The sequence below is a fragment of the Bradyrhizobium sp. USDA 241 genome (assembly GCF_049739505.1).
Classification (GTDB): Bacteria; Pseudomonadota; Alphaproteobacteria; order Rhizobiales; family Xanthobacteraceae; genus Bradyrhizobium; species Bradyrhizobium liaoningense.
Map to the genome: position 1 here is coordinate 1 of NZ_JBMGPZ010000004.1, position 57,671 is coordinate 57,671.

Below are 57,671 nucleotides of genomic sequence, written 5' to 3' on the forward strand. Positions count from 1 at the left end.
TCGGTCAAAATCCCCCGGGTATGGTCACTTGAAACTCCCCCACCTGATGATCGCCGTCAGCGCCGCTGAACAGCAGTAGCCGGTCAGGCAGGACGTTTATGTTCGACCCCTTTAGCCAGCAAGGGGCCGGGGAGTTGAACGTCTTGAAGCGACATCTGCAAAGCACCGTACTTACATTACTTGATCGCAACACCAGCCAGCGCGAGATTCACCGGCTGACGGGTGTCGATCGCAAGACGATCCGGCGTTATCAGGCGCTGCGGGCCGGTGCGGAGGCAAATTCCCCCGGGGAAGTGACCACCGGCTCGGTGAGCGCGGACGGCCAAATTCCTCCACCCCGACCACCGGCTTTTGGGACATCGGAAGCGACGGTCACCAGCAGCCTGGCCCGTTCGGCTTGCGAAGCGCATCGGACGTGGATCGAAGAACAGGTCCGGCTGAAGCGGAACGCGCAGGCGATTTACCAGGACCTGGTTGATCAATTTGGCTTTCCGTCCAGCTACCAGAGTGTCAAGCGGTTTGTGCGCCGGTTGCGGCACGCTGATCCTGAGCAGTTTGATCGTCTTGAGTTCCTCCCCGGCGAGGAAGCTCAGGTCGACTATGGCGAGGGCGCGCCGACGGTTGATCCGAAGAGCGGGCGGTACCGTCGTCCCCGCCTGTTCGTGATGACGCTACGCTACTCGCGGCGCAGCTTCCGGCGGGTAGTCTGGAAGTCCAGCCAACAAGTCTGGGCGCAGCTCCACGAAGAGGCGTTCCGGTATTTTGGCGGGGTCCCCAGCTATGTCGTGCTCGACAACCTGAAGGAAGGCGTCCTCAAGCCGGATTTGTACGAGCCCCAGCTCAACCCGATTTACAGCGCGATGCTGGCTCATTACGCCGTGGTCGCCGATCCCGCGCGCGCGGCCGATCCAAATCGGAAAGGATGCGTCGAGAATGCGATTCAACATACCCAGGGCACTGCGCTGGCCGGACGGCGCTTCGAGACGCTGGAGGCGCAAAACGAGTTCTTGAGGCACTGGGAGGAGAACTGGGCTTCCAAACGCATCCACGGCAGCACGCGCCGTCAGGTCGAGGCGATGTTCCAGGAAGAGAAGCCGCACCTGCGGCCGCTGCCTGTCGCTCCCTTCCGCATCTTCACCGAAGTCGTCCGGACTGTCTGCGACGACACCACCGTACGCGTCGACAACAGCTATTACGCCGCGCGGCCCGCGCCGATCGGCAGCCAGGTCGTCGTGCGCATCTACACCACCACGATCGAGATCCGTGATCGCCACACCCGTGCGCTGCTGCGTGTTCATTCCCGGATGGCGCACCCCGGTTCTGTCGTCCTGCCGACCAGCGAACGGCCGTTCAACCCGTCGCGGCAAACCGCCGTGCTGCTGGCGAGCGCCGAGCGCATCGGACCGCAGACCAGGGCCTTGTGCCAGCAGGTGTTCGACACCGAAGGGCGCCCCGGACAGCGCGCGATGTGGGGCATTGTCGGGCTGGGCCGGAAGTATCCGGCGCGGCTGGTCGAGCAGGCCTGCGCGCACGCCATCGACAACCGCATCTACCGCTACAAGCACGTGCGTGCGACCGTCGAGCGGTTGTTCGAACAGGCGATCGAGCAGGTTGGAGTGACGCCACAGCCGGCATCGCCGCTCACCCAGGATCATCCGCTGATCCGTACCCCCGCGGAATACGGCGACCTCTTCAGCCGCGCTGTGCGGCGCGACGCCGACGACAATGGTCGGCAGGCCGAGGCTCACGACGATCACGCCACGGCAATCCGCGCTCGTGTCGCCTGCGCAACCCCGGCCAACTCCGGCGCCACGAGCGCTCCCGCTGCACCTTCTCACCTTAAACTGGAGACCTAGCCACATGATGACCATGCCGGAAATTGAGCGTTGCCTACGACAGCTGCGCCTGTCGGGTGTCCGCGACACGCTGCAGACGCGCGTGCTCCAGGCGCAGGGCGCCAACCAGCCCTTCCTCGAGACCTTCTCCCTTATCCTGCAGGATGAACTGGACCGTCGTCAGTCCCGTCTTATCGAGCGGCGATACCAGCAATCCGGGCTCGACGAAAAGCTGACGCTCGCCGAGTTCGACTGGTCCTTCAATCCCAAACTGCCACGTCAGACCTGCTTCCAGCTCCACACCCTGGCGTTCATTGCCGCTGGCGAGAACGCTCTGCTTGTTGGCAAACCTGGCACCGGGAAGTCGCACATCGCCAAGGCGATTGCCTATCAGGCGATCCTGCAAAGCCACAAGGTCCAGTATCTTGAGACCGACGACTTCTTCCACCGCTACGCCCTGAACTCTCCGGCACAACGCGAGGTCCGGCTGCGAACCATCATCGACTGCGATCTCCTCGTGCTGGACGATCTATTCCTCGCACGCGCCATCCCCGACGACGCCGGCACTTTGCTGCAGACCCTGATCCATCAGCGTTACAAACTGCGCCGCAGCGTCATCGTCACCTCCAATCGCGTCGTGCAGGATTGGGGGGCATACCTTGGGGACAACACTATGAGCACGACGATCCTCGATCGCCTTATGCATCATTGCCATCTGCTTGAGTTCGACGGACGCAGCTATCGGCTCAAAGAAGCCGCTGAAGCTCTTGCCCGGGAAACAAACTCAAACTAACAGTCCCTTGTCCTGCCTCGCGGGTGGAGGAATTTGACTGACCACACCCGGAGGAATTTGAAGTGACCCGCGGGGGCGTAGGTGGATCCAGTGCTCAGCAGGGAAGTCGAAGAAGGCGAGCAGCGCATGGCGATCCTTGATCAGGCACTCCACCGCACGTCCGTATTTGACGTGGTATTTCTCGACGAAGACGTCGATCGCGGTTTCAGCTTCGGCCCGGTGTGGGGCCAGATAGATGTTCCGCAGGTCGTTCTTCATGGGGCCCTGCACGGATTTGGCGACCTTGTCGAGTACGTTGCTCACTTTATGGCACCAGCATCGTTGGTGCCGCGTGCCGGGAAAGGCCTCGTCCAGTGCCTTCCAGAAGCCGAGGGCGCCGTCGCCGATGGCGAGTTGCGGGGCAATCCGTAACCCGCGTTGCCGCAGGTCGATCAGGAGTTCGCGCCAGCTCTGCGCGCTCTCGCGCACGCCGACCTGGAAGCCGATCAGCTCCTTCTTGCCTTCCGGCGTGGTGCCAATCAGCACCAGCATGCATTCGCTGTGATCTTCCATGCGGGCCTGCAGGTACACGCCATCGGCCCAGATGTAGACATAGCGACGCGCCGACAGATCGCGTCTCTGCCAGCGTTCGTACTCGACCTGCCAATCGGCCTTCAGGCCGGCGATCACCGAAGGCGACAGGTTCGGCGCATCCTTGCCGAGCAGCGCCGAGAGCGCCTCCTGGAAGTCGCCGGTCGAGATGCCGCGCAAATAGAGGACCGGGATCAAGGCATCCAGGCTCTTCGTCCGCCGCGCCCATAGCGGCAGGATTGCCGAACTGAAGCGGAGGCGGTCGCCTGGCCCGCTCGCTCCGCGGTCGCGGACCTTGGGACGAGCGACCTCCACCGGACCGATGCCGGTCGCAATCTCGCGCACCGGACCGTGCCCATGTCGGACCAGGCGCGCTCGACCGTCGGGCAGCGTCAGATTGGCCGTGCTGGCCAGAAACGCGCCAACCTCGATCTCGATCGATAGCGGTACGACGACCCCACCTCGTTTAGGTGGACGGGATGAGCGAGACTCGCGCGTGGATTTGACAACGCGAGGGACGCTCGTTCCATTCATCAAGACAGACATCAAGACGGGCATGATGCCGCCTCCTATCAGCGGATCGAGGTGATCACAGGGGAGAGGCGACGGCGCAGTTGGAGCGATGCGGAGAAGGCGCGGATCGTGGCCGAGAGTGCCGATCCGGAGACGAGCATTTCCGAGGTGGCTCGACGCAACGGGGTGAACCGGGGACTGCTCAGTGTGTGGCGGCGCCAGGCGCGGCTCGCGTCGAGCGAAGCGCCGCAGTTCGTGCAAGTCAGGCTCCAGGCCGCCGTCGAGGCGCAGCCGAACGCGATCGATAAGGCGCATGTTCTGACGGATCCGGCCGAGCGGATCGAGGTGATGATCGCGGGCGCGACGGTGCGCGTGCCCGTCGGCGTCGACGCCGCGACGCTGGAGCGCGTGCTGGCGGCGGTGAGATCGACGCGATGATCTCTTTCGGTCCAATGGTCCGTGTGTTCGTCGCGACGCAGCCGATTGACTTTCGTAAAGGCGTTCATGGCCTTGTCGCGCTGGTAGCGGAGGGATTAGGCGGCAAGCCCTACAGCGGTGACGTTTATGTCTTCCGATCGAAGCGATCGGATCGTTTGAAGCTACTGGTTTTTGACGGCTCGGGAATGGTTCTAGCGACGAAGTGGCTGGAGAATGGGGGCTTTGCCTGGCCACCTGTTCGCGAGGGTACGATGCCGGTGACGGGGGCGCAACTGGCGATGCTGATTGAAGGTCTTGCGGAGTGGTCGCGTGTGGTCCCGAAGGTGACGAAGCGGCCGACGAAGGTTGCCTGAAGCGTCTTGTTTTGCTGGCGATTGCGAGTGCGTTCGTGTAGCTCTGCGATATGGCGCTTCGCCCCGAAGATCTCCCCTCTGACCCTGCGGCTCTTGCCGAGATGGTGCTGGCTTTCGAAGGCGAGAACGATGATCTGCGCGCAGAGATCGCCACGTTGAAGAGCCTGATCTTCGGCGCACGATCGGAGCGCGCGGCGATCGTCTGCGCCGAACAGATCGCGTTTGATCTGGAACGGACCGCCGGCTCACAGCTCCCGGCCAATGACGACAAACCGGACGCGCCGCGGCCGGAGCGGCGCAAAGCGAAGCGCAACATCGGCGCGCTGCCGGCGCATCTGCCTCGGGTCGAGCGGGTGATCGAGCCGGCGTCCACGCTGTGCCCGTGCTGCACGGGGCAGATGCATCGGATCGGCGAGGAGAGCAGCGAAGCGCTCGATCGGGTTCCCGCGTGGCTGCGCGTGCTCCGCACGATCCGTCCAAAATACGCCTGCCGCTCCTGTGAGGGCCCGATTGTCCAGGCCCCGGCACCGGCGCGGCTCGTCGAGGGCGGCATGGCAACGACGGCGCTGATCGCGCATATCGCCGCGGCCAAATATGCCTGGCAATCGACGCTCTATCGCCAGACGCAGATCCTGGCGGGTCAGGGTGTCGTCGTCGACCGTCAGACGCTGGCGCGCTGGATGGGGAGCGCGGCGTGGCTGGTCAGGGGCCTCTACGATCTGCAACTGAAGACTATGCACGGCTTCGAGCGGCTGTTCTGCGACGAGACGCCGATGCCAGTGCTCGATCCGGGACGCGGCCGCACGAGGATCTGCCAGTTCTGGGCGCACGCGACGGACGATCGGGCGTGGAAGGGGCCGGCGCCGCCGGCGGTCGCCTACGTGTTCGCAGGTGGTCGCGGCAAAAAGGAGATCGTGGCGCAGTTAGCCGGCTTCGAAGGCGTGCTGCAAGTCGACGGCTATGCCGCCTACGCCTCGCTGGCGGGCGATGCGATGATGTCGGGCCAGATCCAGCTGGCGTATTGTCTCGTTCACGCGCGCCGCAACTTCGTGAGGGTGCACAAGACGACGAACTCACCCTTCGCCGCGGAGGTCATCGAGCGCATTGCGGCCGTCTACGCGATCGAGGAGAGGATCCGCGGTCTCGATGCTGGGGAACGCCGCGCGACGCGACAGGCCGAGACGAAGCCGCTGATGGAGGCGTTGAGGGCCCGTCTGATCGCGGTGAAGGACGGGATCTCCCGCCGCTCGACGCTCATCAAGGCGATCGACTACATGCTCGAACGCTGGCAGGGCCTGACGACGTTCCTGGATGACGGGCGGCTCGAGCCGGACACCAACACGGTCGAACGATCGATCAGGCCAATTGCGATCGGAAAAAAGAACTCGTTGTTCAGTGGTGACGAAGGCGGGGGCGAGACCTGGGCGATACTCGCTTCGCTTCTTAACACAGCGAAATTGAATGGCCTCGACCCCGAGGCGTATCTCGTCGACGTTCTCGATCGCATGGTGAGCGGCGCCACGAAGACCAACCAGCTTCACGAACTTCTGGCCTGGAACTGGAAGGCCGCACGCGAAGCCGAAAAGCGGGCCGTGGCATGACGAAGCCGAAGCAAGGGCGGGGAACGCGAAAAGCACGCAAGACGACGATGGCGGACTATGCCATGTCGTTCGAACGGCTCGGGCAATGGATCAGCAAGCGCGCCAGGTCGCCGACGCTTCGGCATCCGCGGGCGACGTCGCTCTCCATGCTCGATGGCGCGGTGGCCGCGGTCGTCGCCGGGCCGGTCTCGATGGCGTCCGAGGAATGGGTGTGCCCGCTCCTCGGCGTAGATCCCGACGCCTTCAATCACGACACCGAGGAGTTCTCGGCAATCGCCGCCACGCTGATGCGCCACAACGCTATCAGCGAGACGCTGTCGACGAGACCGGAGAGCTTCGAGCCGCTGTTCGTGCGATCACCGGACGGCGAAGTCGACCCGCAGCCCTGGTGCATGGGCTTCTACGCCGTCATGAAGCTTCGGCTTCTCGTCTGGTCGCGGCTTCTCCCCCCGAATGGAACCGAACACCTTATGCTGCGGCCGATCTTGGTCCATTGCATCGACGACGCCGGTCGACCCTTGCTACCCCCGGCCCGGCGCACGCTGGGAACGCAGCCCATCATCCAAAACGCCTGGCGCAACATTCCAGCAACCGTCGAGGCCCTCCGGCAGTTCTGGATGCCTATACGCTTCAAGCGCGGTGCGTAGGCCGTCCGCACCAAGTCCGTGGCTCCGTGGGCCTCTCGTACCGTTTACTCTCGATCGCCCTGGCAAGCAGGTCCCGCGCGCCGGCACGAACGATATCGGTCAGTGGATCATCAACCGCGGACGGCTGACGGAAAGCAAGAACATTGGTAGTCTCGGTCATGGCGTATCGCTCTCCTCGAGAGGTTCTGGCAGGCTCGTCACCCGCCTCGATACGCCGCCTTCCTCACACCGTCATCACCCAGATTCCGCCATAGCTCATCCTTCTTCATGCTGGCCTGTACCGACACTGCGACTTTGTTCAAGATATTCGCGGTTTTGTGCACCCAGCACCGCTGATGTCGCGTGGCGGGAAAGACCTCGTCGAGCGCCTTCCAGAAGCCGAGCGCGCCGTCACCGACGGCGATTTCCGGGGCGATCTTCAGCCCTCGGGTTTTCGCCTCGACGAGCAGTTCGTGCCAGCTCTGCGTGCTCTCGCGCACGCCGACCTGGAAGCCGATGAGTTCCTTCTTGCCTTCCGGCGTCGCGCCGATCAGCACCAGCATGCATTCGCTGTGGTCTTCCATGCGAGCCTGCAGGAAGACGCCGTCCGCCCACACGTATACGTACCGGCGCGCCGACAGATCGCGCTTCTGCCAACGCTCGTACTCGAGCTGCCACTCCGTCGTCAGTCTGGAAACCACCGCCGGAGAAAGATTCGGCGCATCCTTGCCCAAGAGCGCCGCCAGCGCCTCCTGGAAGTCGCCCGTCGAGATGCCTCGCAGGTACAGAACCGGCAAAAGTGCATCCAAGCTCTTCGTGCGCCGTGCCCACAACGGCAGGATCGCCGAGGTGAAGCGGATCCGCTCGCCATCGCTGGTCACCGCGCGATCGCGAATCTTTACCCGGGCGACTTCGACGGCGCCGATCCCCGTCTGGATCGTCCGCACTGGACCATGGCCGTGTCGCACGAGGCGGTCGCGGCCATCGGGAAGCTTCAAGCCCTTCATCGCGGCGAGAAACGCCTCGGCTTCCATCTCGACAGCCTGCGCAAGCAGCTGCCGAGCTCCAGATCGCAAAATATTCGTCAGTGGATCGTCGATCTCATCGGGCTGACGCAGTGGGACAATGTTGCTATGCTCGTTCATGGCGTATCGCTCTCCTTGAGGTTCTGGCAGGCTCGACACCCGCCTCGATACGCCGCCTATCTCATTCCGTCATCACCCAGTTTCCCGCATAGCTCCGCTCTCAAGCATGGCGGGTCATCAGCGGCTCAGCCGCCTGCCCGGGCATTCCCTATGCTTCCTAGCCCGGATAGCAGGAGAACCAATCAACCGGCTCCGATGAAGGCGGTGAGATTGCTCGCCTGCGCTATCAACGAACTGGATGCATCCCATCAACACTTTCTATTTTACTAATTGAAGCCAAACACCGCATAAGTCGATCGCCGGCTTACGGAAGGCAGTGTTCACGAATGTCGCGTGATAATGGATCACTTGGTCGCAGAGCAAATCACGTGCTTCTTGGCTGCTTCGAGCAATGTTTGACGGCAAGACACGTGGGGGCACGAATGCAGTGCGGTGACCAGTCGCAGTTGGCGCGCAATCTACACGACGTTGCCTGCCCCTTTGGGCATGATACTTGATTGCTCTAAGAAGACAGCTATCACGCACACTCGGCGATGGTAAATGCCTCCGCAGCGTAGAACTCGGGCAGGTGAGTTGGCCTTCGCAGGGGTGCGGGCTGGACCTTTCGCTCTGACCAGGCGGGTCGCCTCAACAGTCCGGCGCTGTTGCCGCGGCTCCAAGCAGAGCAGTACAATCAGCTGTGTGGCCCCGAACAGAGTCACCGCTGTTGCCGAACGCACTGGGCGGCTCGAGAATCCATTCAAATCCCGCGCCATCGGCAACGCTTTTCGTTTTTCCCTAGACGCTCATTGCACTTTTGCAATCCTTTCGCGGCACATATGTGCCCCCTCTTCCAGGGGACCGGAAGCGCCTCCTGTGCAGCAGTCATTTGTCCAGCGAAGCGTCCGCCGTTTGGCGAACGGGAAACGATACCTCTACTCCGCCTGTCTTGCATTTCACCACTTTGGAGAAATACCGTGGAACTTGACCCTTCCAATTCACGCATACAAAACCTCGAGGATCGCGTCGACCTGCAACTCGACATCGTGGCTGGGCTCATGCGCGAAGAAGGCAACGAGCTGGAAGCGATCCGATTACTTAATGCCCTCATAGGCCAAATGATCACCGCGGAACTGGAGCTCGGCCAGCTTGGCGATACAAGAACCGGCCACGGACGAATGCGATTGTCGCAAGACCGTGGCGTTTACCACCCCGAGGACCTTCAGATTCTGGGACGCCTTTTTGATCAGACTGTGGCGGCATTACCGGCCGCGCTGCGGACTTCCGCCAATCGATTGACGATCGCCAAGCTCATTCTTTCACGTGCGGCAGCGGACTGAGATTTCATTTGCGCTTTTTGGAGATTGATGGCGTTGAGCGGACGTTTATGGCTGGGCTGACAGTTACACTTAGGCCGCACACACCAGGGATCGACATTTGCTGTTTATGGGCTCACCGTCCGTAAGCGCGCCGCTTCCGCTGGCCTTTCATATGGCAACAGTTCGCCACCACTTTCGAAATCAGGCTTGCTCTATCTCACGCCGCCGGCGACGCATTCGATCTAGCTGGGCCTTGCTGTCCCTCGACGCCTTTCACGAGCTGCAAGTATGCAAAGCTCGGAAGCGCGCCGCCGATCCCACGCTGCGCCGGCTTTCCTACGCAACTCCGTATTGAACCCACACCGACGGCGCCCGGCCCTTCTTTGCCAAACGACTAAGAATCCGCCGTGGGGAAAGTGCAATTGCCCTTGCATCTCGTTCCCTCTCTTAGGCGCCTGACCGGTAACAAACACCACGGCCGGAGCAGAAAGCCACGCGCAGGTGAATATCACACGGCAATAGGCGTCGAGACTTGTCGCAAAGCAGACAAGTCTCATCCGGAACAGGCTACATCACCCCAAATCCGACGTCACAAGCGCCATTGCGGTTTGAACGCTTCTTGAGAGTGGGAAAAGAGTAGGCGGCCTTTTTCATCATGCTGGGCTTTAACCGCAACCCGTGGGGGCCGATCTTCCGAATGAAGGAAGAAAAGCCACAATTTGGTGACCTGCGGATTTCACGGATCGTGAGCATCGATTTCGCGCGATCGTGAGCACTGAATTCAGACGATCGTGAGCAGCCCGCTACGGCCGATGGGAGATAGAGTCAGTGTTCTGGTTGGCCGTCAAGGGTGATGGTTTTGGCGCTGCGTTTTCGCATGCTTTCTCCGGTGAGCTGGAGGCGGTGGGCGTTGTGGACGAGGCGATCGAGAATGGCGTCGGCGACCGTGGGGTCCCCAATGGCTCCATGCCAGGTGTCCACGGGGAGCTGACTTGTGACGATGGTGGATGCGCGGCCATGGCGGTCCTCGAGGATTTCGAGCAGATCGCGGCGTTCCGCGGCGGTGAGCACCGATAGTCCCCAATCATCCAAAATCAGAAGCTGAGCGCGGCCGAGGCTTTTGAGGAGCCGGGCGTAACGTCCGTCTCCGCGCGCGAGCGCGAGCGCCTCGAACAGCCTTGGAACGCGATGATAGAGGACTGATCGGTTGTCGCGGCAGGCCTTGTGGCCGAGCGCGCAGGCTAACCAACTTTTGCCCAGGCCGGTTGCCCCGGTGACGAGCAAATTCTCGTGGCGATCGATCCAGCGACCTTCGACGAGTTTGGCGAAAACGGCGCGGTCGATGCCCCGCGGGGTGCGCAGATCGACGTCCTCGACGCAAGCAGTCTGGCGCAGTGCGGCGATCTTGAGGCGCGTGGTGAGCCGCCTGGTGTCGCGTTCGGCGGCTTCGCGGTCGACCAACAGGCCGATGCGATCTTCGAACGGCAGGGCTTCGAGATCGGGCGATCGGCGCTGCTCCTCGAAGGCCTTGGCCATTCCGGTCAGGCCAAGCTCGATCAGCCGTTCGTGGGTTGGGTGGTTAAGCATGCCGGGTCTCTCCTTGCTTCAGTGGAAGTAGTCGCGTCCGCGGATGTTGCCGTGGCGCAGGGGCTGGTGCTCGAAAGATTCGTCGAAGAACGTGCGATCGAGGCCGTTCTGGAGGATCGATCTAATCGAGGCGACGGAGCGCGCCTTGATGAGGATGCCCCTCTGGCAGGCTGCGTCGAGGCGTTCGGCGCCGTAGCTTTTGACGAGCGCCAGAATGCCAAGGCAGGTTCGAAAGCCTTGTTCTGGATGGGGGCGGGCGTCGATCACGGCCTGGAAAAACGCTGCTGTCGAAGGACCGATCCGCTCGCCGGCGGCGATCACCGCGGCGGGGGTCCATTTGCCGTAGCGGCGATGGGCGCTGGGCATGTGGTCGGCGATGGTGGTGTGTCCGCGTCGGTTGGGCGCGCGGGCATGGCTGGCGATCCGCTGGCCCTTGTGGAAGATCTCGACCGTCCGATCGTCGATACGGGCATCGACCAGCTCGCCAATCAGACGATACGGCGCGGAGTACCAATGGCCGTCGACCTCGACATGATAATCGGGAGCGAGGCGGCAGCGCTTCCAGCGTGCGAAGGCATAAGGCTGATCTGGCAGCGGGGTTAGCTTGGGTTTGTCGAGTTCGGCAAACAGTTCGGCGCGGCTTGAGCCGAAGCCACGCATTTGACGAGCATTGAGTTCGTCGACGAGTGTCTTGATGGCGGCGTTGAGCTCGGCCCGGGAAAAGAAGCGCTGATTGCGCAGCCGGGCCAGAATCCAGCGCTGGGCGATTTGCACCGCGACCTCGACCTTCGCCTTGTCTTTTGGGCGCCGCGGCCGTGCGGCGAGAATGGCCGTGCCGTAATGGCTCGCCATCTCGGCATAAGTGCGATTGAGGCCGGGATCGTAGCGGTCGGGGTTGCTGACGGCGGCTTTGAGGTTGTCGCAGACCACGAACGTCGGCGTTCCGCTCAAAAACGTGAACAAGTTGACGTGGGCCCGGATCCAGTCGGCCAAGCTCTCGCTGGGGCAGGCCTCGGCGTAGGTGTAGTTCGAAGCGCCCATCGCCGCGACGAACAGCTTCATCGGCTGCACTTCCCCGGTCAGGGGATCGACGATGTCGATGGTGTCGCCGGCGAAATCCACGAACACCTTCTCGCCGGAGGGTGTCAGTAACTCGGTGTAAGATGGTTTCTGTGAGTTTACCTTTGACAGGAGACTCACATGGCTACGGATTTTTCACCTGAGATTTTGGACCAGCTTCTTGCCGGGGGCAGCCTCAAGCCAGAAGACTTAGCCGGCGAAGACGGGCTTTTCAGACGACTGAAGAAGGCGCTTCTGGAGCGCGCACTGGGTGCGGAGCTGACCCACCACCTTGGCTATGAGAAGGGCGACCCGGCGGGCCGCGGGTCGGGCAACAGCCGCAACGGCACAAGCAGCAAAGCGCTGTTGACGGACGACGGCGAGATCGAGATCGAGGTGCCGCGCGACCGCGCCGGCACGTTCGAACCGGTGATCGTCGCGAAGGGCCAGACCCGCTTCGACGGCTTCGACGAGAAGATCATCAGTCTCTACGGGCGGGGCATGACGGTACGGGAGATCCAGGGCCATCTGGCCGAGCTCTACGGCACCGAGGTGTCCCCCGATCTGATCAGCAAGGTCACCGACGCGATTCTCGACGAGGTCCGCGAATGGCAGAGCCGGCCGCTGGAAGCGATCTATCCGGTGGTCTTCTTCGACGCGCTCAGGGTCAAGATTCGCGATGAGGGGATGGTCAAGAACAAGGCAGTCTACGTCGTGCTGGGCATCACTGCATCGGGCGAGAAAGACGTGCTCGGGCTTTGGATCGAGCAAACCGAAGGCGCCAAATTCTGGCTCAAGGTCATGAACGATCTGAGGAACCGCGGCGTCGCCGACATCCTGATCGCCGTCGTCGACGGTCTGAAGGGCTTTCCCGAGGCGATCAACAGCGTCTTTCCCAAGGCGATGGTCCAGACCTGCATCGTGCATTTGATCCGCAACAGCCTATCCTTCGTGTCCTGGAAGGATCGCAAGGCGATCCTTCCCTCGATCAAGGCGATCTATCATGCCGAGAATGCCGACGCCGCTCTGCTCAGGCTCGAGGACTTCGAAGCCGAGTGGGGCAAGCGCTATCCCGCGATCGGGGCGGCCTGGCGCCGGGCGTGGGAGCACGTCATTCCGTTCTTCGCCTTCGCGCCGGAGATACGCAAAATGATCTATACCACCAACGCGGTCGAGGCGCTGAACCGTTCGCTGCGCAAGATCATCAAAACACGCGGCAGCTTCCCCAACGACGAGGCGGCGATGAAGCTGCTTTACCTCGCCATCAGAAATGCCGGCATCCATTGGCGACGACCGGTTGCATGGACGGCCGCAATGGGCCAGTTTGCCATCCAGTTCGGCGAGCGCTTTGCAGGCTCAGCGGACTGACCCCATGGGGTCAGTCCGCTGACCCCGCAAACCCCTCACAGAGACGCTCTTACACAAAACTTCTGACACTCCCTCTCGCCGCCCAGATGAATCTGCCGCATCGAAGGTCGGACCCGCCCCTTCCAGGCCTCGTAGGTAGTGCAGAACCACGTGTACCCGAAACCGTCGGGATTAACGGCGCGATACTCCTCCCAGAGCAGGCGACGGGTTACGTTGCGCCGGCGGAGCTCTTTATCGATGTAGCTCCAGTCGGGCACCGGCCGCTGCGGGCTCTGAGACGCTGGTCGTGGGGCCGGGAAAAGCAAAAGCTCCAGGTCTTCATCGGTCATTCCCTCCGGAAGCGGCCAGCTCAACCCAGCAGAGCGGGCGCGGCTCAGGTAGCTGTGCACAACGCCGTTGCTGACGCCCACGCTCCGCGCGATGGCCCGCTCTGGCAGGCCTTGAAAATGTTTTAACCGAAGGACTTCCTTGATCCGGCGCATCGACAATCTCTGGGTAGGCATTGGACTTCCTCGTTAACCACGAGGTCATCCCTAAGCCGGTTGAGTTGTCGGCCGAAGCGCTGCAAGGCTCCGAAAGCCTTGCTCACGATCCCGCGATCGTTGCTCACGATCGTCTGAAATCTCTGCTCACGATCCCCTGAAATCCGCGCTCACGATCCCGCGAAACGCGCAGTGACCGACCAAGAGGCCCACGACGGCAATGAAGGGCACGACAACTCGTACTCGCTTCACTCTTTTCAGAATTTCTTCGAATTGCGCGGGCATTACGGCGTTCGGTCATCGCAACTTCAACAAGCATCTATATCCTCTCCTGAAGTCCCGGGAGTAGCGTGGAAGAGGTTGAAGAGCAGATGTCTTTCGTGCTGAGACACGCAACACAATCCGGTTGCTTTTGAGAAGGTACTTCCTTGTATCAGGATGTCGAGGAGCGTTAGAGATGGATCAGATCTTTTCCGAGCAGGTGCAGGTGCCAGATGCCGTTGTGAGCGTCGCATTTGACAAGGCTTGGAGCTTTGTCGAGAAGGATCCGCTGCTGGCACATAATCTGAAGGCCGTCCTTCATAGCCGATTGCGCACTTACCTCGAGTGCTCGATAAGAAACGGCGAACGGAATGCTTTGAATCTGGCCAACGAGGCGATACGCAACTTGCGGGCTGAACTGGCACCGTCGACCGGGCAATGACTCGCTTGTGCCTATTGCGGCGAGAGCATCCGGCGCCGTTAAGGCATTTAGGGCGCCTCATACGGTGGAAAATTCGGGCCAGTGCGTGGTCGAGCAGACTTTTCTCTAATCATGTGCGGCCCCGCTGAAACGAGAGCGCTCGAGAAAGCTGTTGCCTCTGCAGCTCCTCTGGCGGCCGAGACCAGGAAGCTGAACACCAGGCCCAGACGGCGGCGAGACGGGGCGGCCGCGCTGGTATTCGCTCGCGCCAGGAAACCGACCACGGTGACCTTGAGCTCGGCACGATCTTGCGCAACTTCAAGCAAGAGCACTGTCTAGCACGCAGTGGGCTTCCCGACCCATCAATCAAGGTCGAAGTTGACGGACCATCGAGCTAGCCCGTCTTATTCGTAAGAGTGCGCCTGAGGGCTGGCGAGCGTGGTGTAAAGCGCTGATGCGGCGTAGGATTCGGTTGCGAAGCCACCCCATCACCTTCAACCGCGAACGCCACGCCCGCCATGACCGACGATACGATTCCGCCCTTCTCGTTTCCAGCCGTTCACGCCAAGAAAGTCACAGCTGCCTTCGATGGCGGTCGCCTGACCTCGAACGGGGGCGTGATGCTTCTGGCGATGGCCGAGCGGCGTCTCGGCTTGGCCGACAATCTGGCCCGGGTGTTCCCGGATCGGCGCGATCCGACGCGGGTCGTGCACAGCCTTGTCGATATGTTCCGCGCGCGCATGTTCGCGATCTGCTGCGGCTACGAGGACGCCGACGACCTCGATCATCTGCGGTCCGATCCCGCATTCAAGCTGGCCTGCGGACGGCTGCCGGACACGGGCCGCGATCTGTGTTCCCAACCGACGCTGTCGCGGCTGGAGAATGCTCCGCGCCTGCGCGACGTGATCCGACTGACCTACATTTTGGTCGACGCATGGATGGATAGCTACCCGCGCGAGCCGGCATCCGTCACGCTCGACATCGATGATACCTGCGATGTCGTCCACGGCCATCAGCAGCTCTCGCTGTTCAACGCTCATTATGACGAACGCTGCTTCCTGCCGATCCACGTCTACGACACGGAGAAGAGCCGTCCCGTGGCGGTCGTGCTGAGGCCCGGCAAGACGCCGGGCGGCGTCGAGGTGCGTGCCCTTCTGCGCCGCCTGGTACGGCATATCCGCACGCGGTGGCACAACACGCGAATTACGTTCCGTGGCGACGGGCACTATGCCCGGCCGGAGGCCATGGCGTGGTGCGAGACCAACGGCATCGACTACATCTTCGGTCTGTCCGGCACCAAGCCTCTCGCCAGAAAAGTCGACGAGGTCGCCGACGACATCCGCACCCGACGCGCCATCGAGAACCTGCCGGTTCTGCGTGGCTATACCGAGACGCGCCACAAGGCAAAGTCCTGGGATCGCGAACGGCGCACCGTCGCCCGTATTGAGGCGACGATGCTCGGCCTCGACATCCGTTTCGTCGTCACCAGCCTCGATGTCGGCTCGGCCGAGTGGATCTACGACAGCCTGTATTGCGCGCGCGGCCAAGCCGAGAATCTGATCAAGCTGCATAAGACGCAGCTCGCCTCCGACCGCACCAGCTGCCGTTCGGCGCTCGCCAACCAGGTCCGTCTCGTGCTCCATACGGCCGCTTATTGGCTGATGCTGACCGTGCGCGACGCCATTCCCAAAGTCCGGGAATTGGCCGCTGCCGAGTTCGCGACGCTGCGTCTTCGGCTCTTGAAAATCGCCGCCCGTGTCGTCGAGACCACGAGCCGCATTCGCCTTGCGTTTGCCGCGGCATGTCCCGAAGCCGACCTGATCTGCGGCTTGCCCGGCGCGCTGCTGCCGCTCGGTCCTTGACCGGCGGGGCGTCCGCCCCCGTTCGCCCAACCCATCCCTCAAGCGCGTTGCAAAGTACCGGTCGTCAGGCGGCGAAAAGCCGAAGGCAATCCTGTGCGCCTCGTCAGACAAGATGTGCGGCCGCATCAATCGGGCCCAAAAGCCGCACTCTCACGAATAGGACGGGCTAGACTTGTGGTCGTTCCAGAGCCAAAGCGATCGAGCCTGCAATCGATCGGCATCGCGTTGCTCGCGATTGCAAGCGATAGCACGTCCGTGTTGCCGGAAGAATGACCTTAAGCGCCTGAGGCGTGCCATCGATCCAGTACTGTAAGTGCGGCTGGGCGTTGCCGCAGCTTAGCGACGGAAGGAGCCGAACACCTTTTGGCTTTGCTCCGCGTCGCAGGTGATCATGAACGATCATTTTCAAAGAGGATGATCCGCGCGAGGCGACCACTGCCGAGCCACAGCGTCTCGGTAGAAGCAAAGCAGCGGAAACCGCGAGCTCCGCAATCTGACGCCGCGGGCGATTGGGCACGTTTCTTTCCAAGACATGTTGTGCGCCAGTTACAGCAATTCGCGTTCATGTTGTTAAACGGCACGGTGCCTGGGGCACCTAAAGGAAACAACACGCGAATGAAAAAGATTCTTATTCTGACTGCATGCATCGGCGCACTCTGTGCGGCCGCCCCCTCATTCGGCACGGATCTGGCCGGGCAGCCCGTCAAGGTCAAGGCGGCACCGCTGCCGGTCGCGGCCCCGATTATCGATTGGTCCGGCTACTATATGGGCGCAAACGGTGGCTGGGGAACGAGCCACAATTGCTGGGATTTCAATGGCATCACTTCCGCGGGCTGCCATAATTCGACTGGCGGTACCGTTGGCGGCCAGATCGGCTATCGTTGGCAAATCTTCAACATGGTGTACGGCCTCGAAGGCCAGGGCAACTGGGCCGACTTCCGCGGCTCCAATGTCAGCACCGCCTTCCCGACAGACACCGTTGGCACCACGACAGATGCATTCGGCCTACTCACGGGCCATATCGGATACGCGTTCAATGCTGTGCTCCTTTATGGCAAGGGCGGTGCTGCGGTGACCAGCAACACCTATTACGTCAACTCGGTGGCAACCGGCACCGAGCTTGGCAAAAACAATGATGTGCGTTGGGGTGGCGTGCTGGGCGCCGGTGCCGAAGTCAGCCTCACGCCGAACTGGTCAGCGGGCGTCGAGTATAACCACTTGTTCATGCAGCGCAGCAACATAAGCTTCCCAGCGGCCCTTGGCGCGGATCGCGCGCACCAGGACGTCGATCTCATCACGGCACGGCTCAACTACAAGTTTGGCTGGCCGTTCGCCAGATAAAGATCTCCACGCGTTTGGATGAATCGGGACCCCGGCCCGCGGTCGGGGTTCTTTCCTCAGCTGTTCCTCTCCCTAAACCCCTGTCCGACGTCCCGAGCAAGCGGTGCGGGCTCATCTGAGCAAAGAATCACCCGCTGGTGGAGAGAGCCATGCTCCGACCAGTGAGCATTAGATCGGCCGATTCCACATCTTACCGACCTTACGAAGCCCCAGACTCACCGAGCTATGGCGGAATCTGGGTGATGACGGTGTGAGGAAGGCGGCGTATCGAGGCGGGTGACGAGCCTGCCAGAACCTCTCGAGGAGAGCGATACGCCATGACCGAGACTACCAATGTTCTTGCTTTCCGTCAGCCGTCCGCGGTTGATGATCCACTGACCGATATCGTTCGTGCCGGCGCGCGGGACCTGCTTGCCAGGGCGATCGAGATCGAGGTTGGCGCGTTTCTGGCCAGCACGGCCAATCTGACGCTGCCCGACGGTCGAGCGCGCCTGGTCCGACATGGGCACGGTCCGGTGCGCGAGATTGCGACCGGCATCGGTCCGGTGGAGGTCGCTCGTCCCAAGGTCCGCGACCGCGGAGCGAGCGGGCCAGGCGACCGCCTCCGCTTCAGTTCGGCAATCCTGCCGCTATGGGCGCGGCGGACGAAGAGCCTGGATGCCTTGATCCCGGTCCTCTATTTGCGCGGCATCTCGACCGGCGACTTCCAGGAGGCGCTCTCGGCGCTGCTCGGCAAGGATGCGCCGAACCTGTCGCCTTCGGTGATCGCCGGCCTGAAGGCCGATTGGCAGGTCGAGTACGAACGCTGGCAGAGACGCGATCTGTCGGCGCGTCGCTATGTCTACATCTGGGCCGATGGCGTGTACCTGCAGGCCCGCATGGAAGATCACAGCGAATGCATGCTGGTGCTGATTGGCACCACGCCGGAAGGCAAGAAGGAGCTGATCGGCTTCCAGGTCGGCGTGCGCGAGAGCGCGCAGAGCTGGCGCGAACTCCTGATCGACCTGCGGCAACGCGGGTTACGGATTGCCCCGCAACTCGCCATCGGCGACGGCGCCCTCGGCTTCTGGAAGGCACTGGACGAGGCCTTTCCCGGCACGCGGCACCAACGATGCTGGTGCCATAAAGTGAGCAACGTACTCGACAAGGTCGCCAAATCCGTGCAGGGCCCCATGAAGAACGACCTGCGGAACATCTATCTGGCCCCACACCGGGCCGAAGCTGAAACCGCGATCGACGTCTTCGTCGAGAAATACCACGTCAAATACGGACGTGCGGTGGAGTGCCTGATCAAGGATCGCCATGCGCTGCTCGCCTTCTTCGACTTCCCTGCTGAGCACTGGATCCACCTACGCAGCTCGAACCCGATCGAGAGCGTCTTCGCCACGGTGCGCCACCGAACGGTGCGGACCAAGGGATCGCTGTCGCAACAAACTGCGAAGCTGATGGTGTTCAAGCTCATCGACGCCGCATCGAAGACCTGGCGGCGATTGAAGAGCACGAACCAGTTGCCGAAAGTCATCGCCGGTGTAAAGTTCATCGACGGAATCGAAGTCATTCCGAACACTGAAAGCCACGCCGCCTGATCAGGCCGCGTCACCCAAAATCAGCCATAGCTCAACCTCACCCAGCGCGAGATGCAGACTTGCCCAAAGGAGGGTTATATCTGCGAGTTCACCGAAAGCACCGTGCTCAACTTGCCAGAAGCTGGAAGCCAAAGATGTGACAGTTGGCGGTCGTTCCTCAATTGAATTCAAAGAACATCGAGGCGAATAGCTATCGCGACTGCTTGAATCCGGCTGGTCGCACCCAGCTTTCCCATCGTATTCTTGACATGAAAATTGACTGCATTCTCGCTGATTTCCAGGATCATCCCAATTTCCCATAACGATTTTCCTTCTCTGACGCCATTGGCCGCATTCGTTGCTCTGCCGGCGACTGCGCCAGGATGATCGCATCGTCAAACAACCGAATAGCGTCATCATCCTTGCTCCGAGGCGATCGACAAAGTGCTCGCTGATGGCGAGCTGGCGAACTCGGAGATCATCGCCTGTCGTCCGTGCGGATCGACTCCATGCGAACACAAGGATGCTCCATCTTACTCATGCCGGCAGTGATAGAAGGGCCGAGGGCCCCGGGACTGTGCTGGCGACAAGAACCGAGCGCACGCACGGCTGATGCTTGGGTCGGTTTAGCTTGCATGGCGAGAAAACGCAGTCGCGTCCGAACGGTGCTTCGCTTTGTCTCTCGGGCGAGCACGAGGAGATCTTGGGCTCTGAACTACACGTAAGGTAGAGCACGCACCTTTCAGTGCGAGACTCGATCTGCGTCTTGTCAGTACCAATTCCCTGCTTTGAGATGAAGACAACAGAAGTGTCATCTTTTTTCCCAATCTTGCGAATCATCCATCGCTAACCTGTCGCTGATTCTCGGCGTGTGACAGCGTCGGGTGACGCGATCGATGAGCTGCACGGAAGATCCGATGCAGACGCCATACTCCCCGCATCGTTGTCCGGCATTTCATCGGGCCCGTCCGGCAGGCCCGGTACAAACGATAGCGGTACGACGACCCCACCTCGTTTAGGTGGACGGGATGAGCGAGACTCGCGCGTGGATTTGACAACGCGAGGGACGCTCGTTCCATGCATCAAGACAGACATCAAGACGGGCATGATGCCGCCTCCTATCAGCGGATCGAGGTGATCACAGGGGAGAGGCGACGGCGCAGTTGGAGCGATGCGGAGAAGGCGCGGATCGTGGCCGAGAGTGCCGATCCGGAGACGAGCATTTCCGAGGTGGCTCGACGCAACGGGGTGAACCGGGGACTGCTCAGTGTGTGGCGGCGCCAGGCGCGGCTCGCGTCGAGCGAAGCGCCGCAGTTCGTGCAAGTCAGGCTCCAGGCCGCCGTCGAGGCGCAGCCGAACGCGATCGATAAGGCGCATGTTCTGACGGATCCGGCCGAGCGGATCGAGGTGATGATCGCGGGCGCGACGGTGCGCGTGCCCGTCGGCGTCGACGCCGCGACGCTGGAGCGCGTGCTGGCGGCGGTGAGATCGACGCGATGATCTCTTTCGGTCCAATGGTCCGTGTGTTCGTCGCGACGCAGCCGATTGACTTTCGTAAAGGCGTTCATGGCCTTGTCGCGCTGGTAGCGGAGGGATTAGGCGGCAAGCCCTACAGCGGTGACGTTTATGTCTTCCGATCGAAGCGATCGGATCGTTTGAAGCTACTGGTTTTTGACGGCTCGGGAATGGTTCTAGCGACGAAGTGGCTGGAGAATGGGGGCTTTGCCTGGCCACCTGTTCGCGAGGGTACGATGCCGGTGACGGGGGCGCAACTGGCGATGCTGATTGAAGGTCTTGCGGAGTGGTCGCGTGTGGTCCCGAAGGTGACGAAGCGGCCGACGAAGGTTGCCTGAAGCGTCTTGTTTTGCTGGCGATTGCGAGTGCGTTCGTGTAGCTCTGCGATATGGCGCTTCGCCCCGAAGATCTCCCCTCTGACCCTGCGGCTCTTGCCGAGATGGTGCTGGCTTTCGAAGGCGAGAACGATGATCTGCGCGCAGAGATCGCCACGTTGAAGAGCCTGATCTTCGGCGCACGATCGGAGCGCGCGGCGATCGTCTGCGCCGAACAGATCGCGTTTGATCTGGAACGGACCGCCGGCTCACAGCTCCCGGCCAATGACGACAAACCGGACGCGCCGCGGCCGGAGCGGCGCAAAGCGAAGCGCAACATCGGCGCGCTGCCGGCGCATCTGCCTCGGGTCGAGCGGGTGATCGAGCCGGCGTCCACGCTGTGCCCGTGCTGCACGGGTCAGATGCATCGGATCGGCGAGGAGAGCAGCGAAGCGCTCGATCGGGTTCCCGCGTGGCTGCGCGTGCTCCGCACGATCCGTCCAAAATACGCCTGCCGCTCCTGTGAGGGCCCGATTGTCCAGGCCCCGGCACCGGCGCGGCTCGTCGAGGGCGGCATGGCAACGACGGCGCTGATCGCGCATATCGCCGCGGCCAAATATGCCTGGCAATCGACGCTCTATCGCCAGACGCAGATCCTGGCGGGTCAGGGTGTCGTCGTCGACCGTCAGACGCTGGCGCGCTGGATGGGGAGCGCGGCGTGGCTGGTCAGGGGCCTCTACGATCTGCAACTGAAGACTATGCACGGCTTCGAGCGGCTGTTCTGCGACGAGACGCCGATGCCAGTGCTCGATCCGGGACGCGGCCGCACGAGGATCTGCCAGTTCTGGGCGCACGCGACGGACGATCGGGCGTGGAAGGGGCCGGCGCCGCCGGCGGTCGCCTACGTGTTCGCAGGTGGTCGCGGCAAAAAGGAGATCGTGGCGCAGTTAGCCGGCTTCGAAGGCGTGCTGCAAGTCGACGGCTATGCCGCCTACGCCTCGCTGGCGGGCGATGCGATGATGTCGGGCCAGATCCAGCTGGCGTATTGTCTCGTTCACGCGCGCCGCAACTTCGTGAGGGTGCACAAGACGACGAACTCACCCTTCGCCGCGGAGGTCATCGAGCGCATTGCGGCCGTCTACGCGATCGAGGAGAGGATCCGCGGTCTCGATGCTGGGGAACGCCGCGCGACGCGACAGGCCGAGACGAAGCCGCTGATGGAGGCGTTGAGGGCCCGTCTGATCGCGGTGAAGGACGGGATCTCCCGCCGCTCGACGCTCATCAAGGCGATCGACTACATGCTCGAACGCTGGCAGGGCCTGACGACGTTCCTGGATGACGGGCGGCTCGAGCCGGACACCAACACGGTCGAACGATCGATCAGGCCAATTGCGATCGGAAAAAAGAACTCGTTGTTCAGTGGTGACGAAGGCGGGGGCGAGACCTGGGCGATACTCGCTTCGCTTCTTAACACAGCGAAATTGAATGGCCTCGACCCCGAGGCGTATCTCGTCGACGTTCTCGATCGCATGGTGAGCGGCGCCACGAAGACCAACCAGCTTCACGAACTTCTGGCCTGGAACTGGAAGGCCGCACGCGAAGCCGAAAAGCGGGCCGTGGCATGACGAAGCCGAAGCAAGGGCGGGGAACGCGAAAAGCACGCAAGACGACGATGGCGGACTATGCCATGTCGTTCGAACGGCTCGGGCAATGGATCAGCAAGCGCGCGAGGCGTAGGCGGCATAGCGGGAGTGTCAGAAGTTTTGTGTAAGAGCGTCTCTGTGAGGGGTTTGCGGGGTCAGCGGACTGACCCCATGGGGTCAGTCCGCTGAGCCTGCAAAGCGCTCGCCGAACTGGATGGCAAACTGGCCCATTGCGGCCGTCCATGCAACCGGTCGTCGCCAATGGATGCCGGCATTTCTGATGGCGAGGTAAAGCAGCTTCATCGCCGCCTCGTCGTTGGGGAAGCTGCCGCGTGTTTTGATGATCTTGCGCAGCGAACGGTTCAGCGCCTCGACCGCGTTGGTGGTATAGATCATTTTGCGTATCTCCGGCGCGAAGGCGAAGAACGGAATGACGTGCTCCCACGCCCGGCGCCAGGCCGCCCCGATCGCGGGATAGCGCTTGCCCCACTCGGCTTCGAAGTCCTCGAGCCTGAGCAGAGCGGCGTCGGCATTCTCGGCATGATAGATCGCCTTGATCGAGGGAAGGATCGCCTTGCGATCCTTCCAGGACACGAAGGATAGGCTGTTGCGGATCAAATGCACGATGCAGGTCTGGACCATCGCCTTGGGAAAGACGCTGTTGATCGCCTCGGGAAAGCCCTTCAGACCGTCGACGACGGCGATCAGGATGTCGGCGACGCCGCGGTTCCTCAGATCGTTCATGACCTTGAGCCAGAATTTGGCGCCTTCGGTTTGCTCGATCCAAAGCCCGAGCACGTCTTTCTCGCCCGATGCAGTGATGCCCAGCACGACGTAGACTGCCTTGTTCTTGACCATCCCCTCATCGCGAATCTTGACCCTGAGCGCGTCGAAGAAGACCACCGGATAGATCGCTTCCAGCGGCCGGCTCTGCCATTCGCGGACCTCGTCGAGAATCGCGTCGGTGACCTTGCTGATCAGATCGGGGGACACCTCGGTGCCGTAGAGCTCGGCCAGATGGCCCTGGATCTCCCGTACCGTCATGCCCCGCCCGTAGAGACTGATGATCTTCTCGTCGAAGCCGTCGAAGCGGGTCTGGCCCTTCGCGACGATCACCGGTTCGAACGTGCCGGCGCGGTCGCGCGGCACCTCGATCTCGATCTCGCCGTCGTCCGTCAACAGCGCTTTGCTGCTTGTGCCGTTGCGGCTGTTGCCCGACCCGCGGCCCGCCGGGTCGCCCTTCTCATAGCCAAGGTGGTGGGTCAGCTCCGCACCCAGTGCGCGCTCCAGAAGCGCCTTCTTCAGTCGTCTGAAAAGCCCGTCTTCGCCGGCTAAGTCTTCTGGCTTGAGGCTGCCCCCGGCAAGAAGCTGGTCCAAAATCTCAGGTGAAAAATCCGTAGCCATGTGAGTCTCCTGTCAAAGGTAAACTCACAGAAACCATCTTACACCGAGTTACTGACACCCTCGGCATAGCCGTCGACTTGCAGCACGCCTTCGAAGCCGGCTAACTGCGCCACGATCTCCTTTTTGCCGCGACCACCTGCGAACACGTAGGCGACCGCCGGCGGCGCCGGCCCCTTCCACGCCCGATCGTCCGTCGCGTGCGCCCAGAACTGGCAGATCCTCGTGCGGCCGCGTCCCGGATCGAGCACTGGCATCGGCGTCTCGTCGCAGAACAGCCGCTCGAAGCCGTGCATAGTCTTCAGTTGCAGATCGTAGAGGCCCCTGACCAGCCACGCCGCGCTCCCCATCCAGCGCGCCAGCGTCTGACGGTCGACGACGACACCCTGACCCGCCAGGATCTGCGTCTGGCGATAGAGCGTCGATTGCCAGGCATATTTGGCCGCGGCGATATGCGCGATCAGCGCCGTCGTTGCCATGCCGCCCTCGACGAGCCGCGCCGGTGCCGGGGCCTGGACAATCGGGCCCTCACAGGAGCGGCAGGCGTATTTTGGACGGATCGTGCGGAGCACGCGCAGCCACGCGGGAACCCGATCGAGCGCTTCGCTGCTCTCCTCGCCGATCCGATGCATCTGCCCCGTGCAGCACGGGCACAGCGTGGACGCCGGCTCGATCACCCGCTCGACCCGAGGCAGATGCGCCGGCAGCGCGCCGATGTTGCGCTTCGCTTTGCGCCGCTCCGGCCGCGGCGCGTCCGGTTTGTCGTCATTGGCCGGGAGCTGTGAGCCGGCGGTCCGTTCCAGATCAAACGCGATCTGTTCGGCGCAGACGATCGCCGCGCGCTCCGATCGTGCGCCGAAGATCAGGCTCTTCAACGTGGCGATCTCTGCGCGCAGATCATCGTTCTCGCCTTCGAAAGCCAGCACCATCTCGGCAAGAGCCGCAGGGTCAGAGGGGAGATCTTCGGGGCGAAGCGCCATATCGCAGAGCTACACGAACGCACTCGCAATCGCCAGCAAAACAAGACGCTTCAGGCAACCTTCGTCGGCCGCTTCGTCACCTTCGGGACCACACGCGACCACTCCGCAAGACCTTCAATCAGCATCGCCAGTTGCGCCCCCGTCACCGGCATCGTACCCTCGCGAACAGGTGGCCAGGCAAAGCCCCCATTCTCCAGCCACTTCGTCGCTAGAACCATTCCCGAGCCGTCAAAAACCAGTAGCTTCAAACGATCCGATCGCTTCGATCGGAAGACATAAACGTCACCGCTGTAGGGCTTGCCGCCTAATCCCTCCGCTACCAGCGCGACAAGGCCATGAACGCCTCCTTTACGAAAGTCAATCGGCTGCGTCGCGACGAACACACGGACCATTGGACCGAAAGAGATCATCGCGTCGATCTCACCGCCGCCAGCACGCGCTCCAGCGTCGCGGCGTCGACGCCGACGGGCACGCGCACCGTCGCGCCCGCGATCATCACCTCGATCCGCTCGGCCGGATCCGTCAGAACATGCGCCTTATCGATCGCGTTCGGCTGCGCCTCGACGGCGGCCTGGAGCCTGACTTGCACGAACTGCGGCGCTTCGCTCGACGCGAGCCGCGCCTGGCGCCGCCACACACTGAGCAGTCCCCGGTTCACCCCGTTGCGTCGAGCCACCTCGGAAATGCTCGTCTCCGGATCGGCACTCTCGGCCACGATCCGCGCCTTCTCCGCATCGCTCCAACTGCGCCGTCGCCTCTCCCCTGTGATCACCTCGATCCGCTGATAGGAGGCGGCATCATGCCCGTCTTGATGTCTGTCTTGATGCATGGAACGAGCGTCCCTCGCGTTGTCAAATCCACGCGCGAGTCTCGCTCATCCCGTCCACCTAAACGAGGTGGGGTCGTCGTACCGCTATCGTACAAACGAACCGAACGGACAGAAATGGGCCACGTCAAAAACGCAACAAGCGATAGGCGCAGTCGCGAAACCTGTTTGATGCGGAAGACACTTTGCATGCGCATTCCAGAAGGAGAGGCCCCCGAATCGGACTAGCAAGTGCCATACCAACTGTTGATTTCGCCAAAATCAATCGTCGCAAAAGGACTTCGAATGCGGACGGTTGGTTGCGAGGTAGGTGCCTCGAAGCATTCATGACATGGGGAGGGAAGGCGACAGTACCATTGCGAGCTGCGGCACGAGGTAAGCTACAGCAACAAATGCAGCTCACCTCGGCAGCTCACCTCGGCCGCCCCCTCGAGTGCCGTCCTCTCAGGGCCTCAAACGCCCCCTATTGGGGCCCAGTCAACTACCAACCTCGGCAATTGATGGGAGGGTCCACACATGGCACTCGCTAAGGAACTTGAACTGACTACACCTCCGGCCGCACGATTCCGGCGAACCGCTTAGATCCGCCCCGAGCGGAAATACAATTAGGCCGCACCAGATGCACGAATCATGATGGGCTTGCTAAAATGGGCGAAGATCGTCGCCAAGATATGTGAAGCATGACTTCCCTGCCCTTCGCGATCATTTCCCTGCTATATGCGAGCGTTGGCCAGGCTGGCGGGACTGCATTCCTCTCGCTAATGGCTTTTTTTGGTATGTCATCGACAGAGATGCGCCCCACGGCGCTTGGTCTCAACATTGTCGTCGCGGCTTATTCTACTTGGCTGTTCAACCGCAACAAGGTCGTTGACTGGACAATCCTGCGCCCTCTTCTCTTTTCGTCAATGCCAGCGTCGCTTGCCGGTGGCTTGATTGTGCTCGAGGAGCACATGTACAAAACACTAACCGGACTCGTTCTTCTTCTGGCGAGCGCAGTGATGATCATGCAGCGGGGACGAGCTGTCGATCGCGTCGGCGAAATTCCGCTCCGGGAAAGCGTGAGCATTGGCGCGGTCCTTGGCCTCGTTTCTGGCCTGACTGGGGTGGGCGGCGGTGTGTTCCTCGCCCCGACGCTCATCGCACTGAATTGGGCATCACCGAGGCAGACCGTCGCGCTATCACCCCCTTTTATCCTGGCCAATTCCACAGTCGGCTTCGTCGGAGCTCTTTTCACCGGGCAATTTCCCTCTCCGGATTTGGCTCTATACGCTATCTTCACGCTGGCGGGGGCGGTCGCTGGAGCAGTAATCGGCCTGAAATGGTTGAGCCAGACAGCCATCAGATTCATACTGGCGGCCGTTCTGCTCGTTGCCGGCATTCAATTGGTTCGTGCTTAAAGTGGAAACGCGCATCTTTCATGCGGGCGATCCCAGCGCGGTCAGATCGAAGTACAAGGTTTCTGCGAGCCGCGGCTCAAGCCTGGTCCGAGCGCCTTGCCCAACACTGAAAGCCGCCAACACGATCGCGAAAAGCCGTAGGGTCGAGCGAGGGTGAGGCGGATCCGAGCGCGCTCCGCATCGTCCTGAGGCGGACGGTCAGTACTAGTACCCACTTTTCTTGGAACGTGAGTCGTGATTCAAGGTCGGGATGATACCCGAAGCAAGAGAAGTCCACCTTTCGAGGAAAGATCGCAAGGTGCTTGAGGCGTGCTGTCGCTCACCGGTGACGTTGCAGCGCGATTTGAAGCGGGCGCGGATAGTTCTGTTGGCGGCGGATGGGCGCAGCACCCGGTCGATCGCCAAGGAAGTTGGGGTCCAGCCGCGGATTGTCAGCCTTTGGCGGCATCGCTATGCCGACCATGGCCTTGAAGGGCTGCAAGACAAGCCGCGGCCTGGCAAGCAGCCGATCTATACGAAGACGACCGACAAGCGGATTCTGAAGCTGCTGGATAAGCCGCCACCGCAAGGGTTTGCGCGCTGGACCGGCCCCCTGCTGGCCGAGGCGCTGGGCGATGTCGATGTCCAATATGTCTGGCGGTTCCTGCGCAGCCACAAGATTGACCTGGTGGCTCGCAAGTCCTGGTGCGAGAGCAACGACCCGAACTTTACGGCCAAAGCCGCCGATGTTGTCGGCCTCTATGTCGCGCCGCCGGCGAAGGCCATTGTGCTGTGCGTGGACGAGAAGCCCTCGATCCAGGCTTTGGAGCGAGCGCAGGGTTATCTGAAGTTGCCCAATGGCCGCGCCTTAACCGGCCAAAGCCACGATTACAAGCGGCATGGCACCACAACATTGTTTGCGGCGCTCGAAGTCGCCACCGGAAAGATCATCGCGACCCATTCAAAACGCCGGCGCCGCGTCGAGTTTCTCGATTTCATGAACAGCGTCACCGCGACTTTTCCGAACCGCAAGCTTCACGTCATCCTCGACAACCTCAACACCCATAAAAAGAACGAGGACTGGCTCAAGGCCCACCCCAACGTGCAATTTCATTTCACGCCGACAAGTGCGTCATGGCTCAATCAGGTCGAAGTATGGTTTTCCATCTTGCAGGGGCAGTCGCTCAGCGGCACCTCCTTCACGAGCCTCAAGCAGCTTCAGGAACACATCGATGCCTACGTCAACGCATACAACGACAGAGCCGAGCCCTTCGTCTGGACCAAGAAAAAGGTCCGTCAACGCCGTTTCAAAGGCCGCCGTATCACTCAGCTCTGATTCCGGGTACTAGATCGCATCCGATTCGCGCTTCCAATCGACCTGCAGGATCAACGTCGGGCAGGCCGGGCGAGCAAACGAGGCGTACGCCGATCTCGGCTATGGCCTGGCGCGACGCTTCAATCAAGCGTGCCGGACGAAGAGCACCTGATCGATGGCGATCCGGCAAGCTCTCACTACCCTGAGGACCGCGCCAGGGTGCGCATTCGACTTGGTTAGGAGCGATAGGGCGATGAACTCTCAATATAGTATTTCTGCAAGGCCGCGCAATCTCCTTTCTCGCGCGCGTGTGGGCTGCGTCCTCATGGAGAATATTACGAAGATGATGTCCACGCTCGATTGGTTTTCGAAACAGACACATTATCGATCCAGTGTGAATGGACTGGAACGCCAGGATGCGAATCCCATTTTCTGTAATCATGAGGCACAACCTTACACCCCGGCTCCTGCATACATGGCCTCCAGCTCGCAGCGTAGGAATGTTTTGTGACGGGATGATCGACGCCTCACCAGGCGACTTATGTGGAACCGAATCTGGAGGTCCATCGCATTGATGCGACGCCAATGAAGACTCGCTGCATAGATATGCGATCTGGCCGATCAACAGCTGCAACGGCGTTATCAGAAACAAAACGCCTCAACCGATGAAGCAGAATAGAAAGTACAGCAAATCGTTCCGAGCTCGCGTTTGCCATCAGCACGACGTCCAACTCGTTGTGAGTTAGTGACATGTATTTGGATCTGAACGAGACGCCGGCGAACCAAGGCGTCCCGACGCACTTTGCCGGGGGCGTGAAGTGCGCCGAGGCCACCCCAACATCATCAGTACATCCGTGATGATGCTTGCGGCAATGAGACAAGCAGCGTGGCGGAATTGAGGCTCATTGATTTTATGCTGGAAACCAAAAAAGTTTTTCGTGAGCTGCTACAAAAGACTTGAATCGCACGCAGCGTCACGTGCTGCAATCGCACATCGCGCTTTGCTCTAGCAAGTCACTTATCTCCGTGACGCTCCGGCCTTGAACGGGACGCATCCGTCGATTGCGGAGCAACCACGTCGGCCTTTCCTCGGAAGTCCAGCAACAAGCTCAGCTGCCCTGCTGAGGTTTTAAGATCCCTGTTTCCGTCGCAAAAAGGCAGCACGCCAGGGGGAATGCGGAAACGACGCTGCCCGATGAGCGATTGATACTGCGCACGGCTAGTCGCGGTACACCGCGCTAATTCGAGCGTCCTCGTAGAAATTCATATGCCACCATAAACGTCCGAATAATTGCGGACGAGCGGCGCTCACTTCCAGGCATGACCCCCAACGCTGCGTTTGGCCGTGACGTCGAGAGCAGGCCAGATCTCAGGAACCGTTAGACGCGTTTGACATAACGCAAAGACATAACAGTGGGCATCGGTCAGCTTTATGCCGCTCGACCATGAGAAAGTTAGGCTTTGCAGACGTCTCTCCTGAACAAGTATTGCGACGCTCGCCTGCCTTGGTACACCATATACCCGACCGTGCCGGATTTCTCCGCGACCGTCGGTGCCAAGACTTGTGAGACATGGTTGAGGCGGCTGCCGCCCGACGATCCCGTGTCGCTATACATCCACGTTCCGTTCTGTCGTGCTATCTGTTGGTATTGCGGCTTCCCTACAAGCCTCACTCGCAGCGAGCGACCGATCCGCAAGTACTTGGCGACGCTGCATGCCGAGATACGTTTGGTCGCAGAGCAAGCGCCTCGCGCGCTGCCGGTAAGCGACGTGCATTTCGGCGGCGGGACGCCGACTACTATTGCACCGGCCGATTTTCTCGCCTTGATGGCACTCCTGCGACGCTGCTTCGCGTTCAGCAAATCAGCTACCATCGCCATAGAAATCGACCCACGTGCGTTCACGGCCGAGATGGTTGAAACATTACAAGTGGCCGGCGTCAATCGCGCGAGCATCGGCGTGCAAAGCTTCGACGGGGTGGTTCAGAGGTCGGTCAACCGCGTCCAGAGCGAGGTGCAGACGGCGTCTGTCGTCGAAAGCCTTCGCCAGCATGGGATAAGCCGCATCAATTTCGACCTCCTCTTCGGACTGCCGCATCAGACGGTGCGATCTTGCGTGGACTCTACACGGACGGCTCTGGCCATGCGGCCAGACCGGCTTGCAGTTTTCGGCTATGCTCACGTCCCCTCCTATATGAAACGTCAGCGCCAGATCGATGAGACGGCGCTGCCGGATAATCTCGCCCGCGCCGAGCAAGCCGCGGCTATCGCAGATACGCTGGTCTCGGCTGGCTACCGCCAGATCGGGCTCGACCATTTCGCCCTGCCCAACGACGAGCTCGCGCTGGCGCAGAAAGCCGGTCAGCTTCGCCGCAACTCCCTGGGCTATTCGGCTGATACCTGCAAAACCGTGATCGGCTTAGGTCCGTCAGCCATCGGCCGTCTGCGTGAGGGTTACGTTCAGAACGAGAGCGCAACCGCTTCCTATCACCAACACATTCAGGCTGGTCGTCCGGCAACCTCAAAAGGCTACTGCCTCTCCCCCGAAGATCGCCTCCGCGCCGCAATTATCGAGCGTCTGATGTGCGATTTCCAGGCCGACGTACCAGCGATCTGTGCTGCTCACGGATTTGATCCAATTCCTCTTCTCAATTCGGCCGACCGGCTGGGAATGCTCGCCGAAGACGGGATAGTGGACATTGAAGAGGGATTCATTCGGGTCAAGCAGGAACACCGGTTTCTCGTTCGTGCTGTTGCTGCCGCATTCGACACCTATCTCGACCGTATCCCTATTAACTAAGCCGCGCATGTGAGCAGATCTCAAACATTTAAGCTCTTCGCGACGGAATGATCTGAAGAGGCACCTCCGGCAGACAGGCCAGATTTCGAGGATGCAGCGGCGGTGTCATGACAACGATCTTTCAGATATGGCCTCAAACCGGGAGGGCTGACTAAAGGGAAGCTGATTTGAAGGAGAAGCGCAGCGGATTCCGCCGTTCAGGGCCACGGCTCGATCATGCCGAAAGGGCTCTGCCCCACCTCCCCTTGACTGCTCTTGATGATGGTGACGGCCTCAGCGACGTGCCGCTGGAGACGCCGGCGCCCGCACCAGCTTCGGGAAATTTACGGCTGGAGGCAGCTTTGCGAAGCTACGGTCCACCTCCTCGAGCACAGTTGGACACTCGACGACGCCTGCAGCGTCCCAGACTCAAGGCTCGGCTGTCTTCGGTCCGGCGATCACTGGCGCGCCTCCGACGGAAACAGGTCCCTGTGGTTTGGACCGCCCGAAGCGTTTCCTGGCGGCGCTCGAAACAGCCCGGGCTGGCGACAAAGGAGGCTCGGAAGCAGCAGAAGGGACAGGTGTTGAACTCTGCAGCGCATCGATCCGCGAAGTCAGTATGGTGATCTGATCCAGGACCCCTTTGAGGACATCCCGCTGGGCATCGATCCGGCGGTTGAGTTCTGCGATCTCATCACCATTTTTCTGCTGTGCCCACTTTATCTCGGACAAGGATGCCCTGTCCTCCGGTGGCAGGCTCATCGTTGAAGCGACTTCGCTGCTTTCCGGCGTCTCGACAGGCTCTTCAAGGTTAGCCCAAAGCCAGGCGCTAGCAGCACACGAGCCGACGAGGATAAGCGGGAGCACCAAAACCGGGAGAATCCGTCTTGACGGCCCGTGCAAGAGCGGCCGCAAGTCTGAAGCGGCCGCTTGATCAATCAAGTCCATTGTCCCTCGCTCAAGATCTCGTTCCAGCAGGCTTATTTTGTCGACGCGATAGCTCGCGATGCTCCCGCGTTCCAGGAGCTGCCAGCGTCGACAATAATCAATCTTGGTGAGCTTCCCGATCGGCTGCGCCTACTCCTATGAAACGCTCCTTCTTGAGCAACGCGACAATTTGCGCGCGTGCTCAATGATAGCGCCACCAGCGAGCAATGGTTCTCGTCGTAGTCGGCGATGGCGCAGCATTCTCTCATCATTCAGAAGAACCTTGCAGATTTTTTACCGTGCCCCGGCACGAATGCAAACCGTCCACTGATTCCTGCAAGTGTTCGATGGAGCCCCGCCTCACGCATTGCCCAGACCAGCAACCTCGTCTGGGACGCGCCACGTAAGCGCCACGGCTGATCGGCCGAGCCGCAATGGCGCGATTGGACCGGCAAACATTGCACCTGATCAACTACCAGTTCCGGCAGGTTGTTCGAGATGACGGGCACGTGGCAAGCGTAACCAACGAACGCCGCGCACATCAAGGTTTTGGATGCAAGACAGTTTTTGCCGCGCCGACGGCAGAAAGCAACTGCTCGCCGATATCCGCCAAAGCTGCTCGATGGCTGATTCCTCCGGTCCCCTGGGCTATCACGTTGGATGTTGTGGTGTGGTTGCCGCGCGCGCAAATCCAAAAGCTCTTCGGCCTTCAAGCCCGCCGATCGTCTCGTGTTTCGCTGACAACGATACCAATGAAACGCTTCGTGAAGCCAAGCCTCTTGCACGGCTAGCCTTGCTTTCGGGTGGCTGCCGTTTGGTCCAGAAAGCCGCCTTCGATGCAGATGCGCACCACCGCCAGACTCGCCTGACGCACAGTGAGCAAGGTGGACATTCGCAACGCTTTGGCGGCCAGGACAGAACGCTCCGCGCGCTCGTGAGCATTTGCCGAGCCAGCGCTCTCCGCTGGCTCTGGGCGCACCGGCGTCACGCACAACCAAAGTTTCGGACCAGATCATCCTCGCGCCGCGAGCTGAGAGGTTCAGGAAGCCTGAGTGGCTCTGTTCGGATAGATCGAGTTCTGGCTCGTCCCCCTCCCCCACGGACGCGAAACGACAGCCGCGATGCCGCTTGCTCGTCATTGCGAGGAGCGCTGGCGACGAAGCGATCCAGACTGCCACTGCGGGGGGTCTGGATTGCTTGGCTGCGCTTGCAATGACGATGTGGAAGCAGGCGCGTACCACACGCCGCCGCGAGCTCACTTCGGGCCAATCAGGCCGCATATTCATGGCCGGCAGACATGGACCCGAACTACGCCATGCGTGATTGCCTTCTTGCGACGACCTCGCCCCGGACATACTCGGCTACGGCAGCACTTTCTTTCAATTTAAGACCAAGGGGAAAGCAATCTGGGCTTGCTATCGCATTTCGCTAGCGGCTTGTCTGGTCGGCAATCCCGTACTGGCACAAACCGCGAGCGGACTTGATCCTAGTAACCACCCTGTGGATCAGGCCAGCAAAAGAGGAAAGACTTCCGACCGGGCCGCAAAGCTCCCGATCGACCTGATCTGTCAGGCAATCCGCCCTCCTGCCCCGGCGCGAGCAGCAGGTCCCGGAGTGCCTTTGGAGAAGCGCGGCAATGCGGACAGGGCTGCTCAGAGCTGGCCCCGGTTGTTTGGACAGCGCCCCGCTGGATTTAAGTGGATTCCTGCCGGGTTATGCTGAACGCGGGGCTTTACGGTTTTGTCGTTGCGTCGGGAGGGCGTAGCCCGACCAGAGCGACGACAAAACCGTCGGCGACGGTCATGCGGCCATCACCATAGCTTGCGTGCCGAAGTAAGCCTCGTCGGGCGTGCGCCCGTCAAGGCTCGAGTGAGGGCGTCCCTGATTGTAGAAGGCCAGATACTTGGCAATTGACGCTCGCGCCTCGGACACGCTGTCGTAGGCGCGGAGATATACTTCTTCGTATTTGACCGTGCGCCAGAGCCGCTCGACAAACACGTTGTCGCGCCAGGCGCCCTTGCCGTCCATGCTGATGGCGATCTTCGCGTCCAGCAGCACATCGGTGAACTCGAGGCTGGTGAACTGGCTGCCCTGATCCGTGTTGAAAATCTCGGGCCTGCCGTGCTTCGCCAACGCCTCCTGGACCGCTTCGACGCAGAAGGCCGCCTCCATTGTGATCGAGACGCGATGGGCCAGGACCCGTCGGCTGAACACATCGACGACCGCCGCGAGATAGACGAAGCCACGCCGCATCGGAATGTAGGTGATGTCCATTGCCCACGCATGGTCGGGCCGCTCGATCTTCAATCCGCGCAACAGGTACGGGTAGATCTTGTGACCCGGAGCCGGCTTGCTCGTGTTCGGGCGACGATAGACCGCCTCGATCCCCATGCGCTTCATCAGCGTCGCGATGTGGCGGCGACCGGCGTATACGCCCTCCCGCCGCAGCAACGATCGCAGCATACGCGCTCCCGCGAAGGGATAATCGAGATGCAGCTCATCGAGCCGACGCATCAAGGCAAGGTCCTCGGCCGAAACTGGCCGAGGTTCATAGTAGACCGTGCTGCGAGCCAGCTTCAGGACCTTCGCCTGGCGCACGATAGAAAGATCATGATCGCGGTCGATCATCGCTTTGCGCTCAGCAGGCCCGCCTTGGTGAGCGCGCCGGACAAAAAATCGTTTTCCAACGCCAGCTCGCCGATCTTGGCATGTAACGCCTTCAAATCGACCGGCGTCTCGGCCGATGTCTTGTCATGCCCAAACACGCCGGCGGCGCCTTCCAGGAGCTGGTTTTTCCAGATCGTGATCTGGTTCGGATGAACATCAAACAGTTGCGCCAGCTCCGCCAGTGTCTTGTCGCCTTTGACCGCAGCCAAAGCAACCTTCGCCTTGAATGCCGGAGAATGCGTCCGGCGGCTCTTCTTCGTCATCTTCGCTCCTGATTCGCAGCAAGAATCCTCGCCGCTGTCAGGCAGAAAATCCACTCAAGCTACTGTCCGAATTTGCGGGGCCAGCTCTGTAAAGCGGGTGGCGTTGGGGGAAAATCTTTTCCCATCTCGCGTCTGAGCGCCTCGAATTCGGCTAAGGTCGAAAGAGGGCACTCCGCCACCGCGTCCATTTTTGAGCAGATAACTTCAACCCGGAATCGCCGAGCGGCCAGCTGCTCTTCAGTTCGCTGTGGCCCGTAGGTGTCTTTCTGCCGGGGTATGGCTTGGCCTACGGGCGTAGTCCGTGAATGCTTGGATTGCCGCCCCCACATCGGTCCTAGGCACGGCGGTTACTCCTATGAGCGGAGCCAGCTCGAACAGTTGCGGGCCGAGCGCTTCAATATGACATGCACGCGGGGCGCGGCACCCCACCGGTACTGGTAGGTGCTCTCCAGTTCTTCTCCACCATACAATGGTAGCACCTTGGGGAATTTGAACCTCTCGGGCGTAAAGGTGGCCAGCCCCTGTCTTCGAGGACGGGCTGGCTACCATCGCTTGCGACACCGTTTGGGCGACCCCGCACCCGGACTCGTCGCCCTAAGCCGGTTCCAGCATCTTGATCTCGCTGACATCAACTTCGCGTCGGCGTGCCACGCATCGGGGGCTGCCTGCAAACGAAGCTAGCCCGTCTTATTCGTAAGAGTGCGCCTGAGGGCTGGCGAGCGTGGTGTAAAGCGCTGATGCGGCGTAGGATTCGGTTGCGAAGCCACCCCATCACCTTCAACCGCGAACGCCACGCCCGCCATGACCGACGATACGATTCCGCCCTTCTCGTTTCCAGCCGTTCACGCCAAGAAAGTCACAGCTGCCTTCGATGGCGGTCGCCTGACCTCGAACGGGGGCGTGATGCTTCTGGCGATGGCCGAGCGGCGTCTCGGCTTGGCCGACAATCTGGCCCGGGTGTTCCCGGATCGGCGCGATCCGACGCGGGTCGTGCACAGCCTTGTCGATATGTTCCGCGCGCGCATGTTCGCGATCTGCTGCGGCTACGAGGACGCCGACGACCTCGATCATCTGCGGTCCGATCCCGCATTCAAGCTGGCCTGCGGACGGCTGCCGGACACGGGCCGCGATCTGTGTTCCCAACCGACGCTGTCGCGGCTGGAGAATGCTCCGCGCCTGCGCGACGTGATCCGACTGACCTACATTTTGGTCGACGCATGGATGGATAGCTACCCGCGCGAGCCGGCATCCGTCACGCTCGACATCGATGATACCTGCGATGTCGTCCACGGCCATCAGCAGCTCTCGCTGTTCAACGCTCATTATGACGAACGCTGCTTCCTGCCGATCCACGTCTACGACACGGAGAAGAGCCGTCCCGTGGCGGTCGTGCTGAGGCCCGGCAAGACGCCGGGCGGCGTCGAGGTGCGTGCCCTTCTGCGCCGCCTGGTACGGCATATCCGCACGCGGTGGCACAACACGCGAATTACGTTCCGTGGCGACGGGCACTATGCCCGGCCGGAGGCCATGGCGTGGTGCGAGACCAACGGCATCGACTACATCTTCGGTCTGTCCGGCACCAAGCCTCTCGCCAGAAAAGTCGACGAGGTCGCCGACGACATCCGCACCCGACGCGCCATCGAGAACCTGCCGGTTCTGCGTGGCTATACCGAGACGCGCCACAAGGCAAAGTCCTGGGATCGCGAACGGCGCACCGTCGCCCGTATTGAGGCGACGATGCTCGGCCTCGACATCCGTTTCGTCGTCACCAGCCTCGATGTCGGCTCGGCCGAGTGGATCTACGACAGCCTGTATTGCGCGCGCGGCCAAGCCGAGAATCTGATCAAGCTGCATAAGACGCAGCTCGCCTCCGACCGCACCAGCTGCCGTTCGGCGCTCGCCAACCAGGTCCGTCTCGTGCTCCATACGGCCGCTTATTGGCTGATGCTGACCGTGCGCGACGCCATTCCCAAAGTCCGGGAATTGGCCGCTGCCGAGTTCGCGACGCTGCGTCTTCGGCTCTTGAAAATCGCCGCCCGTGTCGTCGAGACCACGAGCCGCATTCGCCTTGCGTTTGCCGCGGCATGTCCCGAAGCCGACCTGATCTGCGGCTTGCCCGGCGCGCTACTGCCGCTCGGTCCTTGACCGGCGGGGCGTCCGCCCCCGTTCGCCCAACCCATCCCTCAAGCGCGTTGCAAAGTACCGGTCGTCAGGCGGCGAAAAGCCGAAGGCAATCCTGTGCGCCTCGTCAGACAAGATGTGCGGCCGCATCAATCGGGCCCAAAAGCCGCACTCTCACGAATAGGACGGGCTAGATGGCCGGGCCGTTGCCGACCGGCTTTCCAATCCGGGCGGCCACGTTCGGACTGACCGGCTTCTTCTCCGCGAGGATGTCGTGCAGATGCTGCCTGGAATCCCAGCGCTTCTGCAATCTCGGTCTTAGACTTCCTGATGTACTGTAGAATTTCATCAAGGACGGCGCCCGGATGAGACGGGCAGCGGTTAGGATCGCGCTTAGCCTTCTGCTCTGCCATTGATGCTCTCCAGCATGTCGGAGCCCTCATGGCTTATTCGGTATTCTGCGTTCAGTGGTACTGTTCAAAGTCAACCTTGAATGCATCGCCTCCTTCAAACTCGAATGTGATGCACCACGGGCCATTGATGTGAATCGTGTAGCGCACGGACTTTCCGGCCAGCTTGTGGAAATCGTTGCCTGTCAGCTTCAGTTCGGAACTGTTGACGGCTTCGTTGAGCGTATCGAGACGAACTCCTATAGCGCGACAATCAGGATGAGAGCGAGAGCTGGCCCCGCAAATTCGGACAGTAGCTTGAGTGGATTTTCTGCCTGACAGCGGCGAGGATTCTTGCTGCGAATCAGGAGCGAAGATGACGAAGAAGAGCCGCCGGACGCATTCTCCGGCATTCAAGGCGAAGGTTGCTTTGGCTGCGGTCAAAGGCGACAAGACACTGGCGGAGCTGGCGCAACTGTTTGATGTTCATCCGAACCAGATCACGATCTGGAAAAACCAGCTCCTGGAAGGCGCCGCCGGCGTGTTTGGGCATGACAAGACATCGGCCGAGACGCCGGTCGATTTGAAGGCGTTACATGCCAAGATCGGCGAGCTGGCGTTGGAAAACGATTTTTTGTCCGGCGCGCTCACCAAGGCGGGCCTGCTGAGCGCAAAGCGATGATCGACCGCGATCATGATCTTTCTATCGTGCGCCAGGCGAAGGTCCTGAAGCTGGCTCGCAGCACGGTCTACTATGAACCTCGGCCAGTTTCGGCCGAGGACCTTGCCTTGATGCGTCGGCTCGATGAGCTGCATCTCGATTATCCCTTCGCGGGAGCGCGTATGCTGCGATCGTTGCTGCGGCGGGAGGGCGTATACGCCGGTCGCCGCCACATCGCGACGCTGATGAAGCGCATGGGGATCGAGGCGGTCTATCGTCGCCCGAACACGAGCAAGCCGGCTCCGGGTCACAAGATCTACCCGTACCTGTTGCGCGGATTGAAGATCGAGCGGCCCGACCATGCGTGGGCAATGGACATCACCTACATTCCGATGCGGCGTGGCTTCGTCTATCTCGCGGCGGTCGTCGATGTGTTCAGCCGACGGGTCCTGGCCCATCGCGTCTCGATCACAATGGAGGCGGCCTTCTGCGTCGAAGCGGTCCAGGAGGCGTTGGCGAAGCACGGCAGGCCCGAGATTTTCAACACGGATCAGGGCAGCCAGTTCACCAGCCTCGAGTTCACCGATGTGCTGCTGGACGCGAAGATCGCCATCAGCATGGACGGCAAGGGCGCCTGGCGCGACAACGTGTTTGTCGAGCGGCTCTGGCGCACGGTCAAATACGAAGAAGTATATCTCCGCGCCTACGACAGCGTGTCCGAGGCGCGAGCGTCAATTGCCAAGTATCTGGCCTTCTACAATCAGGGACGCCCTCACTCGAGCCTTGACGGGCGCACGCCCGACGAGGCTTACTTCGGCACGCAAGCTATGGTGATGGCCGCATGACCGTCGCCGACGGTTTTGTCGTCGCTCTGGTCGGGCTACGCCCTCCCGACGCAACGACAAAACCGTAAAGCCCCGCGTTCAGCATAACCCGGCAGGAATCCACTTAAATCCAGCGGGGCGCTGTCCAAACAACCGGGGCCAGCTCTGCGCGATGCGCTTGTGCATTCTCTTGTCGACGCAAAGCCGGTTCGCCGCTAGTGGCGCGGCCATACTGCCTAAGATCACAACTGATCGCCAAGCGCTGGCTACGACCAATCCTGGTAGTTGTGATAGGGGCGTTCGCCGAATATGCATCCCGGTTAGCTTCTTCCGCTGCTTGGGCGAGCTATGGCTGATTTTGGGTGACGCGGCCTGATCAGGCGGCGTGGCTTTCAGTGTTCGGAATGACTTCGATTCCGTCGATGAACTTTACACCGGCGATGACTTTCGGCAACTGGTTCGTGCTCTTCAATCGCCGCCAGGTCTTCGATGCGGCGTCGATGAGCTTGAACACCATCAGCTTCGCAGTTTGTTGCGACAGCGATCCCTTGGTCCGCACCGTTCGGTGGCGCACCGTGGCGAAGACGCTCTCGATCGGGTTCGAGCTGCGTAGGTGGATCCAGTGCTCAGCAGGGAAGTCGAAGAAGGCGAGCAGCGCATGGCGATCCTTGATCAGGCACTCCACCGCACGTCCGTATTTGACGTGGTATTTCTCGACGAAGACGTCGATCGCGGTTTCAGCTTCGGCCCGGTGTGGGGCCAGATAGATGTTCCGCAGGTCGTTCTTCATGGGGCCCTGCACGGATTTGGCGACCTTGTCGAGTACGTTGCTCACTTTATGGCACCAGCATCGTTGGTGCCGCGTGCCGGGAAAGGCCTCGTCCAGTGCCTTCCAGAAGCCGAGGGCGCCGTCGCCGATGGCGAGTTGCGGGGCAATCCGTAACCCGCGTTGCCGCAGGTCGATCAGGAGTTCGCGCCAGCTCTGCGCGCTCTCGCGCACGCCGACCTGGAAGCCGATCAGCTCCTTCTTGCCTTCCGGCGTGGTGCCAATCAGCACCAGCATGCATTCGCTGTGATCTTCCATGCGGGCCTGCAGGTACACGCCATCGGCCCAGATGTAGACATAGCGACGCGCCGACAGATCGCGTCTCTGCCAGCGTTCGTACTCGACCTGCCAATCGGCCTTCAGGCCGGCGATCACCGAAGGCGACAGGTTCGGCGCATCCTTGCCGAGCAGCGCCGAGAGCGCCTCCTGGAAGTCGCCGGTCGAGATGCCGCGCAAATAGAGGACCGGGATCAAGGCATCCAGGCTCTTCGTCCGCCGCGCCCATAGCGGCAGGATTGCCGAACTGAAGCGGAGGCGGTCGCCTGGCCCGCTCGCTCCCGCGGTCGCGGACCTTGGGACGAGCGACCTCCACCGGACCGATGCCGGTCGCAATCTCGCGCACCGGACCGTGCCCATGTCGGACCAGGCGCGCTCGACCGTCGGGCAGCGTCAGATTGGCCGTGCTGGCCAGAAACGCGCCAACCTCGATCTCGATCGCCCTGGCAAGCAGGTCCCGCGCGCCGGCACGAACGATATCGGTCAGTGGATCATCAACCGCGGACGGCTGACGGAAAGCAAGAACATTGGTAGTCTCGGTCATGGCGTATCGCTCTCCTCGAGAGGTTCTGGCAGGCTCGTCACCCGCCTCGATACGCCGCCTTCCTCACACCGTCATCACCCAGATTCCGCCATAGCTCTGCTTGGGCTGACCATGGTGAAGTTAGCGGTGAGTGGTAGGGACAGCGCTTCCTCGGTTCACGTCAAAGCGCCGAGTCACGTGCAGCTATCTACTGTGGGTCCGAATGGGCGGTGACAATCAACACTCGAAATCTTCGGCAGATCACAGCCCTGCGGTCGCAAGCGCTTGAGGTGCTTGCAGCCAATCAGGCCCGGGCCGCCGATCAGTCTTTGAGCCCGGCAGATCGCCAAGTCGCGACGTTTGATGCCGAGGAGGCTCAGGCAGTGTTGGGCATACTCGATAGCGTGAAACTCAACCTGGGCCGAAGGAGGCAGGCAAGATCGCTGCACGCATACGCGCTCTTCTAGAGGGCGTCTCGTGGGCGCTGGCGTGTTTGGTGCCTGATCATGATTCGGTTCCCCGTCAAACCAAAACTCAGATACTACAGTGGCGTGAACCGAAAGTTGCAGCGCAAAAAAAGCGGGTTTATAACGCGGTTGCGCATCGCGCCGCCAATCACCTTAATACCCAGATCGCGAACAATGAGAGCGACACCCAGCAATATATGTTCGCTAACATCGCTTACGATATCGGCGCTTCGACGGATGACGTGCGATCTGCCCTTTCAAACGGCGGGTACAACGGCGTAACATTCATGGGCATTAGCGCAGAGGAGCGGACAGCACTGGCTCGATACAGACGAGAGGGGAGCTGAAGTGTCGCAGAAGTTTGCTAACCGGTGATTGTGATTAAATGCTTTTCAATCCGCTGGAATCGCTTCTCGCTTCTCTTCGAACATATGCCATCGCGCATAGACGCATGAACGATGGTCGCGGCTGTACGCCTGAGGTCATGGGGCGTAAAGGCTACCAGCTCTTTGTCTTCCAACAAGCGCCGCACAGCCTGGCTCATACAGTGGCTCGCAAGCACCCCAACGCTTTCGAAGCGACTGGCAACGACGGGTCTGTTGCCTTGGTCCTCTCCCTTCTCTGGCTTGCCGATCTCCAAGGCCGCCTCGATCAACTTGACGGCAGTCGGGAAGAGCGGGACTGTGTGCTCCGCTTTCTTGTTCTTCGTCCGTACAGCGGGAATGATCCAGTGGGGCTTTTCCCCGTGTAGGCCGTGAAGCTCGGAACGCATCATGCTCGCGACTTCGCCCCGGCGCTGGGCTGTCAGCAATACGGACTTTCAGCGCCAAGCGCGTTCCATCCGTGATGCCCGCTTCCTCATCGTTGAGGATCGCAAAGAAGGCTTCAGTTCGTCGAGTGTTAGAACGCGGTCCTTCTCGACTTCCTTGCCACCAACTTTCTTCATGCCGTGCAGGAAATTCTCAGTCAAATCTCGCGGTCGTTCGCATACCCCGCAAATGGTGCGGATATCCGCTTAAGCAATCCCGATGAGCAAGTGCTACCAAATGAGATAGGTTCGACATGTTGCCGGTTGTGGTACTTTCCGAAGCTCTTGGTCGGATCTAGACCACGCAGCGAGCTGCGATCCTGTTTAGACGGAGAGACGTTGAATGACCGCGAGAAGTCCCGAATACGAGAAACGCGAACGGAAGACCCATCCAGAGCCCGAACGGGCCGCCCAGGCTTCAGCCTCTGAAGCGGGAGGCACCACGCACGATGTTGGAGAATCAGCGAGGGCTGCATCAAGCCATTCATTTGCGTCTCCGGAATGGAAAAAATCCCTCGAAGAGACAACAGACCTGTTCGCTGCGGCGTTGAAGGACGGGTCAAAGCTGGCTGCTTCCTCTCTGCACGCTCAGGTCAATCTTCTGAAGAATCTTGCCAATTCCAAAACTCCCTCGGACGTGATGAAGTGCCATCTGGATTTCGCGGAGCAGTTCTGGTCGAAATCGTTCAGCAAAGGCTGAGAGATAAGATCATTTAGAGCGGGCCGTCATCTGCGGCTAGCTGAGCAATTCGCCAAGCGTGAAATAGGGTCGATGGCGCTCTATTACCTCCGAGGTGAACGCACCTTTGGCAAGCCTGACAATCACCCCAGTCCAGCTTCGCTACTTGCTCGACTACCCATGCGAATGCTCCTCCTCGTGAGGCTCAGTGATTCTGAGATGGAGATGGTCGAGCTCGTGATTGCGTAGTTTTCGAGCCTCAATCGCGCACGGCGTGTTGGAGAACGGGTGCGCGTCCGAAGGGAGACGATCGATTAAAAGGCCCGCTTGCCTGCTGTTCAATACGCCAGCGAAATTTCTGTGTGCTTAGCAGGTCGGATGAATGCCGCCATCGCGTACAGGCCGGGCGTGCAAGAGAATGCGCTGGGCCGTGATGGGCAGCACGTTGTCGGGGCAATTTGGCGGCGCGAGCGTGAGCCTGCAGTCCGAAGTTCGGCGGGACCAACTGGGACGGACAGTGCCCCCGTCGGCCATCAGTTTTCAGACCAAAGCGAACACCTTGACCCTGTAGCCCGCCACGAAGCGCCTGCAGAATCTCCGATTCTCGATTCGGCACGACCCTTGCTCGGTCCTGGGCAGCATCACCGAGTCTCCAGATGCGGTAATGTTAGGGGCGGGCTCGTCGCTTCTAGCGCCTGGTCCGCCCCGCCGGTTTGCTGTGAGGCGAGGTGAGTCAGGATGTTCAAGTGGTGGCGCTCATCTTCGCTCGCGCTCGTCGCCGCCGAGTTAGGAACGGAAAGTGCACCCCCGCAGCTCCGGAGTAGTAGGCGGCGATATCGAGCCGCAAGACCGTGGAACAAACATGCGCACCGGAACAGTAGTGTCGTACAGCGTTGAAAAGGGCTGGGGGTTCATTCGGCCTGACTATGGCGACGGCAAGGATTTGTTCGTGCACATATCGGACCTTCGCGGCTGCGCAGGGGCTGATCTGGTGTCCGGCACGCGCGTGACTTTCGGTATTCGTTTCAATAAACAGCGCTCGAAGTACAGAGCCGTCGAAGTCAGGCTGCGCGCTCCGGGGCATGGCGACCAGTGAATCCGATTGATGGCGACCACCATTTCCGATCGATAACGACCACCTGTTCCGGTCGATGGCGACCAGGGCAACAGGGCTGTGGACGGGCGTGATGAACGCCGTCCCAGTCGTGCAACATCCCGGATCGCCCCTAGGCTAGTCGATTCTGCTATACGAGGCTGATGGCAGCATCAGCTAAGTTCACCAAAACCGCACGACAGCTACGAGCGACCCGGATTGGGAACTTGTCGGATTCCGTCCCCGCAGAACCTAGGCCACCAAACCCGCGCCGAATGGCTCGAGGCCGAGACCTCAATGCTTTGATACTAACACTCCAGCCTCATTCCACCGTGACCGATTTTGCAAGATTACGCGGCTGATCCACGTCCGCCCCCCTTGCGACCGCGGTATGTAAGCCAAGAGCTGGACCGGAATGGCATAGACCAGCGGCGTAAAGCTTGCGACCATTGCCGGCAGCACGATGGTCAGGAGCGTGTCTACCATCGCTTCAGACGCACCCTTCGCATCGGTGATCAGGATGATCTTGCCGCCCCGAGCGGCCACCTCTTGCATGTTAGAGACGGTCTTCTCGAAGACCTCGTCGTAAGGCGCGATCACCACCACAGGCACAGCCTCATCGATCAGTGCGATCGGGCCGTGCTTGAGCTCGCCGGCGGCGTAGCCCTCTGAGTGGATATAGGAAATTTCCTTCAACTTGAGCGCGCCCTCCAAGGCCAAGGGGGCCGATGTGCCACGACCGAGATAGAGTACTGTCCTCGCGCCGGCGATATAACGCGCGAGCTTCTCAATCTGGGGCTCGACCAACAGGGCCGCAGCAATCAATCGCGGCACCTCAATGAGCTCGCGCACGAGCTGCGATTCATCGATTTCAGACAGCTTACCCCGCTCCTTAGCTGCTCTGACGGCAAGCACCCCCAATACCATCAGCTGGCAGATAAATGCCTTGGTGGAAGCGACGCCGATTTCTGGCCCTGCCAGGGTAGGCAAAACGGATTCGCTCTCGCGCGCAATCGTCGACGTCGGTACATTAACCACAGATATCGTATGCAAGCCCTTGCCCTTGGCGTATCGCAAGGCAGCTAATGTGTCAGCGGTTTCGCCCGATTGCGAGATGACTATTGCGAGATCGCCTCGGCGCAAAGGCGCCTCCCTGTAGCGGAATTCAGAGGCTACATCGACGTCGCAAGGCAAACGCGCGAGCCTCTCGAACCAGTATTTGGCGATGTGCCCAGCGTAGCTAGCCGTGCCGCACGCAGTAATTGAAATGCGCTGAATGCAATTAAAGTCGAAGGGCAACGCGAGCGGCAGGGCGACGCGTTTGGCCGCAACATCGAGATAATGCGCCAATGTCTTGCCGGCCACTGTCGGCTGCTCGTGAATTTCTTTGGCCATGAAGTGGCGGTAATTCGCTTTGTCCACAAGGAGCGCTGATACGCCAGATTTTGATGTTTCCCGCTGGACGATAGAGCCGTCTGCACCATAAATCACGCACGTTGCGCGCGTAAGCACGGCCCAGTCGCCGTCTCGTCCGACCGAGGTCGATCTCCTCGTCGGTGACGCCAGCAAGGCGCGCGAGGTGCTCGGCTGGACGCCGAAGCGCAGCTTTGCCCAGCTCGTCGAGGAGATGATGACGAGCGATCTGGCGGAGACAAAACGGGATGCGGCCAGTGGCAAACGCACCGTTTGAGCTGAGGGGCAAGAGCGTCTACGTCGCCGGCCATCGCGGCATGGTCGGAGCCGCGCTGGTGCGCCGGCTGGCACGGGAGGAGGTGCGGCTCGTCACGGTCGACCGGCGCGAGGTCGATCTCTGCAACCAGGCCGCCGTGTTCGACTGGTTCGCCAGGACGCGGCCGCAAGTGATCTTCCTCGCCGCGGCCAAGGTCGGCGGCATCGTCGCCAACAACACGCTGCGCGCCGAGTTCATCTACGACAACATCGCGATTGCGGCGAACGTGATCCAGGCCGCGCATCAGAACGGCGCCGAGAAGCTAATGTTTCTGGGCTCGTCCTGCATCTATCCGAAGCTGGCGCCGCAGCCGCTGCGCGAGGATTCCGTGCTCACCGGTCCGCTGGAGCCGACCAACGAGCCCTATGCGATCGCCAAGATCGCCGGCATCAAGATGGCGGAGGCCTATCGCAGCCAGTATGGCAGCGACTTCATCAGCGTGATGCCGACCAATCTGTACGGCCCCGGCGACAATTATCACCCCGAGCTGAGCCACGTCGTCGCCGCGCTGATCCGCCGCTTCCACGAGGCGAAGGTTTCGGGAGCGAAGCGCGTCATCGTGTGGGGCACCGGCACGCCCCGGCGCGAGTTCCTCTATGTCGACGACATGGCGGATGCCTGCGTGCACCTGATGAAGACCTATTCGTCGCCGGAACCGGTCAATATCGGCACCGGCGAGGACATCACCATCGTCGATTTAGGGTCCAGACTCAATTGAGCCAATATGCGACGAGAGCGGCGAGATGAACAGCGGCCAAAAAATTACGGGCGAGCTTGTCATATCGCGTGGCGATGCGCCGGAAGTCCTTGAGCCTGCAAAAGCAGCGTTCGATGACATTTCGTCCTTTGTAGGCGCGTTTGTTGAAGCGATGGATGACGACACGGTTAGATTTATTGGGGATTACGGGCTTGGCGCCACGACGAATGATTTCGCCGCGAAGCTTGTCGCCATCATACCCTTTGTCGGCGAGGAGCACGCTCATGGGTGGCGCGAGCGCCAGGACATCGGGAGCCGCAGCGATATCGGCATCCTGGCCTGGAGTCAGATGCAGGACGACCGGCCGGCAGAGCGGATCGCTCAGCGCATGGATTTTTGTCGTGCGGCCTCCGCGCGAGCGGCCGATTGCTTGATTGTGCTCCCCCCTTTTCCGCCGGAGGCACACCGGTGAGCTTTAATCGAGGTCGAGTCGAGCGACAGTACGACGCCGTCTTCGCCAGGCTTGGCCAGCGCTTCGAAGATTGCGCACCATCGTCCTCGCTTGGCCCAGCGATTGAAGCGATTGTAGATCGTCGTGTAAGGGCCGTATTCACGTGGACAATCACGCCATCGTGCACCCGATTGCAGCATGTGAATGATGCCGCTGACGATGCGTCGGTCGTCGTCCCGATCCGGCCCCGTCAGTCCCCTCGGCAGATGCGGTTCGATACGCGCCCATTGCCTGTCGTTCAGCCAAAACAAACCAGCGCGCATTCTCTCGCCCCCGAATCAACACGTAGGCAAGAGAATCACGTGGCGCTATTTAGGTACAGACCCTAGCACTGATGGTCGCGGCCGCCGTCGGCTTTCGCGGTGAAATCAGCTTGGATACGTCGCGCCCGGACGGAACGCCGCGCAAGCTGCTGGATGTTAGTCGGCTGTCCAGACTCGGCTGGCGAGCCACCACCTCGCTCACGGAAGGCATTCAGCTGGCATACCGGGTGTTTTGCGCTGAGAGAGACGGACGGCTCCAGAGTGATCTGCTCGTTCTCGACAAGGCAGCCTGCATCACCGGCTAGGGTCCAGACTCAATTGAGCCAATATGCGACGAGAGCGGCGAGATGAACAGCGGCCAAAAAATTACGGGCGAGCTTGTCATATCGCGTGGCGATGCGCCGGAAGTCCTTGAGCCTGCAAAAGCAGCGTTCGATGACATTTCGTCCTTTGTAGGCGCGTTTGTTGAAGCGATGGATGACGACACGGTTAGATTTATTGGGGATTACGGGCTTGGCGCCACGACGAATGATTTCGCCGCGAAGCTTGTCGCCATCATACCCTTTGTCGGCGAGGAGCACGCTCATGGGTGGCGCGAGCGCCAGGACATCGGGAGCCGCAGCGATATCGGCATCCTGGCCTGGAGTCAGATGCAGGACGACCGGCCGGCAGAGCGGATCGCTCAGCGCATGGATTTTTGTCGTGCGGCCTCCGCGCGAGCGGCCGATTGCTTGATTGTGCTCCCCCCTTTTCCGCCGGAGGCACACCGGTGAGCTTTAATCGAGGTCGAGTCGAGCGACAGTACGACGCCGTCTTCGCCAGGCTTGGCCAGCGCTTCGAAGATTGCGCACCATCGTCCTCGCTTGGCCCAGCGATTGAAGCGATTGTAGATCGTCGTGTAAGGGCCGTATTCACGTGGACAATCACGCCATCGTGCACCCGATTGCAGCATGTGAATGATGCCGCTGACGATGCGTCGGTCGTCGTCCCGATCCGGCCCCGTCAGTCCCCTCGGCAGATGCGGTTCGATACGCGCCCATTGCCTGTCGTTCAGCCAAAACAAACCAGCGCGCATTCTCTCGCCCCCGAATCAACACGTAGGCAAGAGAATCACGTGGCGCTATTTAGGTACAGACCCTAGATCATATCGAGCAATGTTCCGAAGGGGCTGAGCCTTGCGATGATCTGTCAGCCCTCCTTTTTGATCAAGAGAGCACCGATTCTCCTTTGGTCGAGCTTGGGCGTCAGGTCTGCGTGAATACCCGGCGCCGCTTTAACCTGGGGCGGCAGCAGCGGATCTCCGACTGTTAACCGCCGAAAAGATGCGCCCAGTTTGGCACCAAGCACGCGAAGTTCTCGATGTGTAAAGAACCGTGAAGTGGTCCTAAGCTCCTTCGCGCGTCACACTAGCAAACCTAGATGATTTGATGGTCATGCTTTGTTACCTCGGCATCAGCAGCGCTGGTGAAGTCGCGCTCGGCGAGGTTCGCGCGGACGACACCCCCATTACCACGGTGATCGGACGCGATCGCGACATAGACCGCCGGGAGCACGAATAGCGTGATCAGCGTGCCCGCAGACATGCCAGCGGCGAGAACGAGTCCGATCGAGAACCGGCTCGCGGCGCCAGCTCCCGTTGCCGTCAACAAGGGTATGAAGCCCGTGACCATTGCCGCCGTGGTCATCAAGATTGGGCGCAGTCGGACACGCGCCGCCATCTCTATAGCCGAGCGACGGTCAAATCTCTCCTTGAACTGCAGCTCATTGGCGAACTCAACCATTAGGATGCCGTGCTTTGAAATCAACCCGACCAGTGTCAACAGTCCAACCTGGGTGTAGATGTTCATGGTCGCCCAGCCGAGGAACGGCGGAATCAAGGCGCCGACCATTGCCATCGGCACGCTGATCATGATGATGAGCGGATCGCGCAGACTTTCGAACTGCGCCGAAAGCACTAAGAATATGATGATGAGGGCAAATGCAAAGGTAATCGCCAATTGATTACCCTCGTGCACGTACTGGCGGGCGTCGGCCAGGAAGTCGTAACTGAAGCCTGGGGGCAGTTTCTTCGCCTCGGCTTCTAGGAAATCCACGGCCTGTTCGATCGTGACGCCGGGCATCGGCACGGCCTGAAAGGTCGCGCAGTTGAGCTGGTTGTAGTGGGTGAGCGCATTCGGATCGGTCGCAGTCTCGGTGGAGACTACGGTAGACAGCGGAAGCATCGATCCCGTCGCAGTCTTCACATAATAGCTTCCGATTGATTGCGGCACTAGCCGTTCCTCTCGCGGCACCTGCGGGATCACCTCGTAGGAGCGGCCCTGCAGATTGAAGCGGTTGACGTAATTTCCCCCAAGTAAGGTGGCGAGCGCGTTACCGACGATCTGCATGGTGATGCCAAGCTCGTTAGCCTTCGATCGATCAACCTTGATTCGTACCACCGGCTGGTTGAACTCGAGGTCGGAGTCGCTCACCATGAAGAGGCCGCTCTTCTGCGCGGCATCCTTCAACTTTGACATCTGCTCGTGGATGGATTGAAAGCCAAGAGTCGAATTGATCACCATCTGGACTGGTAGGCCACCAGAACCGCCCGGCAGCGGAGGCAAGCTAAAGGCAAACGCGTTGATGCCTTCGATTTTGGATAGCTCGGCCTGAACAAGCGACTTTAGTACAATCGATGATCGCTTGCGTTCGTCCCAAGGCTTGAGCAACATGCCGGCCATGCCACTCTGCTGGCCGCCAATGCCATTGAACACGAAGCTCAAGTCAGTCTCTGGAACTTTTTTCAACGCGCTTTCAAGCTTGGTGCCATAATAGTCGAGGTAGTCGATATTGGCGTATTTCGGCGCCTTAGTTAGCGCGAATATGATACCTTGATCCTCCTCCGGCGCTAGTTCCTTGGAAATATGCATATACAGAAAGCCGACAAGTCCCAACATGGTCAGCGCAAATAGGCCGGTAATTGGGCGATAGTCGAGCGAACGGTCGAGCTTGCGGCCGTACCATCGTGTTACGGCACTGAACCCGCGGTTCACAAGCCTTGCAAATCGTCCCCCCTTGGCGCGCCTCAGGAAGAGAGAGCACATCATGGGCGACAGCGTCAAAGCGACCACACCGGACACGATCACCGCTCCTGCCAGCGTGAACGCGAATTCGCGGAACAGGCCACCGGTGAGGCCGCCAAGGAATCCGATCGGGGCATATACCGCAGCCAAGGTAATCGTCATGGAGATAACCGGACCGACGATCTCGCGCGCGCCCCTTGTAGCAGCCTGTAGCGGAGCCGCTCCTTCTTCTAAATGGCGATGAATATTCTCCACCACCACGATTGCGTCGTCGACCACGAGGCCGATCGCGAGAACCATCGCAAGGAGCGTCAGGAGGTTGAATGAGAACCCCAGCGCCAGCATCATGCTGCAGACACCAACGAGAGACAACGGAATAGTAACCACAGGAATGATGACGGACCGCAGCGAGGCCAGGAAAAGAAAGATCACGACGACCACAACCACGACGGCCTCAATGAGCGTCTTCTTCACTTCGTCGATCGATGATTGAATAAACTTGGATGAGTCGTAGGCCACTTTCATCTTCAGCGGCGGCGGCAGGTTACGCTCCATTTCAGGAAACAGCGCCCGAACGCCTCGCACTATGTTTAGCGGATTGCCTTCCGGGCTCGCTTGCACGCCGACAAAGACCGCGTGGTCGCCGTTCATCGTGACGGTAGTGTCCGTCATCTGCGCGGCAAGTTCGACTACCGCAATGTCTTCCATGCGCACAAAGCCACCGTCATTCGCCTTGACAATCATACGCTTGAAATCGTCAACACTCCGCAAATCCGTATTTGCTGTGACATCGGAGATAGTGAAATAGCCCTTGGTCTGGCCTGCCGCAGCCTGGAAGTTGTTAGCTGCGATTGCAGCCGAAACTTCAGCCGGCGATATGCCATGCCCAGCCATTTTCGCAGGGTCTAGCCATAGCCGCATCGCAAAACTCTGGCCGCCTAGGATGTCAGCCGCTGAAACGCCGTCGACGGTTGAGATAACCGGTTGCACGACGCGCGTGAGGTAGTCGGTGATCGCACTGGCCGCTAGCTCATCGCTGGAGAAAGCGATATACATGACAGCATTCGTCTGACCGCTCGACTTCGTGACGACTGGATCGTTTGATTCCTTCGGGATCAGGTATTTGACTGAGTTGACCTTGGAGAGCACCTCCGTGAGCGCTTCGTTTGGATTGAAGTTCAGCTTGATGTAAACTTGAATAGTCGAGACACCAAGCATAGACGAGGAACTGATGTAGTCGACGCCTTCGGCGGACGCGACTGCTTGCTCCAGGGGAGTGGTGATGAACCCCTGGATCATGTCGGCCGAGGCGCCAGGATAGGCAGTCGTGATATTGATGACCGTATTGGTTAGCTTCGGATATTGCCGGATCGGCAGTAGGACCGCGGCGCGCAAGCCGATCAGCAAGATCAGGAAACTCACGACGATTGACAATACCGGACGTTTGATGAAAAGCGCGGTAAATGTCATGTCAACTCGTATTCGGGATTGGGATGTAAATCTGCCACCAACTTTAAGGCAATGGTCAGCAATGCGGCGACTGTGCTAGAGCCCCCGCTGTAGAGCTCGTGCCCTTTTTGCGTTTATCGGCGAAAGGCCCGACAAGAATAGTTGATTAGAACGCAACGACTTCTAGCCGGGCATTAGTTCAGGCTTCGCACTTCGACATCGGAATTACAAACGACCTGACCGGTACTCAACTCTACAAAGGTAAGTGAGTGATATAGCATCGGCTGCAAAGCACTATACCAAGGTTTATCGAGTTCGCCGCTGATCACCGTCGCAAGACTTGCGGAGTTGCTAAACACAAATTCTTAGCCCCGCATATTCAGTGCGCGCCCGCTATCGCTTCGCTAACTCGCCGAACAAAGCCGTCTCGGGGCTTGCCCTCTGCTGCCAGTTCGATATGCCTCTCGGAACAGTGCTTTGAGCGTTTCTGTCAGCTCAATAAGCTGCGCTCTGGCTTGTCCACGCCTTGCGCTACCGAGTTGGCAACGCCAATACCACTTTGTCGATCCGACGCGTTGAGCCAACGTAGGCGGCCGTACATAGCGCCGCGGGGAGTCGCAGTGGACTATCGGCGGTTTTGGGCGTGTCACCGTCGATAAGTCAAGATACTGCAATGTGTCAACCGCCTCCAAATGCCTTGGCAGCCGCAATCAGCTTTTGTACGTTGCACTCTCCAGACCGAAAATCATCGAGCGCCGCGGGCAGCCCCTGGTTGATTGCAAGGGCCTGCTGCGCGCTTCCTAGCTGAGATAGCGATTGCGACTACTCATGGCGGGCCCATCCTTTTCACGAACCGTCGGTACGGTGACGATCTCGATCGGGACATTGAGATCAACCACCATGCGACGCACGACTACGCATTGCTGAACATCCTTCTGGCCAAAAAAGCGACGTGGGGCTGCACCATGTTGAACAACTTGCAGACGACAGTCGCCACACCGCGAAAATGTCCGGGCCTGAAAGCGCCGCATAGAGGTTTCGCGAGGTCGCCAGGTCCAACAAAGGTTTCGAAATTGCTCGGATAGACTTCCTGTGCATCGGGCGCGAAGAGGATCGCAACACCAGATCCCGGCACAGTTCTTCATCGCGCAAGAAGTCGCGCAGATAGGTGCTGAGATCTTCATTTGCTCCGAACTGAGTGGGGTTAACGAAGATGCTGACGACGGTCACATCGCATTTTGCTTGGCTCGCTGCGATCAGCGCCAGGTGGCCATCGTGGAGATCCCCGTGGGTCGGTCAAAATCCCCCGGGTATGGTCACTTGAAACTCCCCCACCTGATGATCGCCGTCAGCGCCGCTGAACAGCAGTAGCCGGTCAGGCAGGACGTTTATGTTCGACCCCTTTAGCCAGCAAGGGGCCGGGGAGTTGAACGTCTTGAAGCGACATCTGCAAAGCACCGTACTTACATTACTTGATCGCAACACCAGCCAGCGCGAGATTCACCGGCTGACGGGTGTCGATCGCAAGACGATCCGGCGTTATCAGGCGCTGCGGGCCGGTGCGGAGGCAAATTCCCCCGGGGAAGTGACCACCGGCTCGGTGAGCGCGGACGGCCAAATTCCTCCACCCCGACCACCGGCTTTTGGGACATCGGAAGCGACGGTCACCAGCAGCCTGGCCCGTTCGGCTTGCGAAGCGCATCGGACGTGGATCGAAGAACAGGTCCGGCTGAAGCGGAACGCGCAGGCGATTTACCAGGACCTGGTTGATCAATTTGGCTTTCCGTCCAGCTACCAGAGTGTCAAGCGGTTTGTGCGCCGGTTGCGGCACGCTGATCCTGAGCAGTTTGATCGTCTTGAGTTCCTCCCCGGCGAGGAAGCTCAGGTCGACTATGGCGAGGGCGCGCCGACGGTTGATCCGAAGAGCGGGCGGTACCGTCGTCCCCGCCTGTTCGTGATGACGCTACGCTACTCGCGGCGCAGCTTCCGGCGGGTAGTCTGGAAGTCCAGCCAACAAGTCTGGGCGCAGCTCCACGAAGAGGCGTTCCGGTATTTTGGCGGGGTCCCCAGCTATGTCGTGCTCGACAACCTGAAGGAAGGCGTCCTCAAGCCGGATTTGTACGAGCCCCAGCTCAACCCGATTTACAGCGCGATGCTGGCTCATTACGCCGTGGTCGCCGATCCCGCGCGCGTGGCCGATCCAAATCGGAAAGGATGCGTCGAGAATGCGATTCAACATACCCAGGGCACTGCGCTGGCCGGACGGCGCTTCGAGACGCTGGAGGCGCAAAACGAGTTCTTGAGGCACTGGGAGGAGAACTGGGCTTCCAAACGCATCCACGGCAGCACGCGCCGTCAGGTCGAGGCGATGTTCCAGGAAGAGAAGCCGCACCTGCGGCCGCTGCCTGTCGCTCCCTTCCGCATCTTCACCGAAGTCGTCCGGACTGTCTGCGACGACACCACCGTACGCGTCGACAACAGCTATTACGCCGCGCGGCCCGCGCCGATCGGCAGCCAGGTCGTCGTGCGCATCTACACCACCACGATCGAGATCCGTGATCGCCACACCCGTGCGCTGCTGCGTGTTCATTCCCGGATGGCGCACCCCGGTTCTGTCGTCCAGAGCTGGCCCCGGTTGTTTGGACAGCGCCCCGCTGGATTTAAGTGGATTCCTGCCGGGTTATGCTGAACGCGGGGCTTCGTCGGCGACGGTCATGCGGCCATCACCATAGCTTGCGTGCCGAAGTAAGCCTCGTCGGGCGTGCGCCCGTCAAGGCTCGAGTGAGGGCGTCCCTGATTGTAGAAGGCCAGATACTTGGCAATTGTCGCTCGCGCCTCGGACACGCTGTCGTAGGCGCGGAGATATACTTCTTCGTATTTGACCGTGCGCCAGAGCCGCTCGACAAACACGTTGTCGCGCCAGGCGCCCTTGCCGTCCATGCTGATGGCGATCTTCGCGTCCAGCAGCACATCGGTGAACTCGAGGCTGGTGAACTGGCTGCCCTGGTCCGTGTTGAAAATCTCGGGCCTGCCGTGCTTCGCCAACGCCTCCTGGACCGCTTCGACGCAGAAGGCCGCCTCCATTGTGATCGAGACGCGATGGGCCAGGACCCGTCGGCTGAACACATCGACGACCGCCGCGAGATAGACGAAGCCACGCCGCATCGGAATGTAGGTGATGTCCATTGCCCACGCATGGTCGGGCCGCTCGATCTTCAATCCGCGCAACAGGTACGGGTAGATCTTGTGCCCCGGAGCCGGCTTGCTCGTGTTCGGGCGACGATAGACCGCCTCGATCCCCATGCGCTTCATCAGCGTCGCGATGTGGCGGCGACCGGCGTATACGCCCTCCCGCCGCAGCAACGATCGCAGCATACGCGCTCCCGCGAAGGGATAATCGAGATGCAGCTCATCGAGCCGACGCATCAAGGCAAGGTCCTCGGCCGAAACTGGCCGAGGTTCATAGTAGACCGTGCTGCGAGCCAGCTTCAGGACCTTCGCCTGGCGCACGATAGAAAGATCATGACCGCGGTCGATCATCGCTTTGCGCTCAGCAGGCCCGCCTTGGTGAGCGCGCCGGACAAAAAATCGTTTTCCAACGCCAGCTCGCCGATCTTGGCATGTAACGCCTTCAAATCGACCGGCGTCTCGGCCGATGTCTTGTCATGCCCAAACACGCCGGCGGCGCCTTCCAGGAGCTGGTTTTTCCAGATCGTGATCTGGTTCGGATGAACATCAAACAGTTGCGCCAGCTCCGCCAGTGTCTTGTCGCCTTTGACCGCAGCCAAAGCAACCTTCGCCTTGAATGCCGGAGAATGCGTCCGGCGGCTCTTCTTCGTCATCTTCGCTCCTGATTCGCAGCAAGAATCCTCGCCGCTGTCAGGCAGAAAATCCACTCAAGCTACTGTCCGAATTTGCGGGGCCAGCTCTTCCTGCCGACCAGCGAACGGCCGTTCAACCCGTCGCGGCAAACCGCCGTGCTGCTGGCGAGCGCCGAGCGCATCGGACCGCAGACCAGGTGCGCGTTTCGCGGGATCGTGAGCGCGGATTTCAGGGGATCGTGAGCAGAGATTTCAGACGATCGTGAGCAACGATTTCGCGGGATCGTGAGCAAGGCTTTCGGAGCCTTGCAGCGCTTCGGCCGACAACTCAACCGGCTTAGGGATGACCTCGTGGTTAACGAGGAAGTCCAATGCCTACCCAGAGATTGTCGATGCGCCGGATCAAGGAAGTCCTTCGGTTAAAACATTTTCAAGGCCTGCCAGAGCGGGCCATCGCGCGGAGCGTGGGCGTCAGCAACGGCGTTGTGCACAGCTACCTGAGCCGCGCCCGCTCTGCTGGGTTGAGCTGGCCGCTTCCGGAGGGAATGACCGATGAAGACCTGGAGCTTTTGCTTTTCCCGGCCCCACGACCAGCGTCTCAGAGCCCGCAGCGGCCGGTGCCCGACTGGAGCTACATCGATAAAGAGCTCCGCCGGCGCGGCGTAACCCGTCGCCTGCTCTGGGAGGAGTATCGCGCCGTTAATCCCGACGGTTTCGGGTACACGTGGTTCTGCACTACCTACGAGGCCTGGAAGGGGCGGGTCCGACCTTCGATGCGGCAGATTCATCTGGGCGGCGAGAAGGTGTTCGTGGATTTCGCCGGCGACACCATCGACATCGTCGATCCCCTGACCGGGGAAGTGCAGCCGATGAAGCTGTTCGTCGCGGCGATGGGCGCTTCGAACTACACCTACGCCGAGGCCTGCCCCAGCGAGAGCTTGGCCGACTGGATCCGGGCCCACGTCAACTTGTTCACGTTTTTGAGCGGAACGCCGACGTTCGTGGTCTGCGACAACCTCAAAGCCGCCGTCAGCAACCCCGACCGCTACGATCCCGGCCTCAATCGCACTTATGCCGAGATGGCGAGCCATTACGGCACGGCCATTCTCGCCGCACGGCCGCGGCGCCCAAAAGACAAGGCGAAGGTCGAGGTCGCGGTGCAAATCGCCCAGCGCTGGATTCTGGCCCGGCTGCGCAATCAGCGCTTCTTTTCCCGGGCCGAGCTCAACGCCGCCATCAAGACACTCGTCGACGAACTCAATGCTCGTCAAATGCGTGGCTTCGGCTCAAGCCGCGCCGAACTGTTTGCCGAACTCGACAAACCCAAGCTAACCCCGCTGCCAGATCAGCCTTATGCCTTCGCACGCTGGAAGCGCTGCCGCCTCGCTCCCGATTATCATGTCGAGGTCGACGGCCATTGGTACTCCGCGCCGTATCGTCTGATTGGCGAGCTGGTCGATGCCCGTATCGACGATCGGACGGTCGAGATCTTCCACAAGGGCCAGCGGATCGCCAGCCATGCCCGCGCGCCCAACCGACGCGGACACACCACCATCGCCGACCACATGCCCAGCGCCCATCGCCGCTACGGCAAATGGACCCCCGCCGCGGTGATCGCCGCCGGCGAGCGGATCGGTCCTTCGACAGCAGCGTTTTTCCAGGCCGTGATCGACGCCCGCCCCCATCCAGAACAAGGCTTTCGAACCTGCCTTGGCATTCTGGCGCTCGTCAAAAGCTACGGCGCCGAACGCCTCGACGCAGCCTGCCGGAGGGGCATCCTCATCAAGGCGCGCTCCGTCGCCTCGATTAGATCGATCCTCCAGAACGGCCTCGATCGCACGTTCTTCGACGAATCTTTCGAGCACCAGCCCCTGCGCCACGGCAACATCCGCGGACGCGACTACTTCCACTGAAGCAAGGAGAGACCCGGCATGCTTAACCACCCAACCCACGAACGGCTGATCGAGCTTGGCCTGACCGGAATGGCCAAGGCCTTCGAGGAGCAGCGCCGATCGCCCGATCTCGAAGCCCTGCCGTTCGAAGATCGCATCGGCCTGTTGGTCGACCGCGAAGCCGCCGAACGCGACACCAGGCGGCTCACCACGCGCCTCAAGATCGCCGCACTGCGCCAGACTGCTTGCGTCGAGGACGTCGATCTGCGCACCCCGCGGGGCATCGACCGCGCCGTTTTCGCCAAACTCGTCGAAGGTCGCTGGATCGATCGCCACGAGAATTTGCTCGTCACCGGGGCAACCGGCCTGGGCAAAAGTTGGTTAGCCTGCGCGCTCGGCCACAAGGCCTGCCGCGACAACCGATCAGTCCTCTATCATCGCGTTCCAAGGCTGTTCG

40 protein-coding genes and 12 pseudogenes (1 of these 52 running past the window's edge) are annotated in these 57,671 nt (G+C 60.7%); 28 read left to right on the top strand and 24 right to left on the bottom strand.

Translation table 11 applies throughout. From position 1 onward, the window contains the following. The first annotated feature begins 98 nt into the window (after window positions 1-98). Both istA (ABIF91_RS09680) and istB (ABIF91_RS09685) read left to right on the top strand, forming a co-directional pair. Entirely contained in the window at window positions 99-1,856 is a 1,758-nt protein-coding gene (gene istA / locus ABIF91_RS09680; RefSeq protein ID WP_424579116.1) for an IS21-like element IS1631 family transposase, read from the top strand. Window positions 1,857-1,860: 4 nt separating this feature from the next. Beyond that, window positions 1,861-2,628 carry an IS21-like element IS1631 family helper ATPase IstB gene (gene istB / locus ABIF91_RS09685; RefSeq protein WP_038952109.1) on the top strand — a complete coding sequence of 256 codons (768 nt, stop codon included), beginning with the start codon at window positions 1,861-1,863 and terminating at the stop codon, window positions 2,626-2,628. Window positions 2,629-2,685: 57 nt separating this feature from the next. On the opposite strand, the pseudogene ABIF91_RS09690 reads toward istB (ABIF91_RS09685), so the two are convergent. Continuing rightward, window positions 2,686-3,627 (bottom strand): annotated as a pseudogene (locus tag ABIF91_RS09690) (IS256 family transposase); the annotation flags it as partial. A gap of 156 nt (window positions 3,628-3,783) precedes the next feature. Here ABIF91_RS09690 and tnpA (ABIF91_RS09695) point away from each other — a divergent pair. The 4 genes from tnpA (ABIF91_RS09695) to ABIF91_RS09710 are packed head-to-tail and all read left to right on the top strand — an operon-like array spanning window position 3,784 to window position 6,750. Beyond that, complete coding sequence (gene tnpA, locus ABIF91_RS09695; RefSeq protein WP_424579117.1) at window positions 3,784-4,149, top strand: IS66-like element accessory protein TnpA; 366 nt, start codon at window positions 3,784-3,786, stop codon at window positions 4,147-4,149. Continuing rightward, entirely contained in the window at window positions 4,146-4,502 is a 357-nt protein-coding gene (gene tnpB / locus ABIF91_RS09700) for an IS66 family insertion sequence element accessory protein TnpB (RefSeq protein ID WP_018273742.1), read from the top strand. Before tnpA (ABIF91_RS09695) ends, tnpB (ABIF91_RS09700) begins: the two co-directional genes overlap by 4 nt. 50 nt (window positions 4,503-4,552) lie before the next feature. After that, the gene (gene tnpC, locus ABIF91_RS09705) at window positions 4,553-6,103 is read left to right on the top strand and encodes an IS66 family transposase (RefSeq protein ID WP_035681142.1); all 1,551 of its coding nucleotides are present in this window, start codon (window positions 4,553-4,555) and stop codon (window positions 6,101-6,103) included. Further along, window positions 6,100-6,750, top strand: coding sequence for a UPF0149 family protein (locus tag ABIF91_RS09710; protein ID WP_063712394.1), 651 nt, complete (start codon window positions 6,100-6,102; stop codon window positions 6,748-6,750). Before tnpC (ABIF91_RS09705) ends, ABIF91_RS09710 begins: the two co-directional genes overlap by 4 nt. On the opposite strand, the gene ABIF91_RS09715 is transcribed toward ABIF91_RS09710, so the two are convergent. Both ABIF91_RS09715 and ABIF91_RS09720 read right to left on the bottom strand, forming a co-directional pair. Continuing rightward, window positions 6,734-6,910 (bottom strand): hypothetical protein, encoded by a 177-nt coding sequence (locus ABIF91_RS09715; protein WP_424579380.1) that lies wholly within the window; start codon window positions 6,908-6,910, stop codon window positions 6,734-6,736. The two genes, ABIF91_RS09710 and ABIF91_RS09715, sit on opposite strands and share 17 nt — an antisense overlap. Before the next feature lie 97 nt (window positions 6,911-7,007). Continuing rightward, window positions 7,008-7,874 (bottom strand): annotated as a pseudogene (locus tag ABIF91_RS09720) (IS256 family transposase); the annotation flags it as partial. A 956-nt stretch (window positions 7,875-8,830) separates the two neighbouring features. Here ABIF91_RS09720 and ABIF91_RS09725 point away from each other — a divergent pair. Beyond that, window positions 8,831-9,193 (top strand): hypothetical protein, encoded by a 363-nt coding sequence (locus tag ABIF91_RS09725; protein ID WP_014497821.1) that lies wholly within the window; start codon window positions 8,831-8,833, stop codon window positions 9,191-9,193. Window positions 9,194-9,997: 804 nt separating this feature from the next. Here ABIF91_RS09725 and istB (ABIF91_RS09730) read toward each other — a convergent pair. After that, window positions 9,998-10,759 carry an IS21-like element ISFK1 family helper ATPase IstB gene (istB, locus tag ABIF91_RS09730; RefSeq protein ID WP_011090937.1) on the bottom strand — a complete coding sequence of 254 codons (762 nt, stop codon included), beginning with the start codon at window positions 10,757-10,759 and terminating at the stop codon, window positions 9,998-10,000. Window positions 10,760-10,777: 18 nt separating this feature from the next. Next, window positions 10,778-11,950 (bottom strand): IS21 family transposase, encoded by a 1,173-nt coding sequence (istA, locus tag ABIF91_RS09735; RefSeq protein ID WP_424579354.1) that lies wholly within the window; start codon window positions 11,948-11,950, stop codon window positions 10,778-10,780. A 9-nt stretch (window positions 11,951-11,959) separates the two neighbouring features. Here istA (ABIF91_RS09735) and ABIF91_RS09740 point away from each other — a divergent pair, with 9 nt between their 5' ends. Next, window positions 11,960-13,186, top strand: a complete 1,227-nt coding sequence (locus tag ABIF91_RS09740) for an IS256 family transposase (protein ID WP_038960272.1) — start codon at window positions 11,960-11,962, stop codon at window positions 13,184-13,186. A gap of 71 nt (window positions 13,187-13,257) precedes the next feature. Here ABIF91_RS09740 and ABIF91_RS09745 read toward each other — a convergent pair. Further along, window positions 13,258-13,689 (bottom strand): annotated as a pseudogene (locus tag ABIF91_RS09745) (sigma factor-like helix-turn-helix DNA-binding protein); the annotation flags it as partial. A 436-nt stretch (window positions 13,690-14,125) separates the two neighbouring features. Between ABIF91_RS09745 and ABIF91_RS09750 the strand changes: the two are divergent. The 4 genes from ABIF91_RS09750 to ABIF91_RS09765 all read left to right on the top strand — a co-directional run bounded on the left by ABIF91_RS09750 (window position 14,126) and on the right by ABIF91_RS09765 (window position 19,139). Then, window positions 14,126-14,371, top strand: coding sequence for a hypothetical protein (locus ABIF91_RS09750; RefSeq protein WP_011084811.1), 246 nt, complete (start codon window positions 14,126-14,128; stop codon window positions 14,369-14,371). 497 nt (window positions 14,372-14,868) lie between these two features. After that, on the top strand, window positions 14,869-16,212 hold the full coding sequence (locus tag ABIF91_RS09755; RefSeq protein WP_424578699.1) for an IS1380-like element ISBdi2 family transposase: 1,344 nt from the start codon (window positions 14,869-14,871) through the stop codon (window positions 16,210-16,212). A 615-nt stretch (window positions 16,213-16,827) separates the two neighbouring features. After that, window positions 16,828-17,553 (top strand): outer membrane protein, encoded by a 726-nt coding sequence (locus tag ABIF91_RS09760; protein WP_424579118.1) that lies wholly within the window; start codon window positions 16,828-16,830, stop codon window positions 17,551-17,553. A 317-nt stretch (window positions 17,554-17,870) separates the two neighbouring features. After that, a complete protein-coding gene (locus tag ABIF91_RS09765) occupies window positions 17,871-19,139 on the top strand; it encodes an IS256 family transposase (RefSeq protein WP_038952271.1) in 1,269 nt (422 codons plus the stop codon). Between the two features lie 167 nt (window positions 19,140-19,306). On the opposite strand, the pseudogene ABIF91_RS09770 reads toward ABIF91_RS09765, so the two are convergent. After that, window positions 19,307-19,444 (bottom strand): annotated as a pseudogene (locus tag ABIF91_RS09770) (LuxR C-terminal-related transcriptional regulator); the annotation flags it as partial. A gap of 751 nt (window positions 19,445-20,195) precedes the next feature. Here ABIF91_RS09770 and tnpA (ABIF91_RS09775) point away from each other — a divergent pair. From tnpA (ABIF91_RS09775) to tnpC (ABIF91_RS09785), 3 genes are read left to right on the top strand one after another with little or no spacing between them, the layout of a single operon-like run. Further along, window positions 20,196-20,618, top strand: a complete 423-nt coding sequence (tnpA, locus tag ABIF91_RS09775) for an IS66-like element accessory protein TnpA (protein ID WP_424578819.1) — start codon at window positions 20,196-20,198, stop codon at window positions 20,616-20,618. Then, a complete protein-coding gene (gene tnpB, locus ABIF91_RS09780) occupies window positions 20,615-20,971 on the top strand; it encodes an IS66 family insertion sequence element accessory protein TnpB (protein WP_018273742.1) in 357 nt (118 codons plus the stop codon). Before tnpA (ABIF91_RS09775) ends, tnpB (ABIF91_RS09780) begins: the two co-directional genes overlap by 4 nt. Before the next feature lie 50 nt (window positions 20,972-21,021). Then, on the top strand, window positions 21,022-22,572 hold the full coding sequence (gene tnpC / locus ABIF91_RS09785) for an IS66 family transposase (protein WP_035681142.1): 1,551 nt from the start codon (window positions 21,022-21,024) through the stop codon (window positions 22,570-22,572). Between the two features lie 195 nt (window positions 22,573-22,767). Here the strand turns inward: tnpC (ABIF91_RS09785) and ABIF91_RS09790 are convergent, their stop codons facing one another. Genes ABIF91_RS09790 through tnpA (ABIF91_RS09805) form a run of 4 tightly spaced genes read right to left on the bottom strand, consistent with a single transcriptional unit; the run spans window position 22,768 to window position 25,800 of the window. Continuing rightward, window positions 22,768-23,994, bottom strand: coding sequence for an IS256 family transposase (locus ABIF91_RS09790; protein WP_038960272.1), 1,227 nt, complete (start codon window positions 23,992-23,994; stop codon window positions 22,768-22,770). Window positions 23,995-24,032: 38 nt separating this feature from the next. Beyond that, window positions 24,033-24,971: an IS66 family transposase gene (gene tnpC, locus ABIF91_RS09795; RefSeq protein WP_424579119.1), complete on the bottom strand. Its 939-nt coding sequence runs from the start codon at window positions 24,969-24,971 to the stop codon at window positions 24,033-24,035. 50 nt (window positions 24,972-25,021) lie between these two features. After that, entirely contained in the window at window positions 25,022-25,381 is a 360-nt protein-coding gene (gene tnpB / locus ABIF91_RS09800) for an IS66 family insertion sequence element accessory protein TnpB (RefSeq protein WP_424579120.1), read from the bottom strand. Continuing rightward, complete coding sequence (gene tnpA, locus ABIF91_RS09805; RefSeq protein ID WP_424578819.1) at window positions 25,378-25,800, bottom strand: IS66-like element accessory protein TnpA; 423 nt, start codon at window positions 25,798-25,800, stop codon at window positions 25,378-25,380. The genes tnpB (ABIF91_RS09800) and tnpA (ABIF91_RS09805) overlap by 4 nt, the downstream gene beginning before the upstream one ends. 677 nt (window positions 25,801-26,477) lie before the next feature. Here tnpA (ABIF91_RS09805) and ABIF91_RS09810 point away from each other — a divergent pair. From ABIF91_RS09810 to hemN, 3 genes are all read left to right on the top strand, one after another. Continuing rightward, the gene (locus ABIF91_RS09810; protein ID WP_035682149.1) at window positions 26,478-27,194 is read left to right on the top strand and encodes a sulfite exporter TauE/SafE family protein; all 717 of its coding nucleotides are present in this window, start codon (window positions 26,478-26,480) and stop codon (window positions 27,192-27,194) included. Between the two features lie 250 nt (window positions 27,195-27,444). Continuing rightward, window positions 27,445-28,509 (top strand): IS630-like element ISRj1 family transposase, encoded by a 1,065-nt coding sequence (locus ABIF91_RS09815; protein ID WP_011084514.1) that lies wholly within the window; start codon window positions 27,445-27,447, stop codon window positions 28,507-28,509. 1,440 nt (window positions 28,510-29,949) lie between these two features. After that, window positions 29,950-31,287, top strand: coding sequence for an oxygen-independent coproporphyrinogen III oxidase (gene hemN, locus ABIF91_RS09820; protein WP_424579121.1), 1,338 nt, complete (start codon window positions 29,950-29,952; stop codon window positions 31,285-31,287). 408 nt (window positions 31,288-31,695) lie between these two features. Here hemN and ABIF91_RS09825 read toward each other — a convergent pair whose 3' ends face one another. The 3 genes from ABIF91_RS09825 to ABIF91_RS09835 all read right to left on the bottom strand — a co-directional run bounded on the left by ABIF91_RS09825 (window position 31,696) and on the right by ABIF91_RS09835 (window position 35,123). Continuing rightward, window positions 31,696-32,214 (bottom strand): hypothetical protein, encoded by a 519-nt coding sequence (locus ABIF91_RS09825; RefSeq protein ID WP_011084803.1) that lies wholly within the window; start codon window positions 32,212-32,214, stop codon window positions 31,696-31,698. A gap of 251 nt (window positions 32,215-32,465) precedes the next feature. Beyond that, on the bottom strand, window positions 32,466-32,906 hold the full coding sequence (locus ABIF91_RS09830) for a hypothetical protein (protein ID WP_424579122.1): 441 nt from the start codon (window positions 32,904-32,906) through the stop codon (window positions 32,466-32,468). 1,087 nt (window positions 32,907-33,993) lie between these two features. Then, window positions 33,994-35,123 (bottom strand): IS3-like element ISRj2 family transposase gene (locus ABIF91_RS09835; RefSeq protein WP_129557670.1). Its coding sequence is split into 2 segments (ribosomal slippage): window positions 33,994-34,871 and window positions 34,871-35,123, totalling 1,131 coding nucleotides; the frame shifts between segments, so codons are not numbered across the junction. An 801-nt stretch (window positions 35,124-35,924) separates the two neighbouring features. Between ABIF91_RS09835 and ABIF91_RS09840 the strand changes: the two genes are divergently transcribed. Continuing rightward, a complete protein-coding gene (locus tag ABIF91_RS09840; protein WP_424578699.1) occupies window positions 35,925-37,268 on the top strand; it encodes an IS1380-like element ISBdi2 family transposase in 1,344 nt (447 codons plus the stop codon). A 169-nt stretch (window positions 37,269-37,437) separates the two neighbouring features. On the opposite strand, the pseudogene ABIF91_RS09845 reads toward ABIF91_RS09840, so the two are convergent. After that, window positions 37,438-37,657: pseudogene (locus tag ABIF91_RS09845) on the bottom strand (helix-turn-helix transcriptional regulator); the annotation flags it as partial. Window positions 37,658-37,708: 51 nt separating this feature from the next. After that, window positions 37,709-38,086, bottom strand: coding sequence for a type II toxin-antitoxin system RelE/ParE family toxin (locus ABIF91_RS09850; RefSeq protein ID WP_424579123.1), 378 nt, complete (start codon window positions 38,084-38,086; stop codon window positions 37,709-37,711). On the opposite strand from ABIF91_RS09850, the gene ABIF91_RS09855 reads away from it, so the two are divergent. Continuing rightward, window positions 38,010-39,139, top strand: a protein-coding gene (locus ABIF91_RS09855) for an IS3-like element ISRj2 family transposase (RefSeq protein ID WP_129557670.1) whose coding sequence is annotated in 2 segments (ribosomal slippage) — window positions 38,010-38,262 and window positions 38,262-39,139 — 1,131 coding nt in all. Because the reading frame shifts where the segments join, the coding sequence is not laid out codon by codon here. The two genes, ABIF91_RS09850 and ABIF91_RS09855, sit on opposite strands and share 77 nt — an antisense overlap. Window positions 39,140-39,494: 355 nt before the next feature. On the opposite strand, the pseudogene ABIF91_RS09860 reads toward ABIF91_RS09855, so the two are convergent. Both ABIF91_RS09860 and ABIF91_RS09865 read right to left on the bottom strand, forming a co-directional pair. Continuing rightward, window positions 39,495-40,764, bottom strand: a pseudogene (locus ABIF91_RS09860) (IS256 family transposase). 810 nt (window positions 40,765-41,574) lie between these two features. Then, window positions 41,575-42,021: a tyrosine-type recombinase/integrase gene (locus ABIF91_RS09865; protein ID WP_225005522.1), complete on the bottom strand. Its 447-nt coding sequence runs from the start codon at window positions 42,019-42,021 to the stop codon at window positions 41,575-41,577. Between the two features lie 340 nt (window positions 42,022-42,361). Between ABIF91_RS09865 and ABIF91_RS09870 the strand changes: the two genes are divergently transcribed. Beyond that, window positions 42,362-42,718, top strand: coding sequence for a hypothetical protein (locus tag ABIF91_RS09870; RefSeq protein WP_028182256.1), 357 nt, complete (start codon window positions 42,362-42,364; stop codon window positions 42,716-42,718). 841 nt (window positions 42,719-43,559) lie between these two features. Further along, the gene (locus ABIF91_RS09875; RefSeq protein WP_018647867.1) at window positions 43,560-43,793 is read left to right on the top strand and encodes a cold-shock protein; all 234 of its coding nucleotides are present in this window, start codon (window positions 43,560-43,562) and stop codon (window positions 43,791-43,793) included. Between the two features lie 319 nt (window positions 43,794-44,112). On the opposite strand, the pseudogene glmS reads toward ABIF91_RS09875, so the two are convergent. Beyond that, a pseudogene (gene glmS, locus ABIF91_RS09880) lies at window positions 44,113-45,323 on the bottom strand (glutamine--fructose-6-phosphate transaminase (isomerizing)); the annotation flags it as partial. Here glmS and ABIF91_RS09885 point away from each other — a divergent pair. Then, window positions 45,319-45,480: pseudogene (locus ABIF91_RS09885) on the top strand (GDP-mannose 4,6-dehydratase); the annotation flags it as partial. The pseudogenes glmS and ABIF91_RS09885 overlap by 5 nt on opposite strands. Continuing rightward, window positions 45,461-46,216: pseudogene (locus ABIF91_RS09890) on the top strand (GDP-L-fucose synthase family protein); the annotation flags it as partial. The pseudogenes ABIF91_RS09885 and ABIF91_RS09890, both read left to right, overlap by 20 nt. 13 nt (window positions 46,217-46,229) lie before the next feature. Here ABIF91_RS09890 and ABIF91_RS09895 read toward each other — a convergent pair. After that, window positions 46,230-46,990, bottom strand: a protein-coding gene (locus ABIF91_RS09895; RefSeq protein ID WP_110115998.1) for an IS5 family transposase whose coding sequence is annotated in 2 segments (ribosomal slippage) — window positions 46,230-46,651 and window positions 46,651-46,990 — 762 coding nt in all. Because the reading frame shifts where the segments join, the coding sequence is not laid out codon by codon here. 53 nt (window positions 46,991-47,043) lie between these two features. Between ABIF91_RS09895 and ABIF91_RS09900 the strand changes: the two are divergent. Continuing rightward, window positions 47,044-47,295: pseudogene (locus ABIF91_RS09900) on the top strand (GDP-L-fucose synthase); the annotation flags it as partial. A gap of 9 nt (window positions 47,296-47,304) precedes the next feature. Here the strand turns inward: ABIF91_RS09900 and ABIF91_RS09905 are convergent. The 3 genes and pseudogenes from ABIF91_RS09905 to panC form a co-directional block, all read right to left on the bottom strand. Then, window positions 47,305-48,065 (bottom strand): IS5 family transposase gene (locus tag ABIF91_RS09905; RefSeq protein WP_110115998.1). Its coding sequence is split into 2 segments (ribosomal slippage): window positions 47,305-47,726 and window positions 47,726-48,065, totalling 762 coding nucleotides; the frame shifts between segments, so codons are not numbered across the junction. A gap of 340 nt (window positions 48,066-48,405) precedes the next feature. After that, the gene (locus tag ABIF91_RS09910) at window positions 48,406-51,522 is read right to left on the bottom strand and encodes an efflux RND transporter permease subunit (RefSeq protein WP_028153850.1); all 3,117 of its coding nucleotides are present in this window, start codon (window positions 51,520-51,522) and stop codon (window positions 48,406-48,408) included. 510 nt (window positions 51,523-52,032) lie between these two features. Next, window positions 52,033-52,767: pseudogene (gene panC / locus ABIF91_RS09915) on the bottom strand (pantoate--beta-alanine ligase). Window positions 52,768-52,891: 124 nt separating this feature from the next. Here panC and istA (ABIF91_RS09920) point away from each other — a divergent pair. Further along, window positions 52,892-54,121, top strand: a pseudogene (istA, locus tag ABIF91_RS09920) (IS21-like element IS1631 family transposase); the annotation flags it as partial. A gap of 92 nt (window positions 54,122-54,213) precedes the next feature. Here the strand turns inward: istA (ABIF91_RS09920) and ABIF91_RS09925 are convergent. Further along, window positions 54,214-55,343 (bottom strand): IS3-like element ISRj2 family transposase gene (locus tag ABIF91_RS09925; RefSeq protein WP_404513507.1). Its coding sequence is split into 2 segments (ribosomal slippage): window positions 54,214-55,091 and window positions 55,091-55,343, totalling 1,131 coding nucleotides; the frame shifts between segments, so codons are not numbered across the junction. Between the two features lie 350 nt (window positions 55,344-55,693). Here ABIF91_RS09925 and istA (ABIF91_RS09930) point away from each other — a divergent pair. Both istA (ABIF91_RS09930) and istB (ABIF91_RS09935) read left to right on the top strand, forming a co-directional pair. Next, on the top strand, window positions 55,694-57,235 hold the full coding sequence (gene istA, locus ABIF91_RS09930; protein WP_304495197.1) for an IS21-like element ISFK1 family transposase: 1,542 nt from the start codon (window positions 55,694-55,696) through the stop codon (window positions 57,233-57,235). Window positions 57,236-57,253: 18 nt separating this feature from the next. Next, window positions 57,254-57,671, top strand: partial view of an IS21-like element ISFK1 family helper ATPase IstB gene (istB, locus tag ABIF91_RS09935; protein WP_011090937.1) — the 5' portion only. It continues 344 nt past the right edge of the window; only the first 418 of its 762 coding nucleotides appear in the window; its start codon is at window positions 57,254-57,256; the stop codon falls past the right edge of the window.

Excerpts from the sequence above, each read along its gene's own strand:
- istA (WP_424579116.1), top strand. The coding sequence starts at position 99 with ATGTTCGACCCCTTTAGCCAGCAAGGGGCCGGGGAGTTGAACGTCTTG.
- istB (WP_038952109.1), top strand. The coding sequence starts at position 1,861 with ATGATGACCATGCCGGAAATTGAGCGTTGCCTACGACAGCTGCGCCTG.
- tnpB (WP_018273742.1), top strand. The coding sequence starts at position 4,146 with ATGATCTCTTTCGGTCCAATGGTCCGTGTGTTCGTCGCGACGCAGCCG.
- tnpC (WP_035681142.1), top strand. The coding sequence starts at position 4,553 with ATGGCGCTTCGCCCCGAAGATCTCCCCTCTGACCCTGCGGCTCTTGCC.
- ABIF91_RS09710 (WP_063712394.1), top strand. The coding sequence starts at position 6,100 with ATGACGAAGCCGAAGCAAGGGCGGGGAACGCGAAAAGCACGCAAGACG.
- ABIF91_RS09715 (WP_424579380.1), bottom strand. The coding sequence starts at position 6,910 with ATGACCGAGACTACCAATGTTCTTGCTTTCCGTCAGCCGTCCGCGGTT.
- istB (WP_011090937.1), bottom strand. The coding sequence starts at position 10,759 with ATGCTTAACCACCCAACCCACGAACGGCTGATCGAGCTTGGCCTGACC.
- ABIF91_RS09740 (WP_038960272.1), top strand. The coding sequence starts at position 11,960 with ATGGCTACGGATTTTTCACCTGAGATTTTGGACCAGCTTCTTGCCGGG.
- ABIF91_RS09750 (WP_011084811.1), top strand. The coding sequence starts at position 14,126 with ATGGATCAGATCTTTTCCGAGCAGGTGCAGGTGCCAGATGCCGTTGTG.
- ABIF91_RS09755 (WP_424578699.1), top strand. The coding sequence starts at position 14,869 with ATGACCGACGATACGATTCCGCCCTTCTCGTTTCCAGCCGTTCACGCC.
- ABIF91_RS09760 (WP_424579118.1), top strand. The coding sequence starts at position 16,828 with ATGAAAAAGATTCTTATTCTGACTGCATGCATCGGCGCACTCTGTGCG.
- ABIF91_RS09765 (WP_038952271.1), top strand. The coding sequence starts at position 17,871 with ATGACCGAGACTACCAATGTTCTTGCTTTCCGTCAGCCGTCCGCGGTT.
- tnpA (WP_424578819.1), top strand. The coding sequence starts at position 20,196 with ATGCATCAAGACAGACATCAAGACGGGCATGATGCCGCCTCCTATCAG.
- tnpB (WP_018273742.1), top strand. The coding sequence starts at position 20,615 with ATGATCTCTTTCGGTCCAATGGTCCGTGTGTTCGTCGCGACGCAGCCG.
- tnpC (WP_035681142.1), top strand. The coding sequence starts at position 21,022 with ATGGCGCTTCGCCCCGAAGATCTCCCCTCTGACCCTGCGGCTCTTGCC.
- ABIF91_RS09790 (WP_038960272.1), bottom strand. The coding sequence starts at position 23,994 with ATGGCTACGGATTTTTCACCTGAGATTTTGGACCAGCTTCTTGCCGGG.
- tnpC (WP_424579119.1), bottom strand. The coding sequence starts at position 24,971 with ATGGCGCTTCGCCCCGAAGATCTCCCCTCTGACCCTGCGGCTCTTGCC.
- tnpB (WP_424579120.1), bottom strand. The coding sequence starts at position 25,381 with ATGATCTCTTTCGGTCCAATGGTCCGTGTGTTCGTCGCGACGCAGCCG.
- tnpA (WP_424578819.1), bottom strand. The coding sequence starts at position 25,800 with ATGCATCAAGACAGACATCAAGACGGGCATGATGCCGCCTCCTATCAG.
- ABIF91_RS09810 (WP_035682149.1), top strand. The coding sequence starts at position 26,478 with ATGACTTCCCTGCCCTTCGCGATCATTTCCCTGCTATATGCGAGCGTT.
- ABIF91_RS09815 (WP_011084514.1), top strand. The coding sequence starts at position 27,445 with ATGATACCCGAAGCAAGAGAAGTCCACCTTTCGAGGAAAGATCGCAAG.
- ABIF91_RS09825 (WP_011084803.1), bottom strand. The coding sequence starts at position 32,214 with ATGGACTTGATTGATCAAGCGGCCGCTTCAGACTTGCGGCCGCTCTTG.
- ABIF91_RS09840 (WP_424578699.1), top strand. The coding sequence starts at position 35,925 with ATGACCGACGATACGATTCCGCCCTTCTCGTTTCCAGCCGTTCACGCC.
- ABIF91_RS09870 (WP_028182256.1), top strand. The coding sequence starts at position 42,362 with ATGACCGCGAGAAGTCCCGAATACGAGAAACGCGAACGGAAGACCCAT.
- ABIF91_RS09875 (WP_018647867.1), top strand. The coding sequence starts at position 43,560 with ATGCGCACCGGAACAGTAGTGTCGTACAGCGTTGAAAAGGGCTGGGGG.
- ABIF91_RS09910 (WP_028153850.1), bottom strand. The coding sequence starts at position 51,522 with ATGACATTTACCGCGCTTTTCATCAAACGTCCGGTATTGTCAATCGTC.
- istA (WP_304495197.1), top strand. The coding sequence starts at position 55,694 with ATGCCTACCCAGAGATTGTCGATGCGCCGGATCAAGGAAGTCCTTCGG.